Genomic DNA, 56564 nt, shown 5'->3' on the forward strand with positions numbered 1-56564 from the left:
ACCGAACATGCTTTCAGAGCATGTTCAACCCACCATCACCGCAGGCCACACCCACTAAATCCGGGTATCCATACACACATTCTGGCCTTTAACCCGGGCCGGGCGAGGGACCGCGACAGGCGACGCGGGTGGCCGGTCCGGCCACCGGCGTCGCCGGCCTGCTCAGTCGATCGTCTCCTTGAGCTTGTCCTCGCGGATGAACAGCAGCATCACGGTGGCGACGAGGAGCAGTGGCACCACGACGTGGTAGATCGGAACGAGGGCGTCGTTGTACGCTCCGACGATCGCGTCGTGCAGCGGCCCGGGAAGGCCGGCGAGTATCTCCGGGCTCATCGAGTTCGCGGCGCCGGAGCCGTTCGAGAAACCTGCGGCGACCTCAGCTCCTTCGGGCCCCATCTGCTGGGCCGCGGCGGGGATCCGCTCGCCCATGAGATCGGCGAGGCGGCTGACGAACACCGAGCCGACGACCGCCGACCCCAGTGTGGCGCCGATCTGACGGAAGAAGTTGTTGGACGCGGTGGCCGTGCCGACCATGGTGATGGGGAACGAGTTCTGCACGATGAGGACCAGCAGCTGCATGCACAGGCCGAGTCCGAAGCCGAACACGAACAGGACCACCCCGAGGTGCGTGAGGGTGTCCTCGGCCCGGAGCGAGCCGATCAGCCAGAGGCCGACGGCCATGACCACCGAGCCGACCACCGGGTACCACTTGTAGCGGCCGGTGCGGCTGACGATGTTGCCCACGACGATCGAGGTGCCCATCATCCCGGCCATCATCGGCGTCATCATGAGGCCGGCGGCGGTGGGGCTGAGCCCGTGGACCATCTGGATGTAGGTGGGCAGGTAGGCGATGCACCCGAACATCGACACGCCGATGATGAGCCCGGCCGCGGTGGACAGGGTGAAGTTGCGCTGGCGGAACAGGGTCATGGGGATCAGCGGATCGGCGGAGCGCAGCTCGACCAGGACGAACGCGACCGCGCAGACGAGGAACACTGCGCCCAGGGCGAAGATCGCCGGGTCGGTCCAGCCGAACCGGTGGCCGCCCCACGACGAGAGCAGGATGAGCGCGGTGGTGCCGGTGGCCATGAGGAGCGTGCCGGCCCAGTCCGTCCGTCGGCCGGCGCCGCGGCGGGGGAGACGGAGGAAGGCCACCGCCACGACCAGGGCTAGGAGGCAGACCGGGAGGTTGAACCACAGCGCCCAGCGCCAACCGGGCCCCTCGGTGAAGAACCCGCCGAGGAGTGGCCCGAGGACGGAGGAGAGCCCGAAGACCGCGCCCATGATGCCCATGTACCGACCGCGCTGGCGGGCGGGCACGACGTCGGCGACGATCGCCTGCGACAGGACCATGAGCCCGCCGCCGCCGAGGCCCTGGATGGCGCGCGCAACGATGAGGACGTCGATGTTCCAGGACAGTGCGCCGAGGAGCGAGCCGGCGGAGAACAGCAGTATCGCGGCCACGAACAGGGGCTTGCGGCCGATCTGGTCACCGAGCTTGCCGTATACCGGCAGGCCGATGGTCATGGTGAGCAGGTAGACGGTGATGACCCAGCTCATCCGGTCGACGCCGCCGAGGTCGGCGACGATGGTCGGGAGCGCGGTGGCGAAGATCATCTGCCCCAGGGACACGATGAGCATCCCCAGCAGCAGCGAGGTGAAGACCAGCGGGACGTTGTGGCCGGGCGCGGCCGGGGCGTTCGTCTCCGCGTGTGGTCGGGTGGTGGTGTCGGTCATACTGACCTCTCTGAGAGGGCTGCGAGCTGGGCGAGTTGGCCGAGGGCCATGAGGCAGTCGGCGTTGAGGTCGGCGAGGGTGGCGTGTTCGCGGGTGAGCCAGGTCGACAGCCCGAGGCTCCCGGAGGCGGCGATCAGCGCGACGTAGGCACGCGCCTCGGCGTCGACGGGGACGGTGGTGAGCCGCCGTAGCTGTGGGCTCCGTCCGAAATGCTGGGTGAGCAGGTCGACGAGCCGGAGCTGGAACTTCGACGAGGCGGTCATCCGCGCGGCGGCCAGGTCGGGGTGCTCACGGAAGATGGCGCGCCGACGCTGCAGAAGGACGGCGGTCTGCGCGTCGTCGGCCGTGCGGACCGCGGCGAACGCCGAGAGGAACAGCGTGAGCAGGGCGCGCGGGACGTCCGGGTCGGCCCCGACGAGGAACTCCGCGCGTGCGGCGTCGGGGACGTCCTCGGGGGTCGTGCCGATGACCGCGGCCTCCTTGGAGGCGACGTAGTTGAAGAAGGTCCGCTTGGAGACCTCGGCGGCCGCGCAGATCTGGTCGACGGTCACCGCGTCGTAGCCGTGCTCGAGCACGAGCGACGTGGCGGCGTCCTCGATGGCGACCATCGTCGCGCGCCGCTTGCGCTCGCGGAGCGAGTCGGCGTCGGGTGGGGAAGTCATGGCGGAAGCCTAGCCAAACTTTGCACCGAGTGCATAATTATACCTGGTGAACTTCGACACCCTCCTGATTTGGAATCCGGAACCGGGTCTGCCTATAGTGGTTCCGCACTAAGCCCCCGTCGTCTAGCGGCCTAGGACGCCGCCCTCTCACGGCGGTAGCGTGGGTTCGAATCCCATCGGGGGTACCAGGGAGATGACCCGGCTCGTCTGATCAGACGAGCCGGGTCATCCTGCATTTGGGGCATGAGAGGATCGCCGTCGTGACCTCGCGCCGTGACCTTCTCCGCCTCGCCCTCGGTGCCGGGCTGGCGACGGTGGGGGTGTCCGGGTGTGCGCGGACGGACGATCCGGGCCGGACGACGACGACTCCGTCGACCCGGGGCGCGTCCACGTCCGGGTCGCTCGCCCCGCCGGAGCCGGTCCGGACCGTCACGCCCGACGCCCCTGCGCGACAGGTGGTCGCGATGTCCTCGGCGGACCTCGACGTCCTGCACGCGCTCGACCATGCGCCGACGGCGGCCTGGGCGGCGGACGGTACCGGACCCCGGCCCTGGCGCGGGCGGCCCGCCCCGCCGGCGCCGGAGTGGGCCGGGTCCGGGCCGCCGAGCCTCAGATCCCTCCTGCCCTTCGGGGTGGACGCGTTCGCGATGGCGTCCGCGGATGTCACCGAGTCGCAACTGCGGGCCTATGAACGTCTCGGCGCGGTGATCGTCGGCCCGGAGGGGCGACCCGATTGGCGCGATCATCTCCACCTGATCGCCGACGCGGTGGGGGCCGACCCCGCCCCGGCGGAACGGGCCACCGGGGAGGTGCTCGGGGCGTGGGCCGAGCGGCAGCGCCGGCTGGGGGTGGAGAGCTTCGTCGTCGTCATCGGGACCGGCGCTGACCCCGACACCGCCGTGGCCACCCTCGCGGCCGACGCGCCGCTCCTCGCCGAGCTGCGGGCACTCGGGTTCGACGTGGTGACGTATCCCGGGCCGGTCGTCTTCCGGGAACTGCGGCGGCCCGGCGTGCACGTCGTTCGCGTCGACCCACGGGACGGTGATCTCGTGGCCGCGGTCCGGCAGCCGAGCGTGTCCAGCCTGCCCTGGGCGCTGGAGCGGCTCGTCCGGGGGCGGCGCCCGGGCTGACCCGGCGGGCTGACCCGACGGGCGGCATGCCGGGCCGGGGCGCAGGGCGGGCGGCGCCTGGTTCGGTGCGGGTCGCGGCCGGTGGGGCGGGTGTCGGTTAGAGGCGCTTGTGGATGGCCTCGGCAGCGGCTAGGAGGTCGGCGGCCCAGCGCACACCGGGGCGGCGGCCGATGCGGTCCACCGGGCCGGAGACGGAGATGGCAGCGATCACCGCGCCCGAGGAGTCGCGGATCGGCGCCGAGATGGACGCGACGCCGGGCTCGCGCTCGGCGACGGACTGTGCCCAGCCGCGCTTGCGGATCTCGGCGAGCTGGCGCTCGGTGTAGCCCGCCTCGGCCAGCAGCGCGCGCTGCGTGTGGATGTCGGCCCACGCGGCGAGCACCTTGGCGCCAGAGCCGCGCGTCATGGGCAGGACCGCTCCGACGGGCACCGTGTCGCGCAGTCCGGTGAGGGGCTCGGCCGAGGCCACGCAGACACGGCGGTCGCCGTCGCGGCGGTAGACTTGGACGCTCTCGTCCGTGGTCTCGCGCAGGCGGGGCAGGACCGAGGAGGCGGCCTCGGCGAGCGGGTCGGGGAGGTTGGCCGCGAGCTTGGCGAGGCCGGGTCCCAGGGTCCAGATGCCGGCATCGTCACGGGCCAGGAGTTGGTGCGTCTCCAGGCCCACCGCCAGTCGGTGTGCGGTCGCCCGGGGCAGCCCGGTTCGCTCGCACAGGTCTGACAGGACGCACGGTTGCTCGGCCACGGCGTGTAGCACCGTCATTGCTTTGTCGAGGACCCCGATCCCGCTATACTGTCTCACAGTTCGACTATAGCGTCCTACATGGTGAGAATCCATCGTGAACTCGCCGAGGACGTGGACTTGGAGGCGTGATGAGTGAGACGGTGTCCGGCGGCGGACGGCCGCGGACCCTGGCCGAGAAGGTCTGGGATGACCACGTGGTCGCCAGGGGCGAGGGCGAGGGCGGGTCGCGTCAGCCCGACCTCATCTTCATCGACCTGCACCTCATCCATGAGGTGACCAGCCCGCAGGCGTTCGACGGGCTCCGGCTCGCCGGTCGGCGGCTCCGCCGGCCCGACCTCACGCTGGCGACGGAGGACCACAACGTGCCCACCGACATCGTCGGGGGAGCGGTGAACCTCATCGCCGACCAGACCTCGCGGACGCAGATCGAGACGCTGCGCCGCAACTGCGAGGAGTTCGGTGTCCGCCTCTACCCGATGGGTGATGCCGAGCAGGGCATCGTCCACATCATCGGACCGCAGCTGGGCCTGACCCAGCCCGGGATGACCGTCGTGTGCGGCGATTCGCACACCTCGACGCACGGCGCGTTCGGCTCCATCGCGATGGGCATCGGCACCTCCGAGGTGGAGCACGTCATGGCCACCCAGACACTGTCGCTGCGGCCGTTCAAGACGATGGCGATCACCGTGACCGGCGAACTGCGGCCCGGCGTCACCGCGAAGGACCTCATCCTGGCCGTGATCGCACAGATCGGCACCGGCGGCGGGCAGGGCTACATCATCGAGTACCGCGGAGAGGCCATCGAGAAGCTCTCGATGGAGGCCCGGATGACCGTGTGCAACATGAGCATCGAGGCCGGCGCCCGCGCGGGCATGATCGCCCCGGACCAGACCACCTTCGACTATCTCGAGGGTCGCCCGCACGCCCCGCAGGGGGCCGAGTGGGACGCCGCCGTGGAGTACTGGCGCGGCCTGCGGACCGACGAGGACGCGGTGTTCGACACCGAGGTCGTGATCGACGGCTCCGCACTGACCCCGTTCGTCACGTGGGGCACCAACCCCGGCCAGGGTGTTCCGCTGGGTGCGACCGTGCCGGACCCGGAGTCCTTCACGGACGAGAGTGAGCGGATCGCCGCCGAGAGCGCCCTGGAGTACATGGATCTCCGGGCGGGGACCCCGATGCGGGACGTGCCCGTCGACGTGGTGTTCGTGGGCTCCTGCACCAACGGGCGGATCGAGGACCTGCGCGAGGTGGCCGAGGTCGTCGCCGGCCGCAGGGTCGCCGACGACGTCCGAGTGCTCGTCGTCCCCGGTTCGATGCGGGTACGCGAGCAGGCCGAGGCCGAGGGGCTGGACCGGATCTTCACAGAGTTCGGGGCCGAGTGGCGCCAGCCCGGATGCTCGATGTGTCTCGGGATGAACCCCGACTCACTCGAGCCCGGTCAGCGATGTGCCTCGACCTCCAACCGGAACTTCGAGGGGCGCCAGGGCAAGGGTGCGCGCACCCACCTGGTCAGCCCGTCCGTCGCGGCGGCCACCGCCGTGCTCGGCCGCTTCGCCTCTCCCGCCGACCTCGAGCCCGCGAAGGGGGCCTGACACCTCATGGAGCCGATCACCACCCACACCGGCATCGGTGCCCCGCTGCGCCGCTCCAACGTGGACACCGATCAGATCATCCCCGCCGTCTACCTCAAGCGCGTGACCCGCACGGGCTTCGAGGACGGGCTGTTCTCGTCATGGCGCGCGAAGGAGCCCGACTTCGTGCTCAACCGCGCGCCCTACGACAAGGCTTCCGTCCTGGTCGCCGGTCCCGACTTCGGCACCGGTTCCTCCCGGGAGCACGCTGTCTGGGCGCTCATGGACTTCGGGTTCCGCGTGGTCATCTCCTCGCGCTTCGCCGACATCTTCCGCGGGAACTCCGGCAAGTCCGGGCTCGTCGCGGCCCAGGTGGAGCAGGAGAACGTGGAGCTGCTCTGGAAGGTCATGGACGCCCGGCCCGGGATCGAGCTGACCGTCGATCTGGGTGCGCGGACCGTCGCGGCCGGAGATGTGACCGTCCCGTTCGACATCGATGACTACACCAGGTGGCGCCTCATGGAGGGGCTCGACGACATCGGCCTCACCCTCCGGCGTGAGGACCTCATCGAGGAGTACGAGGCCCGGCGTCCGTCCTTCAAGCCCGTCACCGAGCCACGGTAGGCGGGGATCGGCGCCCCTCGGCGGGTGGCTCGGGAGAGCTGCCGGACGCCATGGCGCGCGGATGTTGAGGCTTCTTTATCCCTCTTTGTGTGAGTATGCTTATCCGCACTGGGTGCGGATCGGTTCCGCGACAGCGACACTCGCACAAAGGGGGGCTCCCACGTGAACAAAGCCGATCTCATCGAGGAACTGGCTGAACGTATGGGCGGTGACCACCAGCTAGCCACCGAGGCGCTGGAGAACACCCTCGACATCATCGTGCGGACGGTGGCGTCCGGGGAGTCGATCACCATCATGGGGTTCGGCATCTTCGAGAAGAAGGCCCGGGCCGCACGGGTCGCCCGTAACCCACACACCGGGGAGTCGATCCCGGTCCCTCCCACGTATTCGCCGGTTTTCCGCCCCGGTCAGTACTTCAAGGCGGTCATCCAGGGCGCGGAGGTCCTCCCGGAAGGACGGCTGGCGGCAAAGCGATCGAGTTCGCACCAGTCGTTCGGCGGGCTGGGGCAGAACGGTGTCGACCACCCCGGCAGGGTCGGCTGAGCCTCGGCTGACCCACGCCGCGCCGTCCCGGGAGAGTGCGGTCCCGTCGGCTCGCCGGTCAGTGCAGCGGGAGCGGGCTGCGGTAGTAGTCCGCATAGAGCAGTGTGGTCCCTGAGAAGCCGAGACCCCACGCGCCCGCCTTCTTGGTGGAGGTATCGCCGATGTCGATCCCCGCTGCCACGGCCATATCATCGAGCATCCCGGGGATCGCGGTGCCCTGGGAACTGATCGCCGCGATGCCACCGCCGGTGGCCGCGATCTCGAGCAGCCGCTGCACGGCGCCCGCAGGTGACTCCAGGTAGGCCTCGTCGCTCAGGGCGGGCTCGATCGCGATGTCGACACCGAGTTCATCGGCGAGCGGCCCCAGGGTCTGTTCGCAGCGCACCCGGGGCGCGCTGTGCAGCCGGCTGACGCCGAACGCCCTCAGCATCGGGGACAGCATCTCGGCCTGCGTACGCCCGGACTTCTCGAGTGGTCGAAGCGCGTCGTCCCCGCTCCATTCGCTCCTGTCGCCCGCCTTGGCGTGCCGCACGAGGAGCACCACCGTCTCCACCGGTCGCATGCCGGCGAAGCGGGTGAGTATCTTGCGGTCCAGGGCGTAGGAGACGAGAGCCTTGGCCTCCTCCACGGGGAGCCACCGGAGTTCGTCGACCTCGGAATTCGGCGCGAAGCGGCCGCCGAGCGACCGGGCGGACCAGTAGGTGACCTCCTTGCGGGTGTTCTCCTTCAGCGGGTACGCGGTGGTCCCGATGAGTGACTCGAGCACCGACTCGAACCCGGTCTCCTCGAGGATCTCCCTGACCGCGGTCGTCGGCAGGGACTCTCCTGAATCGACCTTGCCCTTCGGTAGCGACCAGTCGTCGTACCGGGACCGGTGGACGATCGCGCACACCGGCACCCCGTTCTCCACGCGGTACAACACCGCACCCGCGGCGGGGACGACCCGGATCTTGGACTTGGACTTGGACTTGCTCATCGGTCACGGAACCCCGCGTGTTCGGCGGCCATGCGTTCCTGGTGATCGATCGAGTCCGCCCAGTCCTCCGGCGCGGGCATCCGGCGCCACGTGGCGTCGGGCTGCAGCTGGAAGCTGCGCGTGGCGGGATCGAGAGCCGAGGTGAAGATGCGGTTCACCTGCGCCTTGAGGCGCGGGTCGGTGACCGTGACCATCACCTCGACGCGTCGATCGAGGTTTCGGTGCATCATGTCCGCGCTGCCCAGCAACACCTCGTCCGCACCACGGAAGTGCAGGATGCGTGAATGCTCGAGGAACCGGCCGAGAATCGACCGGACGTGGATGTTCTCGCTCAGTCCGGGAACCCCGGCACGTAGTGAGCAGATTCCACGCACGACGATGTCGACCGGGACGCCGGCCTGCGAGGCGCGGTACAGGGCGTCGATCACCTGCTCGTCGACCAGGGCGTTGGCCTTGAGGCGGATGCCCGCCTCCCGACCCTCTGCGGCCAGCGCGATCTCCCGGTCGATGCGCTCGATGATCCCGGAGCGGATGCCCTCGGGGGCGACGAGCAGCCGCCGGTATTTGCTGACATTGGAGAAGCCCGTCAGGTGGTTGAACAGGTCGGTCAGGTCCGAGACCACGTCCTCGTCGGCGGTGAACAGCCCCACGTCCTCGTACAGGCGCGCCGTCTTGGGGTTGTAGTTGCCGGTCCCGATGTGGGCGTAGCGCTGGAGGCGATCGCCCTCCTTGCGGACGACCAGACACGTCTTACAGTGCGTCTTCAAACCCACCAACCCGTACACCACATGCACGCCGGCCTGCTCGAGTTCGCGCGCCCACCGGATGTTGTTCTGCTCGTCGAACCGGGCCTTGATCTCGACCAGCGCCACCACCTGCTTGCCGGCTGCGGCGGCGTCGACGAGGGCGTTGACGATGGGCGAGTCACCGGAGGTGCGGTAGAGGGTCTGCTTGATCGCCAGTACGTTCTCGTCCGCCGCTGCTTGCTCGATGAATCTCTGGACGGTGGTGGAGAACGAGTCGTAGGGGTGCTCGACCAGGACGTCGCCCTCGTGGAGCGAGTCGAAGATGTTGCGGGCCGTCTCCCGTTCACCGAACGCCGGAGGAGTGGCCGGCACCATCGCCGGATCCTTGAGATCCGGGAGCTCGAGTCCGTGGAGCTGCCACAGCCCGGTCAGATCGAGCAGGCCGGAGAAGCGGATCACGTCCCCGGACTCGATGTCGAGCTCGCGCTTGAGGATCCGCAACATCCGGGGGGTGGTGTCCTCGGCGATCTCGAGGCGGACGGCGGAGCCGAATCGACGGCGCGCCAGCTCTCGCTCGAGGGCCTGCAGGAGGTCCTCGTCCCGGTCTTCCTCGACCTCCATGTCCGCGTTTCGCGTCACGCGGAACACGTGGTGCTCGACGATCTCCATGCCCTGGAACAACTCGCCCAGGTGGGCGGCGATGAGCTCTTCGGCGGAGACGAACGCGAACTCCTCGGCGCTCTCGCGCTGGACCCGGATGAAGCGGGGCACGTTGTGCGGGATCTTCACCCGCGCGAAGTGTTCCTGTCCCGAATCGGCGTCGCGGATGATCACCGCGAGATTCAGACTCAGGCCCGAGATGTAGGGGAACGGATGCGCCGGATCGACGGCGAGCGGCGTGAGAACCGGGAAGATCTGGTTACGGAACAGCTCGGAGAGCTCGAAACGCTCTTCTGTGGAGAGCGCCGACCAGGGCAGGATCCTGATGCCGTTCGCCTCCAGCGCCGGCCGGATCTCATCGTGGAACAACCTGGACTGCTCGTCGCACAGTTCACGGCTACGCAGGCTGATCCGACTGAGCTGTTCGGCGGGTGTCCGGCCGTCGGCGGAGCGGACCGAGAGGCCGGTCTTGTCGCGACGCTTCAGGCCCGCCACCCGGACCATGTAGAACTCGTCGAGATTGGAGGCGAAGATCGCGAGGAACTTGGCTCGTTCCAACAGCGGGAGAGATGTCTCGCCGGCCAGCGCGAGGACGCGCGCATTGAAGTCGAGCCAGCTGAGTTCACGGTTGAGGTAGCGGTCACGGGGCCGGGGAAGTGCCTGCGGGGCGTGGTCTTCGACTGTCACCAGACCATTGTGGCCGATCGAGGGTGGTCCGGGCAGCGAAGGGGAGCGGAAACACCCGTCAACGCCCGGGCGGTGGCGGCCCCGACCCGACGACCGGCCAGTCGGACCACGTCCTCGGGGATGTCCACGTCCCGGGAGGCCGCGCCCCGTGCGATGTCGTCGACGTCGAGCACCGCGGCCCCGCCCTCGAGCCGATAGCGCTCGGCGGAGCCGGCGCCGAACCGGCACACACGGGCGGCGCCGCCGGCCCAGAATGCCATCGTGGTGCCCTCTCCGCGATGATCGACGACGACCGAATGCGGGTATTCGGCCGCCGAATCGAGCACGCGGGTCAGCGACTGCGCGTCCAGCTCGGGGAGGTCGGCGGCGACGACTGCGACCCGTCCGGTGAGACCGGCGAGCGCCTCGGTCAGCGCGGCATTGAGCGGGTCCACGTCGGTGCCGGGGGCCGGCGTCGTCTCGGCGACGAACTCCGCCCCCAATCGGTCGGCGAGGGCGGCGATCTGGGGGTCGGAGGAGACGATCCGAACGCGCCCGACCTGCTGACTGTGGAGGCAGGCGGTGACGACATCGGTGGTCATCGCCACCACGAGGCCCCGGCGGGAGTCCGGCGAGAGCGTCGACCCCAGTCGGCTTTTGGCGCGATCGAGGGATTTGACGGGGACGACGATCGTCCACCCGTCTCCTGTGCGCTCCCGGCCACCCACTGCGTTCATCGAACGCCATCCTGCCAGCACCGCCTCGCGATCGCCCGGCGCCGGGTAGCGTCACTGCCGTGATTCACCCGGGGCGAGGCCAGGTGGCGACGAGAGTGGGGAGGCGGCCATGGCGCGGATCGCAGTGATGGGTGCGGGGTCCTGGGGGACCGCGGTGGGCAAGGTTCTCGCGGACGCCGGCTCCGAGGTCGTCATGTGGGCGCGGCGCGAGGAGGCCGCCGACGACATCAACGGCAACCACTGCAACGGCAAGTACCTCCCGGGCGTCGTACTGCCGTCGGCGGTCAGCGCATCGACCGACCCGGCGGAGGTCCTCGACGGTGCGGAGGAGGTCGTCCTCGCGGTACCGTCACAGACTCTGCGCGCGAACCTCGAGAACTGGGTCGACCTGCTGACGCCGAACGTCGGGGTCATCTCTCTGGCCAAGGGCATCGAGACGGGCACGCTCATGCGGATCAGCGAGGTCGTCGCCGAGGTCGCAGGCCTCCCCGAGGGGCAGATCGCCGTCCTGTCCGGGCCCAACCTCGCCCGTGAGGTCGCGGAGGGGCAGCCCGCCGCGACCGTCATCGCCTGCACCGACGCGGCGCGCGCCGCGCGACTCCAGGACGCCTTCTCCACCCGTTACTTCCGGCCGTACACCAACAACGACGTGGTGGGCTGCGAGATCGGTGGGGCCACCAAGAACGTGATCGCGCTGGTGTGTGGCATAGCCTCGGGGATGGGTCTGGGGGACAACACCGCGGCGACACTGGTCACACGTGGTCTGGCGGAGTCCACCCGGCTCGGGGTGGCACTGGGCGCCAGCCAGATGACCTTCGCCGGCCTCGCGGGTCTGGGCGACCTGGTGGCCACCTGTACGTCTCCGCTGTCCCGGAACCGGACGTTCGGTGAGCGACTCGGCAGGGGCGAGACCCTGGAGCAGGCACAGGAGGCGACCAACGGCCAGGTGGCCGAGGGCGTGAAGTCGTGCACCTCGATCGTCGAGCTCAGTCACCGGGCGGGCGTGGAGATGCCCCTGACCGAGGCGGTGCACGAGATCTGCCACGAAGGGGGTAACGCCGTCGAGGTGGCGGTGCGCCTCATGAGACGGAGCACCAAGCCCGAGTAGCCTCGGCCCGGTGAACCGCACCACCGTTGCCGTCCTCTACGGCGGCCGCAGCACGGAACATTCCGTGAGCTGCGTGTCCGCCGGCGCCGTCATCTCCCACCTCGACCGGTCCGAGTACGACGTCATCCCCGTGGGGATCACCTCGACCGGGGCGTGGACACTGGGCCCGGACGATGTCTCCGACCTGCGCATCATCGATCGCTCGATGCCGGTCGTCGATCCGCACCGCCCGCGGGTCGCGCTGGGTTTGTCCACCGAGGACCGGGGTGTCCTGCGGTACGTGGACGGGGACCGCGCCGGGGAGGAGGTCGCGCGTATCGATGTGGTCTTTCCGGTCATGCACGGCACCTACGCCGAGGACGGGACCATCCAGGGGCTCCTCGAGTTGTCCGGGCTGCCGTACGTGGGGCCCGGGGTGCTCGCCAGCGCCGCGGGCATGGACAAGGAGTTCACCAAGATCGTCCTCGGCGCCGCCGGACTGCCGATCGGCGAGCAGGTCGTGCTGCGCCCCGGAACACGGTCCCCCACCGCAGAGGAACTGGATCGCCTCGGGCTGCCACTGTTCGTCAAACCCGCCCGCGGGGGGTCGTCGATCGGGATAACCAAGGTCTCCCGGATCGACGACCTCGATCCCGCGATCGCCGAGGCCCGTCGGTTCGACCCCAAGGTGATCGTCGAGGCCGCGATCGTCGGTCGCGAGGTCGAATGTGGGGTCCTGGAGTACCCCGACGGGCGCGTCGAGGCCAGCCTCCCGGCCGAACTGCACATCCCCGGCGAGCCGACCGGTCGCGAGGGTGAGTCCGAGGGCGATTCCTTCTACGACTTCGACACCAAGTACCTCGACGACGTGTGTACGTTCGACCTGCCGGCGCAGCTCCCGGCCGCCGACATCGAGCGGCTTCGCGAGCTCGCCGTGGCGGCGTTTCGGGCGATCGACGCCACCGGGCTCACCCGGGTGGACTTCTTCGTCACGGTCGACGGTCCGGTGATCAACGAGGTCAACACCATGCCGGGCTTCACCCCGATCTCGATGTACCCGCAGATGTGGGCCGCCACAGACGTCGACTACCCGACGCTGTTGGGCACCCTCGTCCAGACGGCGCTCGCACGCGGCTGACCCACCCTCCGCGGGCGGCCCCCCGGCAGATCCGCGCGATCGCCGCGGTGCGGCCGGCACGGCCCGTGGCGGGTCAGCCCACCGGGGCCGGGGCCGGCTCGATCTCGTCGAGGGACGCGGTGATCGCGTCGGACAGATTCTGGATCGGACCGGTGCCGCTGCCCTCGGGCAGCGTGATCGCGACGAACTCGGGCCGATCCACGGCCACCCATGTCGACGACGTGACCGCCGGGTCCGGGTCGGGCTCGTTGAACCACTGGACCCCGTTGACCTCCTGCAGCCCCACGCCCACGACGAAGGTCGGCGGCGCCGGCAGGCCGCAGCGCACGACCACCGGCTCGGCGTCGGGCATGCGATAGGCCGCGATGCCCGCCGTGTCCGGCTCGGTCAGGGCGACCTGGGTCGCGTCTCCGAGCTCCGGCGGCAATGACTCGATCAGGGCCGTGCAAGCCTGGGACCCGGCGCCCGGCGCGGGGAGGGGTACCGCCGCGTACGGCTCGCTCACGGCGGCTTCCGCGGCCTCGTCGCCCATGTTCCGGAACAGCACCAACACCACCGCGAGAACGATCAGGGGGACGATGACCCCCGCGACCACGACAGCGGTGGGGACGGGGCGAACATCCCCGTCGGAAGCCCTGGTGTTCCGCGGACCGGCGTCGTACCGATCCTCCGGATCCGAGTCCGTCGAAGCCACAGGTGTCGTCCTTCCTCCCCGGGGCGGACGCCGTCCGGGCGGCCGCTAACCTGACGGCAACGCTACAGACCCGCGCCTGCACACCCGGCGCGCGACTCCACCCGGAAGGGGAGGACAGACGTGACCGATCGGGCCGTGACCGTGGCCGAGGCCGGCGAAGGTGCGGTTCTCGAGGTGCTCAGTGGTGCCCCGGTGCAGGCGGGGGACGACCCGGTGGGCAACGGCGACGACGCCGCCGTCCTGGGGCCCGCCTGGGCCACCGTGGTGACCACCGACATGCTCGTTGAGGGAACCCATTTCCGTCGGGATCTCACGGGCTGGCGGGACCTCGGCAGGCGAGCCGTGGCACAGAACGTCTCCGACGTCCTGGCGATGGGCGCCGAATGCACACGGATCCTGGTGGCCCTCGCGGTACCGGGTCGCACCACGATGCGGGAGATCTCGGATCTCGCCGACGGGATCCACTCCGAGGCGGCCCGATCCGGGGCGGTCGTGGTCGGTGGGGACCTCACGAGTGCCGACTTCGTCGTCGTCGGCGTCACCGCCATCGGCACCCTTCCGCACGGGGCCGCCCCGGTGCGGATCGACGGCGCGGCCCCCGGGGACAGCATCGGACTCACCGGACTCCCCGGGCGGTCGGCCGCGGGGCTCGCCCTCCTCCTCGCCGGACGCCCGGACGGCCCGCTCGCCCGGGCATACCGCGTGCCCCACACCCCGGTCGGCACGGGCACCGCCGCACGTGTGGTCGGGGCCTCATCCCTCACCGACGTCAGCGACGGGCTCCTGCGCGACCTGTCCGGCCTCACGCGCGCGTCGGGGGTCGCCGCGGACCTGGACCGCGCGGCACTGCCGGTCGACCCGGAACTGTTCGCCGCGGCGGAGTCGCTCGGCGCCGCCGACGCCGACGCCCGCGTCCTCGACTGGATGCTCGACGGGGGAGAGGACCACGGGCTGCTCGGGACCTTCCCGCCGGGATGTGCCGTGCCGGACGAGTTCACGATCATCGGCACGATCCGTGCCGGCGAACCCGGCGAGGTGACGATCGACGGCACCGCCCGGACGCCCGGAGGCTGGGACTCCGCGCGCGGCGCGAACTAGGGTGGGCACATGGCTGTCTATGCACTCGGAGACCTCGAACCCGACATCGCGCCCGATGCCTGGGTGCACCCCGACGCGGTGGTGATCGGGCGCGTGACGCTCGGTCCGGGCGCCTCGGTGTGGCCCACGGCGGTGTTGCGCGGTGACTACGGGCGGATCGAGGTCGGGGCGATGACCAACATCCAGGACGGCACGATCGTCCACTGCACCGAGAGCGAGCCGACCGTGTTCGGTGAGCACTGCATCGTGGGACACAACGCCCACATCGAGGGCGCGACGATCGGGAACGGCGCGCTGATCTCGTCCGGTTCGGTGGTGCTCAACGGGGCGGTGATCGGCGCCGGCGCGATCGTCGCCGCCGGGTGTCTCATCCCGCCACGCTTCGACCTGCCCGATCGACGGATGGCGATGGGCACGCCCGCGAGGATCCGGGACGGCTACGAGGTCGACCCAGCGATGCTCGAGGGCAACACGCAGAAGTACCACGAGAACGCGATGCGGTACCGTGCCGAACTCCGCCGGCTCGACTGATCCGTGAGACCGGAGATCTCGGCGCGGCCGCCGCTGGAGCACCTGCTCGATCCGGGCTGGGCGCGGGCGCTGGCCCCGGTGGAGGAGCAGATCCACCGGATGGGTGATTTCCTGCGTGCGGAGAACGCGGCGGGGCGCGGTTACCTGCCGGCGTCGGACCGGGTGCTTCGCGCGTTCACCCAACCCTTCGACGACGTGCGCGTGCTCATCGTGGGGCAGGACCCGTACCCGACCCCCGGGCATCCCGTCGGGTTGAGTTTCGCCGTCGATGGTGAGGTGCGGCCGCTGCCCCGCAGTCTGGGCAACATCTACCGTGAGTACACCGACGACCTGGGGCTGCCCGCACCGCCGCACGGCGATCTGGGGGCCTGGACGCGATCCGGGGTGTTGCTGCTCAACAGGGTGCTGACCGTGTCCCCGGGCGACGCCGGTTCCCACCGGCGCAAGGGATGGGAGGCCGTCACCCAGCGGGCCATCGAGGCGCTGGTGGAGCGTGACCGGCCGATGGTCGCGATCCTCTGGGGGCGCGACGCCCGGTCATTGACCGGGATGCTCGGCGAGATCCCCGTGATCGCCTCGGCTCACCCGTCGCCGCTCTCGGCCCGGCGGGGATTCTTCGGCTCGCGGCCGTTCACCCGCGCCAACGAGGCGCTGGCCACACTCGGGGCGGAACCCGTGGACTGGCGCCTCCCGCTCGAGCCCTGAGCGCACACGCGACATCCGCCACTGCGACGACGGATCCGCTACCGGCGCCCGGGTAGCGAATCGTGATGGTGAGTAGCGGATCGCGGGTTCTCCGGGCCTGGCCGCGGGTGGCGGGTCGGCCGCCGTTCGTAGATCAGTCCCGGCCGAACTCCGGGGCCCGCTTGGCGACGAAGGCGTCTACACCCTCGATCCCGTCCGGCGAGGTGGCCAGACGAGAGATGGAGTCCCGCTCGGCATCGAGGTGGCCCGACAGGCTGGACTCCGCCGAGGCGCGCAGCAGGGCCTTGACCGCGGCATAGGACTCACCGGGGCCCGAGGCGAGACGCACCGCGAGCTCGCGGGCCGCCTCGCGAACGTCGCCCTCGACGAATGTAGTGAGCATGCCGAGTGCGTAGCCGCGCTCGCCGGTCATCGGCTCGTTGCCGAGGATGAAGGCGCGCGCCGCGTTCTGCCCGATCGCGCGGGGCAGGTTCCACGACATCCCGCCGTCCGGGGACAGGCCGATCCCCGGATAGGCGGCCAACAGACGCGTGTCGGGACCGGCCACCGAGAAATCGGCCGCGAGGGCCAGGGAGAGTCCGGCGCCGGCGGCCCAGCCGGCCACGGCCGCCACCACGGGGACGGACACCTCGTCGAGCTGCCGGATCACAGCGTGCAGCCGGTCCGCGAGCTCGCGGACGTGCGCGGAACGATCGTCGGCGGAGGCGAATCCGGCCACATTGCCGCCGGCGCAGAAGTTCTTGCCTAGGCCGATCAGGAGCACCACGCGGGCCTCGAGGTCGCCGGCGAGGAGGGCGGCCAGGGCGGTGCCCATCTGGTCGACCGCGTCGGAGTCGAGCGCATTGCCCTTGCCGTCCAGCGAGATGGGCAGCGTCAGAACCCCCTCCTCGAGAGTGGCGAGGGGTGTCGCTGAGAGGTCAAAGGTCATCCTGGTGCTCCCTGTGGTGTCCACCGTCTCGGCCTGTTCGACGGCTGTCGACAGGTGAGGGTACTAGGCTTGTCCGCGCCACCCGTACACATCCGGGTGGTAGGGGTGCCAGGGGCGACGAGGAGGGGCGATGACGCAGGAGAGCACGCGCGTCGAGGACCGTCCCAAGACGCTCGACGCGCAGGGGGTGCTCACGTGGGCCCGGCGCTGCGTCGAGCAGCTTGCCGAGCATCGCGAGGAGATCAATGCCCTCAACGTCTTCCCCGTGCCGGACTCCGATACCGGGACCAACCTCCTCTACACGATGAGAGCCGCTCTGGACCGGGCGGAGGGCGAGGACGCATGGATCGCCGAGGGCGGCGGCACCGCCGGCGCCCGGGAGGTCGCGGTCGCGCTGGGCCGGGGGGCGGTTCACGGCGCGCGGGGCAACTCCGGGGTGATCCTGTCCCAGGTCCTGCGCGCGGTCGGTGAGGCCGCGACGTTCACCGTCGTCGATGCGGCCACCTACCGGCGCGCCCTGCGTACCGCCGTGACTCTCGTCGACAACGCGCTGAGCGACCCGGTCGAGGGAACCATCGTCACCGTCCTGCGCGAGGCCGCCGCCGGTGCCGGCCGCTCCACCGCCACGTCGCTCGTCGAGGTCGCCCGCGCCGCGGCGGACTCCGCGGCGGACGCCCTGTCGCGGACGACCTCCCAGTTGTCGGTTCTGCGCAATGCCGGGGTCGTGGACGCCGGCGGCCGGGGACTGCTGATCCTGCTGGACACCATGGTCGGTGTTCTGACCGGAGAGACCCCCGACCGGCCTGACTACGGCGTCCCATCAGATCCGGGCGAGTGCGCAGCCGGGGCCGGCGCAGAGAATTCTGACAGGGGCGATGCGGGCGGGCCTGCTGGGCAGGCATCGGCGCAGACGCGCTACGAGGTCATGTACTCACTGACGCACTCCGACGATGCCCGTGCCGATGAGCTCAGGTCGGCTCTCCGGACGCTCGGTGACAGCGTCGTGGTGGTGGGCGACGGAGGTGCGGGCGACCATGCCCGCTGGGCGGTTCACGTGCACACGGACGACATCGGCCCGGCGATCGAGTCCGCACTGTCCCTGGGCCGGGTCGTGGAGATCAGGGTGACCGACATGCTTGACCCCCTGGGCCAGGGCCGTGCCACCGACGACGCCGCGGGCACGGGGGCCTCGCCGGCTGCGGCGCGGCCCACCGGCACCCCGACCCGGACTGTCGCCGCGGTCGTACGGCCAGGCTCGCTGGCGGAGTTGTTCACCGACGCCGGGGCGGCGGCAATCGACCCCGGCGACAGTGGTGAGGGGGTGATCGACGCGGTTCTGGCACTGGAGGCCGACGAGTGCGTGGTCCTGCCCAACGGCGAGCTGTCCCGAGCGCAGATCGGCTCCCTCGATGAGGCGCTGCGCGACATGGGCCGGCACGCACTGATCCTCCCGACCGCCTCGGTGGTCCAGGGGCTCGCGGCGTTGGCGGTTCACGACGCGTCCTCGACCCTCTCGCTGGACGGTTTCGGTATGGCCGACGCGGCGGCGGCGACCCGCCACGCGCACCTGGTCAGGGCCGAGCAGGATGCGCTGACCCTGGTGGGGCGGTGTGCGGCCGGGGATCTGCTGGGCGTGATCGGCCACGACGTGGCGCTGATCGACAGCGATCCGGTCGGGACGGTGTGCTCCATCGTCGACCGGATGCTCACGGCAGGGGGCGAGCTGGTCACCCTCCTGCTGGGTGATGAGTACGACGAGCCCTCGACCGAGAACGTCCTGACGCGGCTGCGAACCGACCATCCGGATGTCGAGGTGGTGGCCTACAGCGCGGGCCCCGGCAGGATCTTGGCGCGTGTCGGGGTCGAATGACGACCTTCGCCACCACTGAGACCCCGCTCGCCGAGATCCTCGACGCCGACCTCGCCCGGCGGATCGGCACGGCGTTCGGGCACCGCACGGTCGGGGACCTGCTCCACACCCTTCCCCGGCGGTTCCGCCGGCAGGGGCAGCGCGTCGACAGGAAATCCCTCGTCGAGGGCGAGCGCGTAACCGTGATCGGCACGGTAGAGCGACTGTCGTCCTCGACCTACACGTCCAAGAAGGGGTCCAAGCAGCGTCAGCGGGTGACCCTCGTGGTCACCGACGGGGGCATCGAGTTTGAGGTGGTCTTCTTCGCCGGGTGGGGAATCAAGAACATCCTCCCGGTCGGCACCGAGGCGATGTTCGACGGCACTCTCTCCACATTCCGCGGCAAACTGAACCTCAAGCACCCCGAGTTCCTCATCCTCGCCACCGCCGCGGGCGGGTCCGGTGAGCTCAAGGGCTCGGGCAACCTGGCCGCTCTGGCCGAGCTGTCGGCGAAGGTGCAGGCCGAGGGGGGTGAGAGCCTGTTCGGCCGCAGGTTCCTTCCGGTCTACGCGTCCAGGGAGGGGGTGACCTCCTGGGAGGTGTTCGGCGCCGTGGTCACGGCTCTACGGGCGTTGATCCCGGTGGTCGACCCACTCGATCAGTCGGTGATCGACGCCGTGAATCTCATGAACCTGGACGACGCACTGCACAAGGCCCACATGCCGTCGAGCCAGGAGGAGATGGACGCCGCTGGGTACCGCCTGCGCTTCGACGAGGCGCTGGCGCTCCAGTTGTTGCTCGGCGCCCGGCGGCGCTTCTTCTCCCGTGATCCGGCCCCGCCCAGCCCGGTCCGCGCGGACGGGCTCCGCGCCGCGATGTGGTCCCGGCTGCCGTTCGCGCTCACCGCGGGGCAGCAGTCGGTGCTGGAGGACATCTCGGTGGACCTGACCCGCGACCAGCCGATGAACAGGCTGCTGCAGGGTGAGGTCGGCTCGGGTAAGACCGTGGTGGCGCTGCTCGCGATGTTGCAGGTCCTCGATGCGGGCCGCCAGTGCGTGATGCTGGCGCCCACGGAGGTACTGGCCGTACAACATCACCGATCCCTGACCGCGATGCTCGGCGACCTCGGGGAGGGCGGTCGGCTCGGTGCGGCGGACGGCGCCACCCGGGTGGTACTGCTGACCGGGTCGATGTCGACCACCGCGCGGCGGCAGGCGTTGTTGGACATCGTGACGGGTGAGGCCGGGATCATCGTCGGAACGCATGCGTTGATCCAGGATTCGGTCGACTTCTTCGATCTGGGGCTGGTCGTGGTGGACGAGCAGCACCGATTCGGCGTCCGGCAGCGGGACCGACTTCGAACCAAGGGGCGGGACGGCATGGTGCCGCACCTGTTGGTGATGACGGCCACGCCGATCCCGCGCACCATCGCGATGACGGTGTTCGGGGACCTCGAGGTGTCGGAACTGGGGGAGCTGCCGGGCGGCCGCCGCCCCATCTCCACGTCGGTGGTGCCGGCGCGGGAGAAGCCCCGGTGGTTGGAGCGGACGTGGGAGAGGGTCCGCGAGGAGGTGGCCGCCGGACATCGCGCCTATGTGGTGTGTGCACGGATCGACGGCGACGACGACAAGCCCGACGCCAAGGACGACGGGAGCATCCCGTTGACCGCGGCCGTGGACCTGCACCACAGCCTGTCGACCGGGCCGCTCGCCGGCCTGCGGGTCGGTCTCATGCACGGCCGACTGTCGCCGGAGGAGAAGGACACGGCGATGACGGCGTTCGCCGCCGGCCGGCTCGACGTACTCGTGTCCACGACGGTGATCGAGGTCGGCGTGGACGTCCCCGAGGCCACGGTCATCGTGGTCATGGACGCCGAACGCTTCGGCGTGAGCCAGCTGCACCAGCTCCGCGGCCGGGTGGGCCGGGGTGGCCTGTCAGGGCTGTGCCTCCTGGTCACCAACTCGCGATTCGACAGCCGGGCGATGGACAGGCTCAACGCCGTGGCCTCGACCACCGACGGGTTCGTGTTGGCCCAGCTCGATCTCACCCAACGCCGGGAGGGCGACGTACTCGGCGATGCGCAGTCGGGTGCCCTGTCGGCGCTGCGGATCCTCTCGGTGGTCGAGGACGGTGCGGTCATCGGGATCGCCCGCCAGTACGCCGAGCAGATCCTGGATTCCGACCCGGGCCTGCACGCGCATCCGGCGCTCGCCGAGAGGGTCTTCCGGCTGGTCGGGTCCGAGGAGTCCGCCTATCTGGAGCGATACTGAGCACACCCCCCGCGGTATTCGCCTGACCCGCCAGCACATGACCCGCCACCCGAACGAGCAGGACTGACATGACCCGCATCATCTCCGGCCGACTCCGAGCACTCTCGATCGTCGTCCCGCCGGCCGGCACCCGGCCCACCACCGATCGGGTCCGCGAGGCGTTGTTCAGCGCGATCGACAGTCGGGTCGACCTCGCCGGGGCGTCGGTGCTCGACCTGTTCGCCGGCTCCGGCGCGCTCGGACTCGAAGCACTCTCCCGTGGCGCCGACGCGGGATGGTTCGTCGAGGAGAACCCCCGTGCCGTCGCCTGCCTCAAGAAGAACGTCGCCGGGGCGTCGGCGTTGTCGTCGTCGTCCATCACGGCGACCATCAGACGTGCATCCCTTCCCGGCGCCCTCCGTGGCCCGTGCCCCGTCCCCGGAGGGTTCGACCTGGTCCTCGCGGACCCGCCGTACGAGCGCTCCGGCGTGCTCGACGAGCCGATCCTCCTCGCGCTGCGGGACGGCGGTTGGCTCGCCCCCGACGCACTGGTGGTGTGGGAGCGGTCCAGGCGCGACCCGGCGGTGCGGTGGCCCGAGGGGTACGCGCGAGAGTTCGAGCGCACCTACGGTGAGACCGCCGTCGAGATGGCGCGACCGGTTGATACGGTCAGGCGATGACCACAGTCGTGTGCCCAGGCTCGTTCGATCCGGTGACCCTCGGGCACCTCGACATCATCCGCCGCGCCGCGGCGCTGTTCGACGACGTGATCGTGTGCGTGGTGGCCAACCCCAACAAGCAGGGCACCTTCACCATCTCCGAGCGCAAGGCGCTCATCGAGGAGGTCTGCGCCGACATCCCCGGTGTGCGGGTCGACAGCTTCTACGGCCTGCTCGTGGACTACTGCCGCGACCAGGGCGCCACCGCCGTGATCAAGGGGCTGCGGGACTCCACGGACTACGACTACGAGCTGCCGATGGCGCACATGAACCGGTCGATCGCCGAGATCGACACCGTCTTCCTGCCCACCCGCGCCGACCTGTCGTTCGTCTCGTCCTCGCTGTGTCGGGAGGTCACCCGACTCGGTGGCGACGTGTCCCACCTGCTGCCAGGGCCCGTCGCTACGGCGCTCAGGGAGCGTCTGGTCTGAACGCCGGAGAGTAGGACACACCGCCGCCGCACCGGCCACGGCGCGTGTGTTGCGGGCACACTGGTGTGGCAAGAGTGACGAACCGGTGAAGGGACGAGCGTGTACCGAGTGTTCCAGGCCCTCGACGAGCTGAACGCGATGATCGAGGACGCCCGCAGTCTGCCCATGACCGCGAACTGTGTGGTCCCGCGGCACGAGTCCCTGTTGTTGCTCGACGACATCCGCGATTCCTTCCCCGGCGAACTCGACGATGCGCAGGACGTTCTGGACCAGCGCGATCGCGTGCTGGCGGAGGCCGATGACACGGCGCACCAGACCGTCGCGGCGGCGGATGCCGAAGCGGACCGGACCCTACGGAACGCGCGCGAGGACGCCGACGCGATGCTCGCCGACGCCAAGGCCCGCGCCGACCGCATGGTCGCCGAGGCCACCACGCACGCCGACGAACTGGTGGGCGACGCCCGCGCCGAGGCGGGCGAGCTGCTCGAGCGATCGCGCCGCGACGCCGAGTCCACCACCGTTCGCGCCCGCGCCGAGGCCGAGCGCCTCACCGAACAGGCCAACATCCTCTACGACCGCACCATCACCGAGGCGCGGCAGGAGCAGCAGCGCATGCTGTCCGAGTCCGAGGTCGTCCGCATCGCCGACGAGGAGGCCTCACGGGTGCGCGACGCCGCACATGCGGAGAGCGATCGCCGTCGCGAGGAGTGCGACGCCTACATCGACGACAAGATGGCGCGGTTCGAGGAGTTCCTCGGAACCACCATCCGTACCGTCGCCCGCGGCCGCGAGGAGCTCCACGGCGTAGCCCCGTCGGGCCGCCGTGAGCCGGGCGGGCGTCGCGCCGGGCGTGACGATGCGCGCCACGGCGACGGGTACGGAGACTACTGACTCGAGGCGGGTAGTCTGCTGGTCGTGTCCACCACCTCCAGGTCCCATCGTTCCGCGCCCGGCCCCCTCGTCCTCGATACGCGCAGTATCAGCAGGACACCCGGCGCGATGACGCCGATCCAGCGGGTCGCCGTGGCGCCGTCCACGATCGGGGTCGAGATGATCGCAATCCCCGAGGGGGCCGAACTCGATCTCGACCTGATGCTGACATTCGTCGACGAGGGCGTCCTCGTCACCGGTTCGGTCAGCGGACAGGCGACGATCGAATGCGCGCGGTGCCTCGGCGAATTCCACGCCGAGGTCGCGGTGGACCTCACCGAGATGTACGCGCTGGAGAACAAGGCCGCGGCCGAAGGCGCCGAGCAGGACGAGGTTCGGCTGCTCGATGGTGATCTGCTGGACCTGGAGCCGGCGCTGGTCGACGCGTTCGGTCTGGAGTTCCCGCTGTCGCCGACGTGCACGGACTACGGTCACGCCGAGTGCATCAACGCCGACACCCCGCGCCCCGACGGGGTCTCCGGGGAGACCGAGGGGCGGATCGACCCCCGCTGGGCGGGGCTGGCCGAGAAGTTCGGCACCACCGGCACGGACGAGGGCCGCGCGTGACGGATCGGCCCGGCTCACTGGGTACGGCCCTGGGTGTCGAGCTTCCCGCCGAACTGGCCACCCAGGCGGTCACTCACCGCTCGTTCGCGTACGAGAACGGGGGAGTGCCCCACAACGAGCGGCTCGAGTTCCTCGGTGACGCGGTCCTCGAGTTGGTCGTGACGGAGTACCTCTACAGCGCCTACCCGGATCGTCCGGAGGGAGACCTGGCCAAGATCCGGGCGAGCCTGGTCAACACCTACGTGCTGGCCGACATCGCTCGCGAACTCGGTCCCGGCGGGTTGGGCGCGCACCTGCGACTCGGCCGCGGCGAGGAGCTCACGGGAGGCCGGGACAAGCATTCGATCCTCGCCGACACGTTGGAGGCGGTGTTCGGGGCGGTGTATCTCACGCACGGTCTCGAGCCGGCGCGGGCACTGATCGAGCGGATCATCGGCGAACGGTTGCAGGTCGTACCCACGCTGGGCGCCGCCCTCGACTGGAAGACCAGCCTGCAGGAGAAGTGCGCGTCATCGGGCCGCCCCAAGGCCCACTACGACATCACCTCGACCGGCCCGGATCACGACAAGACCTTCACCGCGGTGGTGTTCGTGGGGCAGGAGCGACTGGGGCAGGGCCTCGGGCGCACGAAAAAGGAAGCCGAGCAGAAGGCCGCCGAGCAGGCCTGGGCCGTTCTGGACGGGAAGTCGGGCTGACGAGATGCCCGAGTTGCCCGAGGTGGAAGTCGTCCGGCGCGGTCTCGAGGACCATGTCGTGGGCCGGCGGATGGTCGGCGTCGACGTGACCGGCGTCCGCACCGCGCGCCGCCAGCCCGGCGGGGGCGCGGAGATCGAGGACCGACTGACCGGTCGGACGGTCACCGGGGCCCGGCGGCGCGGCAAGTACCTGTGGTTGACCCTCGATGACGACGACGCCGTCGGTGCCGACTGTCTGCTGGTTCATCTGGGGATGAGCGGACAGATGCTGGTGACGGATGAGGGCGTGGCGCCCGTGCGACACATGCACGCCCGGGCGTTCCTCGACGACGGCCGGGAGCTGCGTTTCGTCGACCAGCGCACCTTCGGTGGATGGACGGTCGTGCCGTTGACCGACGCTCTCGACGGCACCGGCGTGCTCCTGCCGGCGCCGGCGGCCCACATCGCCGCGGACCCGTTCGAGGAGGGGTTCGACCCCCTCGCCACCGCCCGGTCGATCCGGCGTCGGGACACCGAGATCAAGCGGCTCCTGCTGGACCAGACCGTCGTATCCGGGATCGGCAACATCTACGCCGACGAAGCGCTGTGGCGATCCGGGATCCACGGTCGCCGCCGCACCGGCGCACTCACGCTCCGTTCGGTCACCCAGACCCTGGAGCACGCCCGGGACGTGATGTCCGATGCCCTGGTCGCGGGCGGCACCTCCTTCGACGCGCTGTACGTCAACGTCAACGGCGCCTCCGGGTACTTCGACCGCTCCCTGGACGCCTACGGTCGCACCGGCCTGCCGTGTGCCCGCTGCGGCACCGCGGTGGTGCGGGAGGATTTCATGAACCGCGGCTCGCACTTCTGTCCCGTCTGCCAGCCCGCGCCGCGCCGGAGTGCGGTCGCACGGCGGGTGACAACACGCCGAGCCGGGAGCCGAAGCGGACCGATCGTACGATGAATGTCATGTCCGAGAGCACTCCGCAGAGTCCCGCCCCCCAGACCGCGCCCACCAGCACCGAGCTTCGGGTGGAGCGGACCGGCACGCGCCGATACGTGGGTCTGTCGTCGCGCGGCGCACGGGTCGAGATCGGCTCGGCGGACGTGGAGGGGGTGTTCACCCCGGGCGAACTGCTCAAGATCGCGCTCGGCGCCTGCACCGCGATGGCCTCGGACTTCACCGTGTCCCGTCGGCTGGGTGAGGATTACGACGCGACCGTTCACATCTCCGGCGATGCCGATCGTGAGAGCGAGCGTTACCCGCGGCTCGAGGAGCTCTACGAGCTCGACATGTCCGAGATCAACGCGGCCACGGCCGAGCGGCTGGTCGCCATGATCCGTCGCTCCGTCGACAAAGCCTGCACGGTAGGCCGAACCCTGCAGACGGGGACCGAGATCGCGCTGGAGATCGAGACCGGGATCGATCCGCGGTGAGTGAGCAGGCAACCGGTCACGTGCGGTTGGTCGCGTGGGTGCACGGCCGGGTCCAGGGCGTGGGGTTCCGCTGGTGGACACGCAGTCGTGCCCTCGAGCTCGGACTCGCCGGGTACGCCACCAACAAGTCGGACGGCCGCGTGCACGTGGTGGCGGAGGGGCCCGAGCAATCCTGCCTGGAGTTGCTCGACAAGCTTCGGGGAGACGGCACGCCGGGGACCGTCGAGCTCGTCGTGGACTCGTGGGAGGCGGCGCGGGGCGGGCTCACGGGATTCGTCGAGCGCTGACCTAGGATCAGCTCCCGTGTACCTCAAGTCGCTGACGCTCAAGGGCTTCAAGTCCTTTGCGGCGCCCACGACCCTGAGGTTCGAACCCGGCATCTGCTGCGTGGTGGGCCCGAACGGCTCCGGTAAGTCCAACGTCGTGGATGCGCTCACCTGGGTCATGGGCGAACACAGTGCCAAGACACTGCGTGGCGGCAAGATGCAGGACGTCATCTTCGCCGGCACCTCGGGCAAGCAGCCCCTCGGTCGCGCCGAGGTCACACTCACCCTGGACAATTCGGACGGCGCGCTGCCGATCGACTACGCGGAGGTCTCACTCACTCGCCGCATGTTCCGCGACGGCGCCGCCGAGTACGAGATCAACGGCGACCGCGCCCGCCTCATGGACGTGCAGGAGCTGCTCTCGGATTCCGGTATCGGCCGCGAGATGCACGTGATCGTGGGGCAGGGGAAGCTCTCCGAGATCCTCGAGTCCAAGCCGGAGGAGCGCAGGGCGTTCATCGAGGAGGCCGCGGGCATCCTCAAGCACCGTCGCCGCAAGGAGAAGGCCCAGCGCAAGCTCGCCGGGATGCAGGGGAACCTGGACCGCCTCAGCGACCTGACCACCGAACTGCGCCGTCAGCTCAAGCCGCTGGGCCGCCAGGCCGAAGTGGCCAGGCGGGCACAGACCATCCAGGCCGACCTGCGCGACGCGACCTTCCGACTGGCCGCCGACGATCTCGTCACGCGTCGCCGCGAACTCGCGGACGCCGAAAGCGTGCGCGGCCGCCTGGAGGAGCGCGTCGCCGAGGCTGTCGATCGTCGCGACGGACTCGCCCGTGAGGTCGCGGCGACCCAGTCCGAGCTGGACCGGCTCACCCCGGATGCGGAGGCGGCACAGCAGCGCTGGTTCGCCCTGTCGACGCTCGCCGAGCGTGCCCGGGCCACCGCCCGCATCGCCTCCGACCGGGCCCGCTCGCTCGCCGCCGAGGTGGCCGTTCATCACGGCACGGATCCGGACGAGCTCGACCGCCAGGCGGACCGCGCCGAGGCCCACGAGAAGGAGCTCGCCGAGGACGTCGAACGGGCGGCCGAACGCGCACGTCACGCCACGGACGCTCTGTCCGCGGCCGAGTCGGCGTCGGCCGCACTGGAAGCCGAGCACCTCAAGGCGGTCAGGGCGATCGCCGATCGTCGTGAAGGCGTGGCACGACTGGCGGGCAAGGTCGAGACCCTGGCGGCGCGGGTGGAGTCCACCGAGGCGGAGATCGCGCGGGTGGACGCCGAGACGGTGGCCGCCCGCGAAGCGGTGGCCGATACGGAGGCCGAGTTCGACACCGTCCACGCGCGCGTCGGCGTCCACGGTGAGGGTGAACAGACCCTCGACGAGCACCTCGGCCGCGCCGAGCGGGCCCACCTGTCCGCGCGCGCCCGGCTCGCGGAGCTACGGGGGATCGAGCGCGAGGCGGACCAGAGGATCGCCCGGCTGGCGGCCCGCATCGAGACTCTCGAGCAGAACAAGGGCGCCGGCGACGGCGCCGAGTGGGTGGTGCGCCGCCTGGGCACCGACGCGGTCGCCGGGACGGTGGGCGAGATGCTCGGCGTCCGCGACGGATGGGAGCGCGCGATCGGTGTGGCTCTGGGCCCGGCCGGCGACGCCGTGGTGGTGGATCAGACCGTTGACCGTAGCGAAGTCCTGGCAGCGTTGCGCGACGCGGACGCCGGTCGGGCAGGTCTGCTCGGACGGGGCGCGCCGGGAGGCGATTACCGCCTCGAGGTGGAGCTGGTCGACGGGGCGCGCTGGGCGCTGGACGTGGTGGACGTCCCCGACGGCCTGACCGCGTCCGTCACGGCTCTGCTGGTCGACGTCGTGCTCGTCGATGACCTGGCCGTCGCCTCCGCGCAGGTCGACGCCGACCGGCGCGTCCGGGCCGTCACCCGGGCCGGCGAACTCGCGGGATCCGGATGGGCGGTGGGTGGTTCCGCGTCGGGGCGGACCGGACTCGAGATCCAGTCGGCGATCGATGCGGCGGTCGCCGAGCGGGACACCGTCCGCGCGGAGATCGAGACCGCTCGCGCCGAGCTCGCCGGAGCCGAGGCAGAGGATGCGGACCGCGCCGACCGGTTCGCGGAGACGATGGCCGCGATCACCGAATCCGACGCGGCGATCGAGGAGATCTACGCGGAACTCGCCCGGATCGGACAGCGACGCCGCCGCGCAGAAGCCGAAGTCCGGCGCCTGGAGCAGACGCGGCGGATCGCCGTCGACAAACTCGACGCCGCCCGCGCGGAGCACACCGAACTCACCGATCGACTCGCGCGGGCGGGGGAGGACCACGACGAGGACCAGATGCCCGCCGATGACGGTCGACTCGCCGCGCAGGCGGCGGTCTCCACCGCGCGGGCTGCGGAGATCGAGGCCCGGCTCGCGCATCGGTCGGCCGAGGAGCGAGCCACCGGCGTGCGCGGCAAATCGGCTTCACTGCGCCGTGCCGCCCAGGCCGAGCGGGAATCGCGCGCCCGGGCCGCCCGCGCCGCGGCAGCCAGACGCAGGGGCGCGGAGGTCGCCGGGGTCGTCGACGAACTCAGCGAGCGACTGCTGGCCAGACTCGACGAGGTCATCAGCACCGCCGGAGCGGAACGCGACCGGCTGGCGGCCGCCCGTACGGCGGCGACCACGGGACTGTCGACGCTCCGCAGCGAGCTGGCCGCGGCCGAATCCGAGGTCGGTCGGCTGGGGGACGCCGCACACCGGGACGAGGTCGTCCGGGCGCAACTCGAGGTCAAGGTCTCGGAACTGGAGTCATCGGTACTGGAGCGCCACGGCATCGAACCCGAGGCGCTGGTGACCGACTACGGGCCGGATATCGAACTGCCCCCGTCGGCCCTGGAGATGGAGGAGTACGAGGCGGCCCGCGAGCGGGGCGAGGACGTGACCCCACCGCCCCCGATGCCGTTCGTCCGTGCCGAGCAGGAACGCCGACTCAAGCGCGCGGAGAAGGATCTGGCCACGCTGGGTAAGGTCAACCCGCTGGCGTTGGAGGAATTCGCGGCCCTGGAGGAGCGGTACGCGTTCCTGTCCACCCAGCTCGACGACGTCAAGAAGGCCCGCTCGGACCTCGAGGGTGTGATCGACGACGTCGACGAGCGCATCGAGCAGATCTTCACCGAGGCGTGGATCGATGTCGAGCGGGAGTTCCGTGACGTGTTCTCGGTGCTGTTCCCCGGCGGCGAGGGCCGCCTGATCCTGACCGAGCCCGAGGACATGCTGGCCACGGGCATCGAGGTCGAGGCCCGGCCGCCGGGCAAGAAGATCAAGCGACTGTCCCTGCTGTCCGGTGGCGAGAAGTCGCTCACCGCGGTGGCGATGCTCGTGGCGATCTTCAGGGCGCGCCCGAGTCCGTTCTACGTGATGGACGAGGTCGAGGCCGCGCTCGACGACACCAACCTACGGCGTCTGATCGGGCTGTTCGAGCAGCTCCGCGAGACCAGCCAGCTCATCGTGATCACCCACCAGAAGCCCACCATGGACGTCGCCGACGTCCTCTACGGCGTGTCCATGCAGGGCGACGGCATCTCCAAGGTCATCTCGCAGCGGATGCGCTGAACCACTGGCAGGCTGGTGTCATGACTGATCACGAGTTCTACATGGACGCCGCACTGGCGCGGGCCGCGCGGATTCTCTGTCAGGTCTCCACCAAGGTGGTCGCACTGCGGTCGGGGATCGATCCACAGCTTCTCAAGGACTACGAACGCGGGGTCGTCGACCTCAGCGATGCCGAGGTCCAGGCGCTCACCGACGCGCTGTCGCACTTCGGGGCCCGCTTCATCGCCGAGGACGACGGCGGGGGCGTGGGGGTGCGGCGGAAGTTCACGAGGACCAAGGTCCGGATGATCGAGCGCTGGGAGGGCGAGGGCGGCCCCGTCGGAGAGGACGACGTATAGCCGCTCACCGGCGGCGGAACACCGAGCGCAGGCGCTCACGGTTGACGGCCCCGATCGCGCGTAACGGGATCCCGGCGGGGCACACCCTCGAACACTCGCCGTAGAGCGAGCAGGGACCAAATTCGCGGTCCGCCTCCCGGACCATCTCCCGGGCCCGCGGGGCGCGGTCGAGCGCGGACACCGGCATGAGCGCCAGGTGCCCGAGCTTGGCACCGACGAACAAGTTCGCCGACCCGTTGGGGCACGCCGCGACGCAGGCGCCGCAGCCGATGCAGGCCGCGAAGTCCAGGGCGGTGTTGGCCGTGTCGTGGTCCTGCAACGTGCTGTCGGCGTCGGGCGCGGCCCCCGCGGGAATGCGCACGTACGCACCGGCCTCGATCACGCCGTCGAGAGCGGAGCGGTCCACCACCAGGTCCCGCACCACCGGGAAGGCGGCCGCACGCAGTGGTTCGATGCGCAGGGTGTCTCCGTCGGAGTACGCGGTGAGCCGCTGGTGGCACGACGGGGTGTTCGCCGCGGGACCGTGGGGGCGACCGTCGACCGTCACCCCGCACGCGCCGCAGATCCCCTCGCGGCAGTCGGAGTCGAACGCCACGGGCTCCCGACCGGAGTCCACCAACCGTTCATTGAGCACGTCGAGCAGTTCCAGCACGCTCATCTCCGGCCGGGCGCCGGACACGTCGTGATGCTCGTACCGTCCCGTGTCCTCCGGCCCGTCCTGGCGCCAGATGCGCAGTGTCAGATCCATGGTGTCCGCCTCCCGGTCTGAGACCGCATCGGTTGCCCCTCGTCGGTGGCTCTCATCGGTAGTCCCTCGTGGTCACACCGACCGTCTGGAATCCGAGAGGCTCGGCGTGCCGGGTGAAGGCGCGCGGGCCGCCCCGGTCGTCTCCCGTGGACTCCCACGCCGAGGCGAAGCACCACGACGCGTCGTCGCGCAGCGCCTCCCCGTCCGGTGTCTGGTGTTCGTCGCGGAAATGGGCGCCGCAGGATTCGTCCCGGTCCAGGGCGTCGACGCACATCAGCTCGGCCAGCTCCAGATAGTCGGCCACCCGGCCGGCCAGTTCGAGGACCTGGTTGAGGTGCTCTCCGGACCCGGTGACCCGGAGATCCGCCCAGAAACGGGCGCGCAGCTCACGGACACGGTCGATCGCCTCGGTGAGCCCCTCCGCGGTCCGCGTGACCCCGCACCCGGCGTAGAGGATCTGCCCGAGTTCGCGGTGGAAGTGGCCCGGCCCGGTCGTCCCGCCCACCGAGAGGAGGGCGTCCACACGCCGGCGGGCGCGGTTCACGGCGGACGCGACCACCTCGTCGTCGTCCGCCGGTAGTTCCCGTCCGAGACGGGTGGCCAGGTGCGCAGGTACCGAGAAGGGCAGGGTGAACCACCCGTCGACACTTGCGCTGAGCAGTGAGTTCGCGCCGAGCCGGTTGGCCCCGTGGTAGCCCCAGCCGCACTCTCCGCCCACGAACAGTCCGGGGACCGAGGTCTGGAGATCGTAGTTGCTCCACAGCCCACCCATCGTGAAGTGACAGGTCGGGGCGATCCGCATCGGGACCGTGTACGGGTCCTCGCCGGTGGCGTGGGTGTACATGTCGAACAGGTTGCCGTAGCGTTCGGCGATCACCTCGCGCCCCACGCGTACCAGCGCGTCCCGGAAGTCCAGGTTCACCGAGTTGCACCGGGGGCCGACGCCCCGGCCGGCCCGGATCTCGGTGGTGATCGCGCGCGAGGCCACGTCACGGGGCACCAGGTTGCCGAACGCGGGGTACCGGCGCTCGAGGAAGTAGTCCCGCTCGGCGTCGGGGATATCCCCCGGGGCCCGCGTGTCGTCGGCACGCAGCGGGACCCAGATCCGACCGTCGTTGCGCAACGACTCGCTCATGAGGATGGTCTTGGCCTGCCAGTCGGTGTCCTTGGGCAGGGCGGTGGGGTGGAACTGGACGAACGAGGGCGAGGCGAACAGAGCACCCCGCTGGTGGGCGCGCCACACGGCCGAGGCATTGGAGTGCACGGCGAGCGTGGAGTCGCGGAAGACGGTGCCGTACCCGCCCGTGGCCAGGACGACCGCGTGCGCGGTCTCGGCCCGGATCCGGCCGGTGACCAGGTCGCGCACCACAACCCCGTGGCAGCCGGAGTCGTCGACGACGAGGTCGAGCATCTCGTGGCGGGTGTGCAGTTCCACCGCGCCCGCCCCGACCTGCCGCAGTAGGGCCTGTGTCCCGGCGATCTGGAGCTGCTGCCCGGTCTGGCCCCGGGAGTAGTACGTGCGGGAGACCTGCACCCCGCCGAAGGAACGGGTGGCCAGGACGCCGCCGTACTCACGGGCGAACGGGGCGCCGATGGCGGAGAAGTGGTCGATCACCCGCACCGACTCCTCGCCCAGTCGGAACGCCTCGGCCTCCCGACCACGGAAGTCACCACCCTTGACGGTGTCGGTGACGAAGCGGGCGACCGAGTCGCCGTCCACCCGGCGGCCCCGGGCCGCATTGATGCCGCCCTGGGCGGCGACGGAGTGCGCGCGGCGCGGCGCGTCGTGGTAGGTGAACGCCGTGACCCGGTAGCCGAGTTCGGCGAGCGCGGCGGCCGCCCCCGCGCCCGCCAGCCCCGTACCCACCACGACCACGTGGAAGTGCCGGCGGTTCCCGGGGGCGACCAGGGGGTAGGCGTCGCGACGCCGCGCCCATGCCGTGGCGGGGTCGCCGTCCGGCACGCCGCTCAACAGTGCCCGGCCGAGCGAGACGCCCGGGATCGACACCGGAGGCGGCGTGAACGTCATGTCAGCCACCCCATCTGGACAGCCACGGGGATCGCGGCATTACCGAGAAGGACCGCCACGGCGGCGATCCCGCCGATGACCGCGATACCGGCACGGCTCCGGACCCCGGTCACGCCGAGATCGCCGGCCGCTGTGCGGACACCGTGCGCGATGTGCACGGCCAGCAGCAGCATCGTGATCCCGTAGAAGGTGGCCACCCACGGCCGCGCGAGGCTCCCCACGAGGTTGGCGTGGGCCGAGCCCGGGACGAAGGAGGACGGCGCGACCGGCGGGGTGCCGGTGGTCATGTCCAGGATGTGGAAGACGACGAACAGCAGCAGCACCACGCCGGTCACCAGCATCGACCGCGCCCCGAACGATCCTGCGGACAGCCGCCGCCGATGCGGGCCCGCCGACGACCGTGAGCGGCGAACCAACACCACGGAGCACCACAGGTGGGCGACCAGGCACAGCGCGAGCACCACGCGGAGTGCCCACAGGACGCCCTCGTGCGGGACGAGGGGCTCGAGCAACGAACGCAGCCACGCGGCGTAACCGTTGAACGTGGCCGCACCGCTGAACACCTTGAGATTGCCGACCATGTGCACCACGACGAAGGCGGTGAAGACCAGCCCGGTCACCGCCATGACGGCCTTGGCGACCCAGGTGGGCACGACCGGGGCGCGGCGGATAGGGGCTCTGCGTGCACGGGGAGGGGTCGGTGGACCGGCGTGCGGTGGGGCGTGGACATCGGTCACGGCACGAGCACCTCCTTCCGGTGACGAGCGTCAGTCTAGGGCCGCTCCGGACCCCCGGGATCGAGATGACGAAGGGGGCGTTCGGCCATACTGGGCACCGTGAACACCACTACCTGGATCATCGTGGCCGTCGCCGTCGTGCTGTTGCTGGCAGTCATCGCGCTCGTCGTGGGACTGCAGCTCCGCAAAAACCGGCAGATCACCCTCAGCAAACCCGAGGAGAACAAGGAGCTCACCCAACAGGAGCGCTCCGGCAACTACCAGGCTGGAACGGGCTTCTCGTTCACCCAGGCCGGAGGGGCTGCCACCGCCGCGCCACCGAAGGAGCCGCTGCCGCGCGAGACGCCCGCCCCCGTGGAGCCCACGCAGCCCGTCGAGCCCTCGGCCCCGTCGGCCGATCCGGCGCCCGCCGCGCCGGTTGCCGAGCCCGCGCCGCCGGCTCCGACTGCCGTGCCCCCGGCGCCGTCGACGGAGCCGGAGCCGGCGCCCGAGCCGGACATCGAGCCCGGACCGAGCGCGGAGACCGTGGTCGTGGAGCCGACCCCTGTCGAGCCCGTGGTGGTCCCACCCGAGGTCCCCGACGACGAGGTGCCCGTCCACTCGCCGGACGTCATCACCGGCACCCCCGAGCCGGTCGCCCCCATCGAGCGCATCGATCCGTCCGCCGGACGCCTGGATCGGCTCCGCGGCCGCCTGTCGCGGTCGCAGAACTCGGTCGGTCAGGGCCTGCTGGGACTGCTCGGTGCGGGCGATCTCGACGAGGACGCATGGGAGGAGATCGAGGACACCCTGATCATGGCCGACCTCGGCGCCGCCATGACCGAGCGCGTGGTCGACACCTTGCGCGAGGAGATCGCCACCCGCCAGGTCCGCACCGAGGCGCAGGTGCGCGACCTGCTGCGGCAGACGCTCATCGACAACCTCCACCCCGAGTACGACCGTTCTTTGCGGGCGCTGCCGAACGACGGGACGCCGGCCGTCCTCCTCGTCGTCGGCGTCAACGGCACGGGTAAGACCACCACCACCGGCAAGCTCGCCCGCGTGCTGGTCGCTGACGGCCGCGCCATCCTCCTCGGCGCCGCGGACACGTTCCGTGCCGCGGCCGCCGACCAGCTCCAGACCTGGGCCGAGCGTGTCGGCGCCGAGGTCGTGCGCGGCAAGGAGGGCGCCGACCCGGCTTCCGTGGCCTTCGACGCCGTCTCGCGGGGGGTGGAGACCGGAGTCGACGCCGTGCTGGTCGACACCGCGGGCCGCCTGCACACCAAGACGGGCCTCATGGATGAGCTCGGCAAGGTCAAGCGCGTCGTGGAGAAGAAGACCCCTGTGGACGAGGTCCTGCTCGTGATCGACGCGACCACCGGTCAGAACGGCCTCATGCAGGCGCGCGTGTTCAAGGACGTCGTGGACATCTCCGGCGTCGTGCTGACCAAGCTCGACGGTACCGCCAAGGGCGGAATCGTATTCCAGGTGCAGCACGAACTCGGCGTGCCGGTGAAGCTCGTCGGACTCGGGGAGGGCGCTGACGACCTGGCACCGTTCACCCCGGAGGCGTTCGTCGACGCGCTGCTCGGGACCTGACCCGGTCGGGGGCTGCCGTGTAGGTACCGGGACGCAGGACACAGGAACGGAACGAAAGGCGCCCGCGCGTAACCGACCGGAAACGTGCGCGCGCACCGGCCGCAACACGACGGCGGAAATCTCTTATCTCGGACGGGGTGGCGACAAGACGCCTCCCCGCGAGACGAGGAGGACCGCATCGTGACAGGTGAGTTCGATACGGGAGACACGGCCTGGATGCTCATGGCGGCATCGCTGGTGCTGCTCATGACACCCGCGCTGGCACTGTTCTACGGCGGGATGTCCCGGCAGAAGTCCGTGCTCAACATGATGATGATGTCGTTCGGGTCGATGGGCCTGGTCGGCATCATCTACCTGCTGTGGGGCTGGTCGATGTCCTACGGCGGACAGTCCGTCGGCGGCGTGTTCGCCAACCCCTTCGAGATGTTCGGGCTCTCCGGGGTGATCGGCGACGCCTCCGGCTGGGTGGCCTCGGGTTCCGGCGCCTACCCGCAGGTCGTCGACGTCGCCTTCCAGGTGACCTTCGCGATCATCACGGTGGCACTCATCTCGGGGGCGCTCGCCGAGCGGGTGAGGTTCGGGACCTGGCTGGCCTTCGCGGGCGTCTGGGTGACCCTGGCGTACTTCCCGCTCGCACACATGGTGTGGGGAGGCGGCCTGCTCTCGCACTCGGAGAACGGGATCGCCGCGAGGATCTTCGGCACCGTCGACGACGGTGAGGGCGGTTTGACCGCCGCGGTCGCCCCGATCGACTTCGCCGGCGGCACGGTCGTCCACATCAACGCGGGTATCGCCGCGCTCGTGCTGGTCCTGCTCATCGGCAGACGCCTGGAGTTCGGGCGCACCGCCTACCGTCCGCACAACCTGCCGTTGGTCATGCTCGGTGCCGCACTGCTGTGGTTCGGCTGGTTCGGCTTCAACGCCGGCTCCGCCTTCGGTGCCGACGGCGCGGCCGGGCTCGCATGGGTCAACACCACCGCGGCCGCCGCCGCCGCCATGCTCGGCTGGCTGCTCGCCGAACGGATCCGGGACGGTCACGCCACCAGCCTCGGGGCCGCCTCGGGTGTGGTCGCCGGTCTCGTGGCCATCACGCCGGCTGCGGGCTCGGTCAGTCCGCTCGGTGCTGTCGCGCTCGGAGCGGTCGCCGGCATCCTGTCCGCGCTCGCGGTGGGGCTGAAGTACCGGTTCGGATACGACGACTCTCTCGACGTGGTGGGCGTCCACCTCGTCGCCGGGCTCTGGGGCACCGTGGCGATCGGCCTGTTCGCCACCGGCACCTTCGACACCGCCGCCGGGCTGTTCTACTCCGCCGATGGTTGGAAACTGCTCGTCATCCAGGCGGTGATCGCGATGGCGGCGCTGGTGTTCACCGCGGTGATGACCACGATCGCCTGGGCGATCTGCAGGCCCCTCGGGTGGCGGATCAATGCGACCGACGAACAGTCGGGCATCGACGGCGCTCAGCACGCGGAGACGGCGTACGAACCCTCCACCACCGCGCTCATCCGCTGAGCCGGACCCACGAAAGGACATCACGACATGAAACTCGTCACCGCGATCATCAAGCCGTTCACCCTCGACGACGTCAAGGCGGCGCTGGAGCAGGCCGGAATCCACGGACTGACCATCAGCGAGGTGCAGGGTTACGGCCGCCAGAAGGGCCACACAGAGGTCTATCGCGGCGCGGAGTACGCCGTGGATTTCGTCCCCAAGATCAGGGTGGAGGTGGTGGTCGACGACGAGGCTGTCGACGCGGTCATCGCCCTGGTCGTCGACTCGGCCCGCACCGGCAAGATCGGCGACGGCAAGGTCTGGGTCACCCCGGTCGAGTCCATCGTCCGCGTCCGCACCGGCGAAGAGGGCCCGGCCGCCATCTGAGCGGCCCGCCGAGGCCCGGGTGTCGCCGCAAGGCGGAGAGGAGTCCCCATGAGCGGGACGTTCGGTATCCAGCGTGCCCGGGCGCTCCGCGAGGGACGCGCGGAACTCCTGGGTGTGTCTCCCGAGCACCTACCCGCGGACGCCCTGAGGGGCGCCCTGTGCGAGTTGTACGAGCGGGAACTCGCCCTCCTGGCCCAGGAGGCCGGCATCGGGGACCGGAGCGGGTTCGTGCTCGTCGCACTCGGCGGCCTCGGGCGCCGCGAAGTGCTCCCGTTCTCGGATCTCGACCTGGTCCTCGTGCACGAGCGGCGCCCGGACCGGGAGCTCGCGAGAATTGCCGAGTCGCTGTGGTACCCGTTGTGGGATTCCGGGATCGAGCTCGACCACAGTGTCCGGACCGTCGACCAGTGTCTGACCGTCGCCGCCTCGGACGTGTGTGCCGGGCTGAGTCTGCTGGACGCCCGCGTCGTGGCCGGCGACGCCGACCTGGGAGCGCTCGTGATCGACGGCGCGCGCCGTCAGTGGCGGAGCCAGATCGCCTCCCGATACGACGACCTGGTCGACGCGGCCGCGGCCCGCCGCCGGCGCGCCGGCGTGATCGCCCATCTCACCGAGCCCGACCTCAAGAACGGGGCGGGAGGCCTGCGGGACCGCCAGCTCGTGTCGGCGCTGACGTTGGCGCACCTGTGTGACGGTCGGTCGGCCAGGCCCGAGGATCTGGCGACAGCGCATGCCAGGGTCCTCGATGCGCGGACCGAACTGCACCGCATCAGCGGCCGCCCGCGCGAGGTCCTGCACGCCCAGTACGGCGACGAGGTCGGCCGTGCGCTCGGCGTGGGTGACCGGTTCGAGTTGGCCCGGGCCCTCGGCGACGCCTCCCGCACGATCGCCTTCACCACAGACCAGGCGCTGCGGGTCTCGTGCGCGGCGCTGTCCACACGCGGGCTCACCGGATTACTGCGGCGGTCACCGGTGCGCCGTCCGTTGGCGGACGGGGTGGTGGAGCACGCCGGGGAGGTGGCACTGGCCCGGGGCGCGCGGGTCGAGACCGATCCGTGGCTGCCGCTGCGCGTCGCCTCCGCCGCGGCACGCGCGGGGCTTCCCATCGCTCCCGCGACTCTCGGGGTGCTCGCGGAGCGCTGCCCTCAGCCGGAGGGGCGGTGGCCCGCGGCCGCGCTGTCCGATCTGCTGGTGTTGTTGGGTTCCGGTGACACCCTGCCGCCGGTGTTCGAGGCGCTCGACCGCAGCGGGCTGTGGGAGCGGCTGCTGCCCGAGTGGTCCGGGATCCGCGACCTACCGGCCCGGGAGCGCACCCATGTCTTCCCGGTGGACCGCCACCTCATCCAGACGGTGGTGGCCGCCTCGCGACTCACCACCTCTGTGCGCCGCGCCGATCTGTTGTTACTCGGGGCGTTGCTCCACGACATCGGCAAGTGTCGCGCCGGGGATCACAGCGTGAACGGTGCGGAGATGGTGTGGCCGGTGGCGGTACGGCTCGGGTTGGATGATGACGACGACGAGACACTCGTGCGAATCGTTCGTCACCACCTGTTGTTCGCCAGGTCGGCAGTTCGTCACGACCCACGGGACCCGGCCACGCCCGCCATGCTCATGGCGGTGCTGGAACACGACACGGTGGCGATGGACGTCCTGGCCGCCCTGACCGAAGCGGACTCGATCGCCACCGGACCGACGGTGTGGACCGAGGGGCGGGCGGCCGCTCACGCAGCCCTGGTGGCCGCGTGCCGGGCGACACCGTCCGGTCGCCCCGGTGATCTCGAACCGCCCGCGGTGGACGCGGCCCGCCCGCACGGGCCACCCGACGTCGTCGTCGACCTCCGGACCCGGGGCGCCGGGACCCGCCACGACGTCACCCTCGTCGTGCCCGGTGGGGGACGCTCGCTCGAGGTTGCGGCACAGGTCCTGGCATTCCACCGGCTGGAGGTCGTGGACGCACGGATCGACCTGCGGCCGCCCGGCGGCATGCGGGCGACGATGACGGTGTCCACAGGATTCGGGGCGCCGGTCGACCCCCGGCTGCTCGCCAAGGACCTGCGGCGGTCGATCGATTCGGGATTACCGAGCACGATGCGCAACGCGCTGGGTCGGGCACCCGCGCACCGGCCCCCGGACGTCCCGGCGTCGGTCATCGTCAGCCCGCGCTCCGACGGGGACGGAATCATCCTGGAGGTGCGGGCCCGGGATCGGCCGGGGCTGCTCGCCACGATCGTCTCGTCGCTCCTGGGTGCCGGTGCGAGAATCGACTGGGTTCTGGTGAGAACCCGCGGCTCGGCGGTCGAGGACGCCTTCGCGCTGTCCGGGCGGGGAGCGGTTCTCGGTACGGCGGCGGTCGTCGAGACCGCCCTGTCCTGATACGGACTCGACGACCTCAGCGTGTGCTGACACGGTGTGTCCCGATACCCTGTGTGGAGTCGTCGCCGACGACACCGGGGTTCTCCGTCCCGGGCCGCGAACCAGGGAGCTGTTGCCGTGTTCGAATCCTTGTCCGACCGCCTCACAGGTGCGCTCAAGGACCTCCGTGGCAAAGGCCGGCTCAGTGACGCGGACATCGACGCCACGGCGCGCGAGATCAGGCTGGCGCTACTCGAGGCGGACGTCGCCCTGCCGGTCGTCCGCGCCTTCATCTCGCGGGTCAAGGAGCGGGCCAAGGGCGCAGAGGTGTCCGAGGCGCTCAACCCGGCGCAGCAGGTCGTCAAGATCGTCGATGCCGAGCTCACGGCGATCCTCGGCGGTGAGGCGCGGCGGATCGAGTTCGCCAAGCAGCCCCCGACCGTGATCATGCTGGCCGGCCTCCAGGGCGCGGGTAAGACCACCCTCGCCGGAAAGCTCGCACACTGGCTCAAGGGCCAGGGCCACACCCCGCTGCTCGTGGCGTGCGACCTGCAGCGCCCCGGCGCGGTGGATCAGCTGCAGATCGTCGGTGAGCGGGCCGGGGTCCAGGTGTTCGCGCCGCACCCCGGCACCTCCGTCGGTGGTGACGGCGAGGTCGTGGGGGTCCAGGAACCCGTCTCCGTGGCCCAGCGCGGACTCGCACACGCCCGCGCCAAGATGCACGACGTCGTGATCGTCGACACCGCCGGTCGACTCGGTATCGACGACGAGTTGATGGCCCAGGCGCGGGGGATCCGTGACGCCGTCCAGCCGGACGAGACCTTCTTCGTCCTGGACGCCATGATCGGTCAGGACGCCGTCATCACCGCCGAGGCGTTCCGTGAGGGAGTCGGCTTCACCGGCGTCGTCCTCACCAAGCTCGACGGCGATGCCCGAGGCGGTGCGGCGCTCAGCGTCCGCGAGCTGACCGGCACCCCGATCATGTTCGCCTCCGACGGCGAGAAGCTCGAGGACTTCGACGTCTTCCACCCGGAGCGGATGTCGAGCCGCATCCTCGGAATGGGCGACGTGCTCTCGCTGATCGAGCAGGCCGAGACCGTCTTCGACGCCACGGAGGCCGAGAAGACCGCCGCGAAGATCGGCTCGGGCGAGCTCACCCTCGAGGACTTCCTCGACCAGATGCTGATGATCCGGAAGATGGGGCCCATCGGGAACCTGCTCGGCATGCTCCCGGGCGGCAAGGAGATGAAGGCCGCCGTCGGCGACATCGACGAGAAATACCTGGACCGCATCCAGGCCATCATCCGCGGTATGACCCCGGAGGAGCGGGCCAACCCGAAGGTCATCAACGGGTCCCGCCGCCAGCGCATCGCCAAGGGTTCCGGCGTGACCGTGACCGACGTCAATCAACTCGTGGACCGCTTCTTCGAGGCCCGCAAGATGATGAGCCGGATGGCCGGCCAGATGGGCATGCCGGGCGCTGGCCGCAAGAACCAGCGCAAGGGCAAGAAGGGCAAGAAGGGGCGTGGCCCCACACCGCCCAAGAACCGCGGGATGATGCCGGGCGGTATGCCAGGTATGCCGCCCGGTATGCCCGGTATGCCTCAGGGCATGCCCGACCTGTCGCAGATGCCGCCGGGACTGGATCAGCTCCCGCCCGGCCTCGAGGGGATCGACATCAACGACCTGAAGTTCCCCAAGCGTTGACACACGCTGCTGCGCCGGGCGGGGCGATTGGTGCCCCGGCGGCACGGCGGTCTAGACTGGTCCGCCGGACGCCGTCACCGGTGGAATCACGCGCCCAAGCGCGGGTTCCGTGCCGACCGGCGGTCACCCGCAAGGCGAAACCGGGCCCCGCAACGAGTGCGGGCGTCGCTGAATCGCCACGTGACCTGCAACAGAAAGTGAGACGCCCACATGGCCGTCAAGATCAAGCTCACCCGCCTCGGCAAGATCCGCAACCCGCAGTACCGCGTGATCGTGGCCGACGCCCGCACCCGTCGTGACGGCCGGTCGATCGAGACCATCGGTCTCTACCGTCCCAAGGAGGAGCCCAGCTTCGTCCAGATCGACTCCGAGCGCGCCCAGTACTGGCTCGGCGTCGGCGCCCAGCCGACCGAGGCCGTCGAGCAGCTGCTCAAGCTGACCGGTGACTGGCAGAAGTTCAAGGGCATCGAGGGCGCCGAGGGCACCCTGAAGGTCGCCGAGCCCAAGCCCAGCAAGCTGGACCTGTTCAACAAGGCGCTCGAGGAGGCCCAGGGCGAGCCGTCCGCCGAGGCCATCACCACCAAGCGCAAGGCCGAGAAGGCCAAGAAGGCCGAAGAGGCCAAGAAGGCGGAGGAGGCCGCTGCGGCCGAGTCCACCGAGGGCGAGGCCGCCGAGGCCGAGTCCGCAGAGGCCTGAGTCTGATGAACGACATGGTTGTCGACGCCGTCGACCATCTCGTCCGCGGCATCGTGTCGGATCCCGACGCGGTGGCCGTGCGGTCGAGTGGTGGCCGGCGCGGCGCCGTGATCCGGGTGACGGTCGCCCCGTCCGATCTCGGTCGGGTGATCGGCCGTGGTGGTCGCACCGCTTCGGCGATCCGGACCATCGTCACCGCTGTGGGTGGCCCGGGAATCCGTGTCGACGTCGTCGACACCGACCGTTGACCCGCCAGTAGCCCGAGGACAAGGACACCATGGAGCTCGTCGTCGGACGCGTCGTCAAATCGCACGGCGTCCGAGGCGAGCTCGTGGTCGAGGTGCGGACCGACTCCCCCGAGGAGCGGTTCGCCCCCGCGAGCCGTCTCGTCGGCCGCACCGGCCGTGGCAACAACACGGCGGATCGTGACGTGACGATCGAAGCCGCCCGGAGTCACTCCGGGCGGCTTCTCGTGCGTCTCGAAGGGGTGGGGGACCGGGACACCGCCGACGCGCTGCGCGGCATGCTGCTGCTCGTCGACTCCGGGGCGCTTCCTGACCCACAGGACCCGGACGAGTTCCACGACCACCAGTTGCTCGGACTCCGTGTGCTCGATACCTCGGGCGACCGCCTCGGTGAGGTCGTCGAGGTCGTGCACACCGCCGCGGGCGAACTGCTGGGCATCCGTCTCGCCGACGGGTCCGACGCGCTGGTGCCATTCGTGACGGAGATGGTCCCGGAAGTGGATCTCGCCGGGGGCACGTGTGTGATCGATCCGCCGGAAGGACTGCTCGAACTGGGCAGCTCATGACCGCCGCCGACGAACGTGGTGGGGCCGGCCCGGCGCTGCGACTCGACGTCGTCACCGTCTTTCCCGAGTACCTCGCCCCGCTCCGGCTGGCCCTGCTGGGCCGCGCCGTCGACCGCGGGATCGTCGAAGTGGGGATACACGACCTGCGTGACTGGACGCATGACGTCCACCGATCCGTGGACGACACCCCGTTCGGCGGTGGCCCCGGCATGGTCATGCGCCCCACCGTGTGGGGCGAGGCACTGGACGATCTCGTCCCCGTGCCGCACCCGGACACCCGAGGGGACGACCGGCCGCTGCTGATCGTGCCCACCCCCGCTGGCCGACCGTTCACCCAGTCCGACGCCCATCGCTACGCGCGCCGGCGACACCTGTTGTTCGCGTGTGGGCGCTACGAGGGGATCGACCAGCGTGTGGTCGACGAGGCATCCGAGACGATGGACGTCGACGAGGTCAGCATCGGCGACTACGTCCTCATCGGGGGAGAGGTGGCCGTACTCGTGATCGCCGAGGCGGTCGTCCGCCTCCTGCCCGGGGTTCTGGGCAATCGCCGCAGCCACGAGGAGGACTCCTTCTCCGACGGCCTGCTCGAGGGGCCCTCGTACACCAGGCCCGAGGTCTGGCGGGACCGCGCGGTTCCGGAGGTGCTCAAGTCAGGAAACCACGCCAGGATAGACCGCTGGCGTCGGGACCAGTCGCTGCGCCGGACCGCCGAGCGGCGACCGGAGCTGCTGGCCCGCGCCGAACTGGACACACCGGATCTGGCCCTGCTCGCCGAGCTCGGATGGGCGCCACCGCAGCCCTGATTTGGGGCGTGCGCACCGGTGATGGCACACTAGCGAGGTTGACCTTCCGGGCGTCCTGCACGCCCGTCGTCGGTCGCGCTGATCCGGGGCACGAACCGGTTGTCCCACCTACACGGTGGGCGCCAGGGTCCTCTGTCCTCATTCCTGACATGCAAGGAACATCAATGAACACTCTCGATTTCATCGACAACAAGTCCCTGCGGGACGACATCCCCGAGTTCCGGGCCGGCGACACGCTCGACGTGCACGTCAAGGTCATCGAGGGCACGAAGGAGCGTATCCAGGTCTTCAAGGGCGTCGTGATCCGTCGCCAGGGCGGCGGCGTCCGCGAGACCTTCACCATCCGCAAGGTCTCGTTCGGCGTCGGCGTCGAGCGCACCTTCCCGGTGCACTCGCCGAACATCGACCGGATCGATGTGCTGGTGCGCGGTGACGTCCGTCGCGCCAAGCTGTACTACCTGCGTGCTCTCCGCGGCAAGGCCGCGAAGATCAAGGAGAAGCGCTGATCGCGTAGAGCGAGTCCTACTCGGCCGCCGACGGTGGCAGGGAATCGACTACGCTCGTCCGGGTGAGCAGCACCGAATCGCCTGGACATGACCCCGCCGAGCCGGGGCCCCGGGGAGGCGGGGCCCCGGCTCGCGGCGTCGAGAAGAAGGGCCAGCCCTGGTACATAGAGATCCCCCTGCTGGTGGTGATCGCGCTCGTCCTGGTCTTCGTGTTCCAGACCTTCGTGGGGCGGGTGTACCAGATCCCCTCCGAGTCGATGGAGCCCACGCTCCACGGCTGCGTGGGATGCACCGGGGACCGGATCTTCGTCGACAAGATCAGTTATCGGTTCGGTGACCCGGAGCCCGGCGATGTGGTGGTGTTCAAGGGGCCGGATTCCTGGAACCAGGGCTACCAGTCGATCCGATCGGACAATCCCGTCATCCGCACCCTGGAGAACATCGGCGGCGTCATCGGCGTCGTCCCGCCCGACCAGAACGACCTCGTGAAGCGCGTCGTCGCCGTGGGCGGCCAGACGGTGGGCGGATGTTCCCCGGACGGCCGGCTGCTGGTAGACGGTCAGCCGCTGGACGAGCCGTACCTCAACGAGGATCCGACGGTGAACCGCAATCCCATGAACTGTGCGTTCGGGCCCATCACGGTGCCCGAGGGCAACTACTGGGTGATGGGTGACAACCGGAACAACTCGGCCGACTCGCGTTTCCACATGGGCGACGAGTTCCAGGGGACGGTGCCGGGCGAGAACATCATCGGCAAGGTCCAGGCGATCATCCTGCCCTTCAACCGGATCGGGACGGTCTCCTCCCCGGACATCAGCGTCGGGTGAGGCCGGTCGGTCTCAGGCCGGCCCTGCCGGACCGCGCGCGGGTGACCCGCAGGGCTGGTCGTCTGGCTCTCGAGGCGGCCGTCTCACGTCGCGGTCTGGGTCCCGCCGCCGGGGTCGATGAGGCGGGCCGGGGTTGTTGCGCCGGCCCTCTCGTCGTCGCGGCGTGTGTTCTCGGAGACCGGTTACACCCCGAACTCGCGGACCTCGATGATTCGAAGAAGCTCTCGCCCGCCACCCGTGAACGACTCCACGACGCGGTCATGCGCCGTGCGGTGGCGATGTCTGTGGTGGTGATCGACCCGGAGCACATCGATGCGCGGGGGATCCACCGCTGCAACCTCGAGGGGATGCGTCGCGCGGTGGCCGGGCTGGATCCGTCTCCGGGTTTCGTGTTCACGGACGGGTTCGCCGTCGACGGGCTCGGGTGCCAGTCCACGGCGGTCATCGGGGGTGATGCGGTGGTCGCATCCATCGCCGCCGCGAGTGTCCTCGCGAAGGTGACGCGTGATCGGATTATGGTGGACCTCGACTCGCGGTACCCGGGCTACGGGTTCGCCTCCCACAAGGGATACGGGACCGCACGTCACGCCAGGGCGATCGAGGAACTCGGTCCCAGCGACATCCATCGCATGTCGTACGCCAACGTCCGTCGCGCCGCGCAGGCGCATTCGAGGAGCACGAGATGAGCGCCGAGGATCTGGAGAACTACGAGACCGAGATGGAGCTCTCGCTTTATCGCGAGTACCGCGACATCGTCGGGCAGTTCACCTATGTCGTCGAGACGGAGCGCCGCTTCTACCTCGCCAACGCCGTTGAACTCATCCCGAGGTCCGCTGACGGCGAGGTGTACTTCGACGTCCGCATGTCCGATGCCTGGGTGTGGGACATGTACCGACCTGCGCGTTTCGTCAAGTACGTGCGCGTGTTGACGTTCAAGGACGTCAATATCGAGGAGCTGGACAAGCCCGAGCTCCGCCTTCCCGAGTAGGCATCCGGGGCGATTGTCCACAGGCCCCGGACTCTCCACAGACCGTCTCCGACCCGGCCCGCATCCGGCGGGCCGGGTCGTCTGCGTCCGGCAGGGTGATCCCCGGCGGACCCGGGTGGGCCGGGTCGCCGGGAGGGGCGGGCGATGGCGGGTCACGAGGGGGACGGGAGCCGGAGGGCGGGGACGTCCGGGCGACGCAGGCCGGACCGGCGGCAACAGATCGGGAGGGCGGGGGAGAAGCACGCGGAATCGCTCCTGAGGTCCAGGGGCGCCGAGGTCCTGGCACGCAACTGGCGGTGTGCGGCCGGGGAGCTCGATCTGGTGGTGCTCGACGCCGCGGGTCGTCTCCGGTTCGTCGAGGTGCGCACCCGTACGGGCCCGGGCTTCGGCACCCCCGCCGAGTCGGTCACACCGGCCAAGCAGCACCAGGTTCGCATGGTGGCGAAGTACTGGCTCGCAGCCAACCCGGGCGGGTGGCGTCAGGTGTGCTTCGACGTCGTCGGGGTGGACCTGTCCGAGTCCGATCGTCCGCGGCTGGAGCTGTTCGAGGACGTGATGTGACAGTGGCGCTCGGACGCACGTGGGCGGTCACCCTCCAGGGGGTCGGTGGACAGTTGGTCGAGGTCGAGGCGGATGTGGGCCGTGGGCTGCCGGCGGTGAGCATCGTGGGTCTTCCGGACAAGGCGGTATTGCAGGCCAGGGACAGGGTCCGGGCCGCGGTCGTCAACTCCGGCCTCACCTGGCCGCCGGGCAGGGTCGTGCTCTCACTGTCGCCTGCGGCGGTCCCCAAACGGGGCTCAGGCTTCGATCTCCCGCTCGCGATCGGGGTCCTCACCGCGTCGGGCGAACTCCCGGCCGGGGCGTTCGAGGGGACGCTGCTGGTGGGGGAGCTCGCACTGGACGGGCGCATCAGGCCCGTGAGAGGCGTCCTTCCCGCGGTCCTCGCTGCGCGGGAGGCCGGGTTGGAACGGGCGATCGTGCCGGGGGCGAACCTGGCAGAGGCTCGTCTCGTTAGGGGAATCGCCACGGCCGGGGCGGACTCGCTCGCGATGATCGCCGTCTGGTGCCGCGGCTCAGGGGACCTGGTCTCGGAGGCGGCAGCGCCGCGGGGCGTCGCGGACGGTGATGACTCCGACCTGGCCGAGGTGGTGGGCCAGGACGATTGCCGGCGTTCCATCGAGGTCGCGGCGGCCGGCGGCCACGCGGTTCTTCTTCGCGGGGCCCCCGGGACGGGCAAGACGATGTTGGCGCGCAGGCTCCCCGGGTTGCTGCCCGATCTGGACGAGCAGGCGGCGCTCGAGGCCACCGCGATCCATTCGGTCATGGGCAAGCTCTCCTCCCGGGACCCGCTGCTGCGCCGTCCGCCGTTCGTCGCCCCACACCACGACGCGTCGACGGCGGCGCTCGTCGGCGGCGGGTCCACCACACCGCGCCCCGGGGCGGTCTCGCTGGCGCACAGGGGAGTGCTGTTCCTCGATGAATGTGCGGAGTTCTCCGGCCGCGTGCTCGACAGCCTCAGGACACCGCTGGAGGAGGGCGAGATACGGATCGCCCGGAGCGACGGGATCATGGTCTTTCCCGCGAGGTTCCAACTCGTCATGGCCGCGAACGACTGCCCCTGTGGCGCCGCGAGGCCGGACGACTGCACCTGCTCGCCTGACGCGCGCCGCCGCTACGGGCGGGCTCTGACCGGTCCGCTGCGGGACCGGATCGATATCGCCGCGCGGACTCTGCCGGTCGGTTCGGGATTGTTCGCGGTGGGGGAGATCGAGGACACCGCGGTCGTGCGGGCCAGGGTGACGACGGCGAGGGCCGCCGCCGCCGATCGGTGGGCGGGGTGCGCGGAGGCGAACGGCGCCGCGGCCAACGCCGGCGTGCCCGGGCGGGTCCTGCGATCACTGAAGGCGCTGGACAGGCGTGCCCTCCGCCCGCTTGACCGTGCGCTGGCCCACGGTGTCCTGTCTCCACGTGGTGTGGATCGGTGTCTCCGTCTGGCGTGGACGGTCGCGGACCTGGAGGGGGCCGTCGTGCCCACCGAATCGCATGTCGCCGAGGCGATGGTGCTGAGAGGAGAGGACTGATGGCAGGGCTGTTCGAGACGGCGGTCCCGGCGACGGATGAGGTCCGCGCGGCGTACGCCTATCTGGGTGCGGTGACGGAGAGGCCCACCGCACAACTCTGGGACCTGGTGGACACGGTCGGGCCGGTCGAGGCCCGCGACCGGATCCGGAGGAAGCAGGTGCCCGAGGGGCTGGCCGATCAGACCGAGGCACGACGAGACGTGGTCGACGGGGCCGGACTTCTGGATGACGCCCACAGGTCGGGGGCACGGCTGCTGGTGCCGGGCGATCCCGGCTGGCCGGACTGGCTGCTCGCGCCCCTCGATCGACCACGGGGGAGACGGCGCGATGGCACGGGCGGGGTGCCCACGGCGTTACGGCCGCTGGGGCTGTGGTGGCGTGGTCCCGCCGATCCGGCCACGGCGCTGGGTCGGTCGGTGGCGGTGGTCGGAACCCGCGCACCCACCGCGTACGGGCGGGCGGTGACCGCGGACCTGTCCGCCGGGGTATCGGCCGAGGACTTCACCGTGGTCTCCGGGGGAGCGTTCGGGATCGACGCCGCCGCGCACCGTGCCGTGTTGGGGGCGGGAGGGGTGACCATCGCGGTTCTGGCAGGAGGCGTGGACCGGCTGTACCCCCGGGGGAACGACTCCATGCTCCGGCAGATCGCGGAAACCGGGGCGGTGATCTCGGAACAGCCCCCGGGGACCGGCGTGACCCGGTACAGGTTCCTGGACCGGAACAGGATCATCGCGGCCCTGACATCCGCGACCATCGTGGTGGAGGCGGCCGCACGGAGCGGGGCCCTGAGCACCGCGGCGTGGGCGGCGGCGCTGGAGCGGCCGGTCGGCGCGATACCGGGTCCTGTGACGTCGGTGGCATCGGTCGGGACCCATCTGCTGATCCGCGATCGCGGAGCCGTGTTGATCGGACGGACGGCCGACGTGGTGGAGTTGGCCGGCGATATGGGGGAGACGGCGGCGCCACCGTCCGGGGGCACCTCGACCTGGGACGGACTGGATGACGTGACCCGGCGGGTGCTGGAGGCCCTACCGACCACCGGTGGTGTGGCACCGGCCGAGGTCGCGGCGTCGGCGGGGATCCCGCCGAGTACGACCCGGGCGGTACTGGGTCGACTGATGTCGACGGGAGCGGCGGTCCGGGGGCCGCAGGGGTGGCGACGATCCGGTGGGGGCGGCGTGCAGATGAGCCTGTCGGTGGGCTGACCGGGCGCCAGCGGGGCCGGCCGGTGATGGCTGCGCGAAGCCCGCGGCGTTCTTCTTGCGTGCGATCGCGGGTGGGGTGATGATGGGACTCATGGGACGCATGGGTTCACAAGGGGCGGTCGGTCGCGAAGTGCCTCCCGCGCTCGAACCCGTCCTGGACGACTTCGCCGACCATCTCCGCGCCGGCCGGTCCCGCTCCGAGGCGACGGTCCGCGCCTACCGTTCCGACGCGCGAGCGCTGCTGTCCCGGCTCTCGACCGAGCCGGGGGGCCCGGCCTGCGCAGCCGATCTCGCCGGGGCGTTCACCCTGCCCGCCCTCCGGGGGTGGCTCGCCGAACAGGTCTCCGCCGGGGCGGCGCGCTCGAGCGTCGCGCGGCGGGTGGCGGCGGCGCGATCATTCAGCACCTGGGCGAGCCGGACGGGACTCGTCCCGACGGATGTCGCCGCCCGCCTCGAGGCACCGAAGGCGCAGCGCCACCTTCCGGAGGTGCTGCAGACCGCCCAGGCCGCCGAGGTGCTCCGGACGACTGAACTCGGGGCGGCGGAGGGCGACCCGATCGCCCTACGGGACCAGCTCGTCGTGGAACTCCTGTACTCCTGCGGGATCCGGGTGGCCGAGCTGTGCGGACTGGACGTGGACGACCTCGACCGGGAACGACGCCTGCTGCGGGTACTCGGCAAGGGTGGCCGTGAACGTTCGGTTCCCTACGGCCGCCCGGCCGAGGCCGCATTGCGGCTCTGGCTCGACGCGGGGCGACGAGCTCTTGCCACCGACCGTTCCGGACCAGCTCTGCTGTTGGGGGCCCGGGGCGGCAGGCTCGACCCGCGGGCCGCACGTCGGATCGTCAACGAGGTGACGGCGGTGACCCCGGGATCGCCCAGGGTCTCGCCGCACGCCCTGCGGCACAGTTCGGCGACACACCTCCTCGAGGGCGGCGCCGACCTGCGCCATGTCCAGGAACTGTTGGGGCATTCGACGCCGGCGACCACGCAGATCTACACCCATGTCTCGGCCGATCGCCTCCGCGCCGCGTACCGCGGAGCCCACCCGCGGGCATGAGACCGGGGCGGGGGAAAGGGCGAGTAAGGCAGGCGCGGCCCGGCGCAGTGATCAGGCTTCGCCGTCCCCGGGACGGGTGGGCTTGAGTCGGATCGGCCGGTCCGAGACGAGTGTCAGCGACAGTGGGTCGACGTAGTCGTCGTCGTCACCTCCCGGGTTCCCCGAAGCGACGCGTGCGCCCCAGTGCAGGCACGCTTCCATGGGGCACCCCGGGTGTCCCGCGACGAGGTGCCCGACCGTCTGGCCCGTCGAGACCTCATCGCCTTTCAGGACACTCGCCGTCACCGGTTCGTAGGTGGTCCGTAGGCCGTGGCCATGATCCAGGGACAGCACCGGCTTTCCACCCACCGACCCCGCGAACAGCACGGTGCCGGGTGCCGGCGCGAGCACGGGCGACAGGGGCTCGGCCGCCAGATCGACGCCCCGATGCCCGGCGAGCCAGCGGTGATCGGGGGGATCGAAGCCGGTCACCGGGACCGCCGGGCCCGGGACGGGGCTGCGGAACCGCACCGTCGGGGCGGCAGGCGCGGCGGGGTGGGGCAGCACAGCGGCGAGCAGAACCCCCGCCACCGCCACCCCCACCGCGGCGGCGCCGGCCCTTGTGGCTCCGGCACGGTCCATCCGCACGGCTCCCCGTACGCCTCGCTCGTCTCCCATGACCCCAGTGGAGCGTGTCCCGGGGCGCGGCGCGAGAGTCCCGGCGCCGGGTGTGGAGAAACTCGACGACCATCCACAGGTGTTCGTCGCCGTCGCCGTCTTGGCGGACAGACGCACCACCGGATATGCTTCCCGGTGCGGTCGACTCTGCAGTCGATTGACTTCGCGTGTCCTGCCCCGCCCGCGGGTGGAGCATCCGGACCCGTGATCCCCTGGATCACGGACCCTCCGGACGACGGACCAGTTGGTGCCCCTGGCTGTTCAGGGGTGAGGTCCGGCGCGGACACCAGGGCCCGAGGCCACCCGGCTGAAGGGCGTAACCCGATACAGATTCAGAAAGCGAGGACGAGGGCCTCGCGGTCCGGCTGCTTCCAAGCCGGACGAGCCCTCAACCCATCATGGCAGTTATCTCCATGAAGCAGCTGCTCGACGCAGGTGCTCACTTCGGTCACCAGACCCGTCGCTGGAACCCGAAGATGCGCCGGTTCATCTTCACCGACCGCAACGGCATCTACATCATCGACCTGCAGCAGACCCTGACGTACATCGACCAGGCGTACGAGTTCGTCAAGGAGACCGTCGCCCACGGCGGCACCGTCCTGTTCGTCGGCACCAAGAAGCAGGCCCAGGAGGCCATCGCCGAGGAGGCCGCCAAGGTCGGGATGCCGTACGTCAACCAGCGCTGGCTGGGCGGCATGCTCACCAACTTCCAGACCGTGCACCAGCGGCTCCTGCGCCTCAAGGAGCTCGAGTCGATGGAGCAGTCGGGTGGCTTCGAGGGTCGCACCAAGAAGGAAATCCTCATGCTCACGCGTGAGAAGAACAAGCTCGAGCGCACGCTCGGCGGTATGCGTGACATGACCAAGGTTCCTTCGGTGGTGTGGGTCGTCGACACCAACAAGGAGCACATCGCCGTCGGCGAGGCCCGCAAGCTCAACATCCCGGTCGTCGCAATCCTCGACACCAACTGTGACCCGGACGTCGTCGACTACCCGATCCCGGCGAACGACGACGCGATCCGCTCGGTGACCGTGCTGACCCGCGTGATCGCCTCCGCCGTCGCCGAGGGCCTCAAGGCCCGCTCGCAGGCCGGCAAGACCACCGGCGACCAGGCCGAGCCCCTCGCCGAGTGGGAGACCGAGCAGCTCGACCAGGTCACCGGCGAGGCCGCCGCTCCGGAGGCCGCCGAGGCCCCCGCCGAGATCACCGGCACCGAGTCGCCCGTGGCGGAGCCGCCCGCCGCGGAGGCCGCCCCCGAGGCGCCCGCCACCGAGGTCTGATCCTCAGGCACCAGCTCGAGACATGTCGGGCCCGGCCGCCCATGACCCCTCGCGGGGGTCCCCGGGTGGCCGGGCCCGACGTGTCACCGGCGGTGGGAACCGGTCTCCATCGGCGCTTCGGCGTCTAGGGTGGAGGCGGATTCGTCCGCCGACCGACGCGACTACTTTTCACGACACATCCAACCCCTATAAGGAGGGTCGCCCCACAATGGCGAACTACACCGCTGCCGACGTCAAGCGTCTGCGTGAGCTCACCGGCTCCGGGATGATGGACTGCAAGAAGGCTCTCGAGGAGACCGACGGCGACTTCGACAAGGCCGTCGAGGTCTTGCGCATCAAGGGCGCCAAGGACGTGGGCAAGCGCGCCGAGCGCGCCACCGCCGAGGGCCTGGTCGCCGTCAAGGACGGCGTCATGGTCGAGCTCAACTCCGAGACCGACTTCGTCGCCAAGAGCGCCGAGTTCATCGCGCTCGCCGACAAGATCGTCGGCGTGGCCGCCGCCCAGGGCATCTCCGATCTCGACGCGCTGAACGCCGCCGAGCTGGACGGCACCACCGTCGCCGACGCGGTCGTCGCCTTCTCCGCCAAGTCCGGCGAGAAGCTCGTCCTGCGTCGCGTGGGCAAGCTCGACGGCCCCGTCGCCGTCTACCTGCACAAGCGTTCGTCGGATCTGCCGCCGGCCGTCGGCGTCCTGGTCGCCTACTCGGGCGAGGGCGAGGCCGCCGAGTCCGCCGCCCGTTCCGCCGCGATGCAGATCGCCGCGCTCAAGGCCCAGTACCTCTCGCGTGACGAGGTCCCCGCCGACGTCGTCGCCAAGGAGCGCGAGATCGCCGAGGCCACCGCCCGCGAGGAGGGCAAGCCGGAGCAGGCACTGCCCAAGATCATCGAGGGTCGGCTCAACGGCTTCTACAAGGACGTCTGCCTCCTGGACCAGGCCTCCGTCACCGACAGCAAGAAGACCGTCGGTGCGCTTCTCGAGGAGGCCGGCGCGAAGGTCACCTCGTTCCTGCGCTTCGAGGTCGGTCAGGCCTGACCCGCGCCTGAGCCGCTTCGTGCGGTGAACCAGCGACGGCGGTACCCGGGGATCGGGTGCCGCCGTCGCTCGTCGTGCCCACCGGGTGCGCCCGCCTCCGGCGGGCTGCGCTGTGGAGGGCGTGCGGATAGGGCAGAATGTACCCGGCTCCACCATGGGCCGGACAGCTCCTCGACGACACGGTGTCAGGAGCGTCGACGCGCGACACGGGCTAGATCCGCCCGGGACGAGGAGAACGATGACCGACCCGCTGCACGGGTACAAGCGTGTGATGCTCAAGCTGGGTGGCGAGATGTTCGGCGGCGGTGGCGTGGGCATCGATCCGGACGTCGTGCAGTCCGTCGCGCGCCAGATCGCAGAGGTCTCGAGGACCGGGGCCCAGATCGCGATCGTGATCGGTGGTGGCAACTTCTTCCGTGGCGCCCAGTTGCAGCAGCGCGGACTCGACCGCGCCCGGAGCGACTACATGGGGATGCTGGGCACCGTGATGAACTGCCTGGCCCTCCAGGATTTCCTCGAGCAGGAGGGCATCTCCACGCGGGTGCAGACGGCCATCCACATGGGTCAGGTGGCGGAGCCGTACATCCCGCTGCGCGCCGAGCGGCACCTCGAGAAGGGCCGGGTCGTGATCTTCGGTGCCGGCATGGGCATGCCCTACTTCTCCACCGACACCACCGCCGCCCAGCGGGCGCTGGAGATCCGGGCGGACGTGTTGCTCATGGCAAAGGCCGTCGACGGTGTGTACTCCGATGATCCGCGGACGAATCCGGATGCCGAGCTGTACGCCCGCATCGAGCACCGTGAGTGCCTGGAGCAAGGTCTCAAGGTCGCGGACGCCACAGCGTTCAGCCTCTGCATGGACAACAACATGCCGATCTTGGTCTTCAACATGCTCACCGAGGGCAATATCGCCCGCGCGGTGGCCGGTGAGCAGATCGGGACCCTGGTGAGCAGCCCGGCCTGACCCGGCCGCAGTAGGACCACGCACCCACCAGCCGACACGAACGAAAAGAGACGAAGATGATCGACGACACCCTGCTCGAGGCCGAGGAGAAGATGGAGAAGGCGATCGAGCACGTCCGCGACGAGCTCTCCGCCATCCGCACCGGTCGTGCGAATCCGGGCATGTTCAACCGGGTCATGTGCGAGTACTACGGAACGATGACACCTATCACCCAGATGGCGACCATCACGGTCCCGGAGCCCCGCATGCTCATCATCAAGCCGTACGAGATGTCGCAGATGGGCCCCATCGAGAACGCGATCCGTAACTCGGACCTCGGCGTCAACCCGACGAACGACGGCCAGGTGCTCCGCGTGACCGTCCCGCAGCTCACCGAGGAGCGCCGCAAGGACCTGGTCAAGCAGGCCAAGGCCAAGGCGGAGGACGGTCGCATCGCGCTTCGCGGGGTGCGCCGCAAGGCGATGGATGAGCTCAAGCGCATCGACAAGGACGGCGAGGCGGGCGAGGACGAGGTCAACGCCGCGGAGAAGGAGCTCGACAAGGTCACGCAGCGCTACGTGGCCGAGGTCGACGAGATCGTGAAGGGCAAGGAAGCCGAACTGATGGAGGTCTGACCCCTCCCGGGTTCTCCGCCAGCCGTTCAACCACCACAACAGTCGAGGAGTACGCCGTGGATGACGCTCCGTCCGGCCCGCCCGGGCCCACTGCCGCGGCCGCGGCGCCCCCGTCCCGCGCCGGCCGCGACCTGACCCGGGCGATCCCGGTGGGGATCGGGCTCGGTGCCCTCGTGATCGCCAGTATCGCGTTCAATCCGCGGGCGTGGTATCTGGTCGCGGGCGGAGCCGTGGCCATCGGGACGTGGGAGGTTTTCAAACGCCTCCGTCAGGCCCGGTTCACGCTGCCCCTTGTTCCACTGCTCCTCGGCGGTCAGGCGATGGTGTGGTCAGGTTTCCTGATCGGCGCGACCGGGGCCTTCGCGGCTTTCGCGGCCACGGCGGTGGTGGTGCTGGTCTGGCGGTTGCTCATGGGCGGCCTCGACATCGCTCCGAAGAACTATCTACGGGACGTCTCGGTCACGGTGTTCGTCCTGGTCTGGATCGCCGTGCCGGGATGCCTGGGCGCGATGCTCTCGGACGGTGAGTACGGCGCGCAACGTGTCATCGCGCTCATCCTGCTCGTGGTGTGCTCGGACGTCGGTGGCTATATCGCCGGCGTGCTGTTCGGAAAGCACCCGATGGCGCCCGCCATCAGTCCGAAGAAGTCCTGGGAGGGCTTCGCCGGCTCACTCATCCTCGCGATGGTCGGCGGTGCGCTGGTCGTGTGGCTGCTGTTCGACGACGACATCTGGAAGGGCATCCTCCTCGGCGTGCTCGCGGTGTTCACCGCGACCCTCGGCGATCTCGTGGAGTCCCAGGTCAAGCGCGACCTCGGGATCAAGGACATGGGGACGGTGTTGCCGGGTCACGGCGGGTTCATGGACCGCCTCGATTCCGTTCTGCCCAGCGCGGTGGTGGTCTGGATCGTCTTCACATTCGTCGTCCCGACATAGCGGACACTTCGGCCGGCCGGACTGTCGTTCCGCGCGGCCGACCAGCGACATCAGCGGGATCGCGCCGAGAGCTTCCGGGCCTTGCGCGCCCGCATCCGGAGCTGCAGGATCCGGAACCCGGCGAACAGGGCCATGATCAATGCGCCGGCGATCGCGGCGAACAGGATCAGGACACCCAGCGGCAGGCTGAAATGCAGACCGAGGTACTGCACGTCCGTCGAGGTGGTGTTCTGTGCTATGAAGATCAGCAGGAGAATCGTGACCAACGCGCCCAGCACCAGACCGACCCACGCCGATCCGAGCCTGCCCGCCGCGCTGTCGGGCACGGCCTGAGGCGAGAGGCGATCGTGATCGGTCGCCTCCGGGGCCGACGGCGCGGGCACGTCGGCGGTTGCATTCTCGGCGGGCACCACGGCCGTCTCGGGGGACGACTCGGTGTTGCCGGCGTCGGCAGGGTCGTGTGAACGCGTGGTCATAGGTGAACTGTAAGCGTTCCCGGCGCTCGTGAGCACCGCCACTCGGTGTGTCGTCCGGCCTCGGTTCTGACACAATGGCCGCATCATGGCTGAACCACTTCCCCTCGTCTTCGATGCGCCCCGCCGCGGGCTGCCCCCTCGTCACTTCGCCGACCTCGACGCCGAGGGTCGGGCGGAGGCGATGGCGGAGTTGGAGGTCCCGGCGTTCCGCGCCAAGCAGCTGGCAAATCAGTACTTCGGTCGTCTCGAGGCGGACCCGCGGGAGATGACCGACCTCCCCGCCAGCCTGCGCGATCGGGTCGCGGACGAGCTGTTTCCGCCCCTGACGTCCTCACTGCGGCATATCACCACCGACGAGGGCACCACGCGTAAGACACTGTGGAAGCTCCACGACGGTTCGCTCGTGGAGAGTGTGCTGATGCGGTACCCGGATCGGGCGACGGTCTGCATCTCCAGCCAGGCCGGATGTGGCATGGCATGTCCGTTCTGCGCGACCGGGCAGGGCGGCCTCCAACGCAACCTGTCCGCGGCGGAGATCCTCGACCAGGTCC

General features: G+C 70.3%; 57 protein-coding genes and 1 tRNA gene (1 of these 58 running past the window's edge). 45 read left to right on the forward strand and 13 right to left on the reverse strand.

Features of this window, described 5'->3' with window-relative positions; genetic code table 11:
• Positions 1-162: 162 nt before the first annotated feature.
• A complete protein-coding gene (locus ACWIFB_RS11455; RefSeq protein ID WP_452101091.1) occupies positions 163-1737 on the reverse strand; it encodes an MDR family MFS transporter in 1575 nt (524 codons plus the stop codon).
• Entirely contained in the window at positions 1734-2399 is a 666-nt protein-coding gene (locus ACWIFB_RS11460) for a TetR/AcrR family transcriptional regulator (RefSeq protein WP_452101092.1), read from the reverse strand. The genes ACWIFB_RS11455 and ACWIFB_RS11460 overlap by 4 nt, the downstream gene beginning before the upstream one ends.
• 112 nt (positions 2400-2511) lie before the next feature.
• Here ACWIFB_RS11460 and ACWIFB_RS11465 point away from each other — a divergent pair.
• Together ACWIFB_RS11465 and ACWIFB_RS11470 are read left to right on the forward strand one after the other, a co-directional pair.
• A tRNA-Glu gene (locus ACWIFB_RS11465) sits at positions 2512-2587 on the forward strand.
• Positions 2588-2659: 72 nt separating this feature from the next.
• Entirely contained in the window at positions 2660-3529 is an 870-nt protein-coding gene (locus tag ACWIFB_RS11470; RefSeq protein ID WP_452100972.1) for an ABC transporter substrate-binding protein, read from the forward strand.
• Between the two features lie 97 nt (positions 3530-3626).
• Here the strand turns inward: ACWIFB_RS11470 and ACWIFB_RS11475 are convergent, their stop codons facing one another.
• Positions 3627-4328, reverse strand: coding sequence for an IclR family transcriptional regulator (locus ACWIFB_RS11475; RefSeq protein WP_452100973.1), 702 nt, complete (start codon positions 4326-4328; stop codon positions 3627-3629).
• 71 nt (positions 4329-4399) lie between these two features.
• On the opposite strand from ACWIFB_RS11475, the gene leuC reads away from it, so the two are divergent.
• The 3 genes from leuC to ACWIFB_RS11490 all read left to right on the forward strand — a co-directional run bounded on the left by leuC (position 4400) and on the right by ACWIFB_RS11490 (position 7012).
• Complete coding sequence (leuC, locus tag ACWIFB_RS11480) at positions 4400-5866, forward strand: 3-isopropylmalate dehydratase large subunit (RefSeq protein ID WP_452100974.1); 1467 nt, start codon at positions 4400-4402, stop codon at positions 5864-5866.
• A 6-nt stretch (positions 5867-5872) separates the two neighbouring features.
• Positions 5873-6469 carry a 3-isopropylmalate dehydratase small subunit gene (gene leuD / locus ACWIFB_RS11485; protein ID WP_452100975.1) on the forward strand — a complete coding sequence of 199 codons (597 nt, stop codon included), beginning with the start codon at positions 5873-5875 and terminating at the stop codon, positions 6467-6469.
• 162 nt (positions 6470-6631) lie between these two features.
• Complete coding sequence (locus tag ACWIFB_RS11490) at positions 6632-7012, forward strand: HU family DNA-binding protein (protein ID WP_452100976.1); 381 nt, start codon at positions 6632-6634, stop codon at positions 7010-7012.
• A 58-nt stretch (positions 7013-7070) separates the two neighbouring features.
• Here the strand turns inward: ACWIFB_RS11490 and ACWIFB_RS11495 are convergent, their stop codons facing one another.
• From ACWIFB_RS11495 to cofC, 3 genes are read right to left on the reverse strand one after another with little or no spacing between them, the layout of a single operon-like run.
• Positions 7071-7988 (reverse strand): NUDIX hydrolase, encoded by a 918-nt coding sequence (locus tag ACWIFB_RS11495; protein ID WP_452100977.1) that lies wholly within the window; start codon positions 7986-7988, stop codon positions 7071-7073.
• Positions 7985-10081: an RNA degradosome polyphosphate kinase gene (locus tag ACWIFB_RS11500; protein WP_452100978.1), complete on the reverse strand. Its 2097-nt coding sequence runs from the start codon at positions 10079-10081 to the stop codon at positions 7985-7987. The genes ACWIFB_RS11495 and ACWIFB_RS11500 overlap by 4 nt, the downstream gene beginning before the upstream one ends.
• The gene (gene cofC / locus ACWIFB_RS11505) at positions 10078-10797 is read right to left on the reverse strand and encodes a 2-phospho-L-lactate guanylyltransferase (protein ID WP_452100979.1); all 720 of its coding nucleotides are present in this window, start codon (positions 10795-10797) and stop codon (positions 10078-10080) included. Before cofC ends, ACWIFB_RS11500 begins: the two co-directional genes overlap by 4 nt.
• A 109-nt stretch (positions 10798-10906) precedes the next feature.
• Here cofC and ACWIFB_RS11510 point away from each other — a divergent pair, with 109 nt between their 5' ends.
• Positions 10907-11905 (forward strand): NAD(P)H-dependent glycerol-3-phosphate dehydrogenase, encoded by a 999-nt coding sequence (locus ACWIFB_RS11510; protein WP_452100980.1) that lies wholly within the window; start codon positions 10907-10909, stop codon positions 11903-11905.
• A 10-nt stretch (positions 11906-11915) separates the two neighbouring features.
• Positions 11916-13022: a D-alanine--D-alanine ligase family protein gene (locus tag ACWIFB_RS11515; RefSeq protein WP_452100981.1), complete on the forward strand. Its 1107-nt coding sequence runs from the start codon at positions 11916-11918 to the stop codon at positions 13020-13022.
• Between the two features lie 73 nt (positions 13023-13095).
• On the opposite strand, the gene ACWIFB_RS11520 is transcribed toward ACWIFB_RS11515, so the two are convergent.
• Entirely contained in the window at positions 13096-13716 is a 621-nt protein-coding gene (locus ACWIFB_RS11520) for a DUF3515 domain-containing protein (protein ID WP_452100982.1), read from the reverse strand.
• Between the two features lie 120 nt (positions 13717-13836).
• Here ACWIFB_RS11520 and thiL point away from each other — a divergent pair, with 120 nt between their 5' ends.
• The 3 genes from thiL to ACWIFB_RS11535 are packed head-to-tail and all read left to right on the forward strand — an operon-like array spanning position 13837 to position 16050.
• The gene (gene thiL / locus ACWIFB_RS11525) at positions 13837-14814 is read left to right on the forward strand and encodes a thiamine-phosphate kinase (protein ID WP_454058319.1); all 978 of its coding nucleotides are present in this window, start codon (positions 13837-13839) and stop codon (positions 14812-14814) included.
• A gap of 9 nt (positions 14815-14823) precedes the next feature.
• Positions 14824-15345, forward strand: coding sequence for a gamma carbonic anhydrase family protein (locus ACWIFB_RS11530; protein ID WP_452100984.1), 522 nt, complete (start codon positions 14824-14826; stop codon positions 15343-15345).
• 3 nt (positions 15346-15348) lie between these two features.
• Positions 15349-16050, forward strand: a complete 702-nt coding sequence (locus ACWIFB_RS11535) for a uracil-DNA glycosylase (RefSeq protein WP_454058320.1) — start codon at positions 15349-15351, stop codon at positions 16048-16050.
• Between the two features lie 133 nt (positions 16051-16183).
• On the opposite strand, the gene ACWIFB_RS11540 is transcribed toward ACWIFB_RS11535, so the two are convergent.
• Entirely contained in the window at positions 16184-16978 is a 795-nt protein-coding gene (locus tag ACWIFB_RS11540; protein ID WP_452100986.1) for an enoyl-CoA hydratase/isomerase family protein, read from the reverse strand.
• A 130-nt stretch (positions 16979-17108) separates the two neighbouring features.
• Here ACWIFB_RS11540 and ACWIFB_RS11545 point away from each other — a divergent pair, with 130 nt between their 5' ends.
• From ACWIFB_RS11545 to ACWIFB_RS11600, 12 genes are all read left to right on the forward strand, one after another.
• Positions 17109-18848 carry a DAK2 domain-containing protein gene (locus tag ACWIFB_RS11545; protein WP_452100987.1) on the forward strand — a complete coding sequence of 580 codons (1740 nt, stop codon included), beginning with the start codon at positions 17109-17111 and terminating at the stop codon, positions 18846-18848.
• The gene (gene recG, locus ACWIFB_RS11550) at positions 18845-21097 is read left to right on the forward strand and encodes an ATP-dependent DNA helicase RecG (protein WP_452100988.1); all 2253 of its coding nucleotides are present in this window, start codon (positions 18845-18847) and stop codon (positions 21095-21097) included. Before ACWIFB_RS11545 ends, recG begins: the two co-directional genes overlap by 4 nt.
• A 68-nt stretch (positions 21098-21165) precedes the next feature.
• Positions 21166-21756, forward strand: a complete 591-nt coding sequence (gene rsmD, locus ACWIFB_RS11555) for a 16S rRNA (guanine(966)-N(2))-methyltransferase RsmD (RefSeq protein ID WP_452100989.1) — start codon at positions 21166-21168, stop codon at positions 21754-21756.
• Positions 21753-22226 carry a pantetheine-phosphate adenylyltransferase gene (gene coaD / locus ACWIFB_RS11560; RefSeq protein WP_452100990.1) on the forward strand — a complete coding sequence of 158 codons (474 nt, stop codon included), beginning with the start codon at positions 21753-21755 and terminating at the stop codon, positions 22224-22226. Before rsmD ends, coaD begins: the two co-directional genes overlap by 4 nt.
• A 99-nt stretch (positions 22227-22325) precedes the next feature.
• On the forward strand, positions 22326-23117 hold the full coding sequence (locus tag ACWIFB_RS11565; protein ID WP_452100991.1) for a DivIVA domain-containing protein: 792 nt from the start codon (positions 22326-22328) through the stop codon (positions 23115-23117).
• Between the two features lie 24 nt (positions 23118-23141).
• Positions 23142-23723 carry a YceD family protein gene (locus tag ACWIFB_RS11570; RefSeq protein WP_454058321.1) on the forward strand — a complete coding sequence of 194 codons (582 nt, stop codon included), beginning with the start codon at positions 23142-23144 and terminating at the stop codon, positions 23721-23723.
• Positions 23720-24418 carry a ribonuclease III gene (gene rnc, locus ACWIFB_RS11575; protein ID WP_452100993.1) on the forward strand — a complete coding sequence of 233 codons (699 nt, stop codon included), beginning with the start codon at positions 23720-23722 and terminating at the stop codon, positions 24416-24418. Before ACWIFB_RS11570 ends, rnc begins: the two co-directional genes overlap by 4 nt.
• A 4-nt stretch (positions 24419-24422) precedes the next feature.
• A complete protein-coding gene (gene mutM / locus ACWIFB_RS11580) occupies positions 24423-25364 on the forward strand; it encodes a bifunctional DNA-formamidopyrimidine glycosylase/DNA-(apurinic or apyrimidinic site) lyase (protein WP_452100994.1) in 942 nt (313 codons plus the stop codon).
• Between the two features lie 5 nt (positions 25365-25369).
• Positions 25370-25837 (forward strand): OsmC family protein, encoded by a 468-nt coding sequence (locus ACWIFB_RS11585; protein ID WP_452100995.1) that lies wholly within the window; start codon positions 25370-25372, stop codon positions 25835-25837.
• Positions 25834-26124, forward strand: coding sequence for an acylphosphatase (locus ACWIFB_RS11590; RefSeq protein ID WP_452100996.1), 291 nt, complete (start codon positions 25834-25836; stop codon positions 26122-26124). Before ACWIFB_RS11585 ends, ACWIFB_RS11590 begins: the two co-directional genes overlap by 4 nt.
• A gap of 16 nt (positions 26125-26140) precedes the next feature.
• A complete protein-coding gene (gene smc, locus ACWIFB_RS11595) occupies positions 26141-29707 on the forward strand; it encodes a chromosome segregation protein SMC (protein ID WP_454058322.1) in 3567 nt (1188 codons plus the stop codon).
• 20 nt (positions 29708-29727) lie between these two features.
• Positions 29728-30045, forward strand: a complete 318-nt coding sequence (locus tag ACWIFB_RS11600; RefSeq protein WP_230928750.1) for a helix-turn-helix domain-containing protein — start codon at positions 29728-29730, stop codon at positions 30043-30045.
• A 4-nt stretch (positions 30046-30049) separates the two neighbouring features.
• Here the strand turns inward: ACWIFB_RS11600 and ACWIFB_RS11605 are convergent, their stop codons facing one another.
• The 3 genes from ACWIFB_RS11605 to ACWIFB_RS11615 are packed head-to-tail and all read right to left on the reverse strand — an operon-like array spanning position 30050 to position 33475.
• Positions 30050-30793 carry a succinate dehydrogenase/fumarate reductase iron-sulfur subunit gene (locus tag ACWIFB_RS11605; protein ID WP_452099052.1) on the reverse strand — a complete coding sequence of 248 codons (744 nt, stop codon included), beginning with the start codon at positions 30791-30793 and terminating at the stop codon, positions 30050-30052.
• 52 nt (positions 30794-30845) lie between these two features.
• Positions 30846-32822 (reverse strand): fumarate reductase/succinate dehydrogenase flavoprotein subunit, encoded by a 1977-nt coding sequence (locus ACWIFB_RS11610; RefSeq protein WP_452099051.1) that lies wholly within the window; start codon positions 32820-32822, stop codon positions 30846-30848.
• A complete protein-coding gene (locus ACWIFB_RS11615) occupies positions 32819-33475 on the reverse strand; it encodes a succinate dehydrogenase cytochrome b subunit (protein ID WP_454058323.1) in 657 nt (218 codons plus the stop codon). The genes ACWIFB_RS11610 and ACWIFB_RS11615 overlap by 4 nt, the downstream gene beginning before the upstream one ends.
• Positions 33476-33658: 183 nt before the next feature.
• Here ACWIFB_RS11615 and ftsY point away from each other — a divergent pair, with 183 nt between their 5' ends.
• The 17 genes from ftsY (at position 33659) to ACWIFB_RS11700 (ending at position 50054) form a co-directional block, all read left to right on the forward strand.
• Positions 33659-35137: a signal recognition particle-docking protein FtsY gene (gene ftsY, locus ACWIFB_RS11620; protein WP_454058324.1), complete on the forward strand. Its 1479-nt coding sequence runs from the start codon at positions 33659-33661 to the stop codon at positions 35135-35137.
• A gap of 216 nt (positions 35138-35353) precedes the next feature.
• Positions 35354-36649: an ammonium transporter gene (locus tag ACWIFB_RS11625; protein ID WP_454058353.1), complete on the forward strand. Its 1296-nt coding sequence runs from the start codon at positions 35354-35356 to the stop codon at positions 36647-36649.
• Positions 36650-36676: 27 nt separating this feature from the next.
• On the forward strand, positions 36677-37015 hold the full coding sequence (locus ACWIFB_RS11630; RefSeq protein ID WP_452099048.1) for a P-II family nitrogen regulator: 339 nt from the start codon (positions 36677-36679) through the stop codon (positions 37013-37015).
• A 48-nt stretch (positions 37016-37063) separates the two neighbouring features.
• Entirely contained in the window at positions 37064-39388 is a 2325-nt protein-coding gene (locus ACWIFB_RS11635) for a [protein-PII] uridylyltransferase (RefSeq protein ID WP_452099047.1), read from the forward strand.
• Between the two features lie 117 nt (positions 39389-39505).
• Entirely contained in the window at positions 39506-41074 is a 1569-nt protein-coding gene (ffh, locus tag ACWIFB_RS11640) for a signal recognition particle protein (RefSeq protein WP_452099046.1), read from the forward strand.
• 210 nt (positions 41075-41284) lie between these two features.
• The gene (gene rpsP / locus ACWIFB_RS11645; protein ID WP_295653159.1) at positions 41285-41770 is read left to right on the forward strand and encodes a 30S ribosomal protein S16; all 486 of its coding nucleotides are present in this window, start codon (positions 41285-41287) and stop codon (positions 41768-41770) included.
• Between the two features lie 5 nt (positions 41771-41775).
• Complete coding sequence (locus ACWIFB_RS11650; RefSeq protein ID WP_230928758.1) at positions 41776-42018, forward strand: RNA-binding protein; 243 nt, start codon at positions 41776-41778, stop codon at positions 42016-42018.
• 29 nt (positions 42019-42047) lie between these two features.
• Positions 42048-42581: a ribosome maturation factor RimM gene (rimM, locus tag ACWIFB_RS11655; RefSeq protein ID WP_452099045.1), complete on the forward strand. Its 534-nt coding sequence runs from the start codon at positions 42048-42050 to the stop codon at positions 42579-42581.
• Complete coding sequence (gene trmD / locus ACWIFB_RS11660; protein ID WP_452099044.1) at positions 42578-43387, forward strand: tRNA (guanosine(37)-N1)-methyltransferase TrmD; 810 nt, start codon at positions 42578-42580, stop codon at positions 43385-43387. The genes rimM and trmD overlap by 4 nt, the downstream gene beginning before the upstream one ends.
• A 164-nt stretch (positions 43388-43551) precedes the next feature.
• Positions 43552-43893 (forward strand): 50S ribosomal protein L19, encoded by a 342-nt coding sequence (gene rplS, locus ACWIFB_RS11665; RefSeq protein ID WP_230928760.1) that lies wholly within the window; start codon positions 43552-43554, stop codon positions 43891-43893.
• A gap of 62 nt (positions 43894-43955) precedes the next feature.
• Positions 43956-44720 (forward strand): signal peptidase I, encoded by a 765-nt coding sequence (gene lepB, locus ACWIFB_RS11670; protein ID WP_454058325.1) that lies wholly within the window; start codon positions 43956-43958, stop codon positions 44718-44720.
• A 41-nt stretch (positions 44721-44761) separates the two neighbouring features.
• The gene (locus ACWIFB_RS11675; protein ID WP_452099042.1) at positions 44762-45406 is read left to right on the forward strand and encodes a ribonuclease HII; all 645 of its coding nucleotides are present in this window, start codon (positions 44762-44764) and stop codon (positions 45404-45406) included.
• Positions 45403-45708 carry a DUF2469 domain-containing protein gene (locus tag ACWIFB_RS11680; RefSeq protein ID WP_007632861.1) on the forward strand — a complete coding sequence of 102 codons (306 nt, stop codon included), beginning with the start codon at positions 45403-45405 and terminating at the stop codon, positions 45706-45708. Before ACWIFB_RS11675 ends, ACWIFB_RS11680 begins: the two co-directional genes overlap by 4 nt.
• Before the next feature lie 144 nt (positions 45709-45852).
• Entirely contained in the window at positions 45853-46269 is a 417-nt protein-coding gene (locus ACWIFB_RS11685) for a YraN family protein (RefSeq protein WP_452099041.1), read from the forward strand.
• A 2-nt stretch (positions 46270-46271) separates the two neighbouring features.
• Positions 46272-47789, forward strand: a complete 1518-nt coding sequence (locus ACWIFB_RS11690) for a YifB family Mg chelatase-like AAA ATPase (protein WP_452099077.1) — start codon at positions 46272-46274, stop codon at positions 47787-47789.
• Positions 47789-48994: a DNA-processing protein DprA gene (dprA, locus tag ACWIFB_RS11695; RefSeq protein ID WP_452099040.1), complete on the forward strand. Its 1206-nt coding sequence runs from the start codon at positions 47789-47791 to the stop codon at positions 48992-48994. The genes ACWIFB_RS11690 and dprA overlap by 1 nt, the downstream gene beginning before the upstream one ends.
• A gap of 100 nt (positions 48995-49094) precedes the next feature.
• Positions 49095-50054, forward strand: coding sequence for a tyrosine recombinase XerC (locus ACWIFB_RS11700; RefSeq protein ID WP_452099076.1), 960 nt, complete (start codon positions 49095-49097; stop codon positions 50052-50054).
• Positions 50055-50105: 51 nt separating this feature from the next.
• Here ACWIFB_RS11700 and ACWIFB_RS11705 read toward each other — a convergent pair whose 3' ends face one another.
• A complete protein-coding gene (locus ACWIFB_RS11705; protein ID WP_454058326.1) occupies positions 50106-50711 on the reverse strand; it encodes a M23 family metallopeptidase in 606 nt (201 codons plus the stop codon).
• A gap of 398 nt (positions 50712-51109) precedes the next feature.
• Between ACWIFB_RS11705 and rpsB the strand changes: the two genes are divergently transcribed.
• The 5 genes from rpsB (at position 51110) to ACWIFB_RS11730 (ending at position 55537) form a co-directional block, all read left to right on the forward strand.
• On the forward strand, positions 51110-51991 hold the full coding sequence (rpsB, locus tag ACWIFB_RS11710) for a 30S ribosomal protein S2 (protein WP_452099038.1): 882 nt from the start codon (positions 51110-51112) through the stop codon (positions 51989-51991).
• A 208-nt stretch (positions 51992-52199) separates the two neighbouring features.
• Positions 52200-53024: a translation elongation factor Ts gene (gene tsf / locus ACWIFB_RS11715; protein WP_230928767.1), complete on the forward strand. Its 825-nt coding sequence runs from the start codon at positions 52200-52202 to the stop codon at positions 53022-53024.
• A 238-nt stretch (positions 53025-53262) separates the two neighbouring features.
• Entirely contained in the window at positions 53263-53988 is a 726-nt protein-coding gene (gene pyrH, locus ACWIFB_RS11720) for a UMP kinase (protein WP_230928768.1), read from the forward strand.
• A gap of 56 nt (positions 53989-54044) precedes the next feature.
• Positions 54045-54602: a ribosome recycling factor gene (gene frr, locus ACWIFB_RS11725; RefSeq protein ID WP_230928769.1), complete on the forward strand. Its 558-nt coding sequence runs from the start codon at positions 54045-54047 to the stop codon at positions 54600-54602.
• Between the two features lie 56 nt (positions 54603-54658).
• Positions 54659-55537, forward strand: a complete 879-nt coding sequence (locus ACWIFB_RS11730) for a phosphatidate cytidylyltransferase (protein WP_452099037.1) — start codon at positions 54659-54661, stop codon at positions 55535-55537.
• A 50-nt stretch (positions 55538-55587) separates the two neighbouring features.
• On the opposite strand, the gene ACWIFB_RS11735 is transcribed toward ACWIFB_RS11730, so the two are convergent.
• Entirely contained in the window at positions 55588-56013 is a 426-nt protein-coding gene (locus tag ACWIFB_RS11735; protein ID WP_452099036.1) for a lipopolysaccharide assembly protein LapA domain-containing protein, read from the reverse strand.
• 85 nt (positions 56014-56098) lie between these two features.
• Between ACWIFB_RS11735 and rlmN the strand changes: the two genes are divergently transcribed.
• Positions 56099-56564: the start of a 23S rRNA (adenine(2503)-C(2))-methyltransferase RlmN gene (gene rlmN / locus ACWIFB_RS11740; protein WP_452099035.1), read on the forward strand. The gene runs 644 nt beyond the window's last position; only the first 466 of its 1110 coding nucleotides appear in the window; its start codon is at positions 56099-56101; the stop codon falls past the right edge of the window.

This window comes from Dietzia sp. NPDC055340 (genome assembly GCF_053645335.1).

Bases quoted from the DNA above. Each gene is read 5' to 3' on its own strand.
- ACWIFB_RS11455 (WP_452101091.1), bottom strand. From the start codon at position 1,737: ATGACCGACACCACCACCCGACCACACGCGGAGACGAACGCCCCGGCC.
- ACWIFB_RS11625 (WP_454058353.1), top strand. From the start codon at position 35,354: ATGCTCATGGCGGCATCGCTGGTGCTGCTCATGACACCCGCGCTGGCA.
- coaD (WP_452100990.1), top strand. From the start codon at position 21,753: ATGACCACAGTCGTGTGCCCAGGCTCGTTCGATCCGGTGACCCTCGGG.
- leuC (WP_452100974.1), top strand. From the start codon at position 4,400: ATGAGTGAGACGGTGTCCGGCGGCGGACGGCCGCGGACCCTGGCCGAG.
- recG (WP_452100988.1), top strand. From the start codon at position 18,845: ATGACGACCTTCGCCACCACTGAGACCCCGCTCGCCGAGATCCTCGAC.
- ACWIFB_RS11680 (WP_007632861.1), top strand. From the start codon at position 45,403: ATGAGCGCCGAGGATCTGGAGAACTACGAGACCGAGATGGAGCTCTCG.
- rpsP (WP_295653159.1), top strand. From the start codon at position 41,285: ATGGCCGTCAAGATCAAGCTCACCCGCCTCGGCAAGATCCGCAACCCG.
- ACWIFB_RS11495 (WP_452100977.1), bottom strand. From the start codon at position 7,988: ATGAGCAAGTCCAAGTCCAAGTCCAAGATCCGGGTCGTCCCCGCCGCG.
- ACWIFB_RS11510 (WP_452100980.1), top strand. From the start codon at position 10,907: ATGGCGCGGATCGCAGTGATGGGTGCGGGGTCCTGGGGGACCGCGGTG.
- frr (WP_230928769.1), top strand. From the start codon at position 54,045: ATGATCGACGACACCCTGCTCGAGGCCGAGGAGAAGATGGAGAAGGCG.
- ACWIFB_RS11700 (WP_452099076.1), top strand. From the start codon at position 49,095: ATGGGTTCACAAGGGGCGGTCGGTCGCGAAGTGCCTCCCGCGCTCGAA.
- pyrH (WP_230928768.1), top strand. From the start codon at position 53,263: ATGACCGACCCGCTGCACGGGTACAAGCGTGTGATGCTCAAGCTGGGT.
- ACWIFB_RS11630 (WP_452099048.1), top strand. From the start codon at position 36,677: ATGAAACTCGTCACCGCGATCATCAAGCCGTTCACCCTCGACGACGTC.
- rpsB (WP_452099038.1), top strand. From the start codon at position 51,110: ATGGCAGTTATCTCCATGAAGCAGCTGCTCGACGCAGGTGCTCACTTC.
- ACWIFB_RS11585 (WP_452100995.1), top strand. From the start codon at position 25,370: ATGTCCGAGAGCACTCCGCAGAGTCCCGCCCCCCAGACCGCGCCCACC.
- cofC (WP_452100979.1), bottom strand. From the start codon at position 10,797: ATGAACGCAGTGGGTGGCCGGGAGCGCACAGGAGACGGGTGGACGATC.
- ACWIFB_RS11545 (WP_452100987.1), top strand. From the start codon at position 17,109: ATGACGCAGGAGAGCACGCGCGTCGAGGACCGTCCCAAGACGCTCGAC.
- rsmD (WP_452100989.1), top strand. From the start codon at position 21,166: ATGACCCGCATCATCTCCGGCCGACTCCGAGCACTCTCGATCGTCGTC.
- ACWIFB_RS11530 (WP_452100984.1), top strand. From the start codon at position 14,824: ATGGCTGTCTATGCACTCGGAGACCTCGAACCCGACATCGCGCCCGAT.
- trmD (WP_452099044.1), top strand. From the start codon at position 42,578: ATGACCGCCGCCGACGAACGTGGTGGGGCCGGCCCGGCGCTGCGACTC.
- ACWIFB_RS11610 (WP_452099051.1), bottom strand. From the start codon at position 32,822: ATGACGTTCACGCCGCCTCCGGTGTCGATCCCGGGCGTCTCGCTCGGC.
- ACWIFB_RS11705 (WP_454058326.1), bottom strand. From the start codon at position 50,711: ATGGGAGACGAGCGAGGCGTACGGGGAGCCGTGCGGATGGACCGTGCC.
- mutM (WP_452100994.1), top strand. From the start codon at position 24,423: ATGCCCGAGTTGCCCGAGGTGGAAGTCGTCCGGCGCGGTCTCGAGGAC.
- ACWIFB_RS11605 (WP_452099052.1), bottom strand. From the start codon at position 30,793: ATGGATCTGACACTGCGCATCTGGCGCCAGGACGGGCCGGAGGACACG.
- tsf (WP_230928767.1), top strand. From the start codon at position 52,200: ATGGCGAACTACACCGCTGCCGACGTCAAGCGTCTGCGTGAGCTCACC.
- ACWIFB_RS11600 (WP_230928750.1), top strand. From the start codon at position 29,728: ATGACTGATCACGAGTTCTACATGGACGCCGCACTGGCGCGGGCCGCG.
- rimM (WP_452099045.1), top strand. From the start codon at position 42,048: ATGGAGCTCGTCGTCGGACGCGTCGTCAAATCGCACGGCGTCCGAGGC.
- ACWIFB_RS11540 (WP_452100986.1), bottom strand. From the start codon at position 16,978: ATGACCTTTGACCTCTCAGCGACACCCCTCGCCACTCTCGAGGAGGGG.
- dprA (WP_452099040.1), top strand. From the start codon at position 47,789: ATGGCAGGGCTGTTCGAGACGGCGGTCCCGGCGACGGATGAGGTCCGC.
- ACWIFB_RS11460 (WP_452101092.1), bottom strand. From the start codon at position 2,399: ATGACTTCCCCACCCGACGCCGACTCGCTCCGCGAGCGCAAGCGGCGC.
- ACWIFB_RS11650 (WP_230928758.1), top strand. From the start codon at position 41,776: ATGAACGACATGGTTGTCGACGCCGTCGACCATCTCGTCCGCGGCATC.
- ACWIFB_RS11685 (WP_452099041.1), top strand. From the start codon at position 45,853: ATGGCGGGTCACGAGGGGGACGGGAGCCGGAGGGCGGGGACGTCCGGG.
- ACWIFB_RS11635 (WP_452099047.1), top strand. From the start codon at position 37,064: ATGAGCGGGACGTTCGGTATCCAGCGTGCCCGGGCGCTCCGCGAGGGA.
- ACWIFB_RS11735 (WP_452099036.1), bottom strand. From the start codon at position 56,013: ATGACCACGCGTTCACACGACCCTGCCGACGCCGGCAACACCGAGTCG.
- rplS (WP_230928760.1), top strand. From the start codon at position 43,552: ATGAACACTCTCGATTTCATCGACAACAAGTCCCTGCGGGACGACATC.
- leuD (WP_452100975.1), top strand. From the start codon at position 5,873: ATGGAGCCGATCACCACCCACACCGGCATCGGTGCCCCGCTGCGCCGC.